The 57,671-nt window shown below is 42.8% G+C and carries 55 protein-coding genes and 1 riboswitch (1 of these 56 running past the window's edge); of the genes, 39 read left to right on the forward strand and 16 right to left on the reverse strand.

Annotated elements, in window-relative coordinates; translation table 11 throughout:
• Positions 1–586 precede the first annotated feature (586 nt).
• The gene (locus HF078_RS11735) at positions 587–2,140 is read right to left on the reverse strand and encodes an ABC-F family ATP-binding cassette domain-containing protein (RefSeq protein ID WP_169291337.1); all 1,554 of its coding nucleotides are present in this window, start codon (positions 2,138–2,140) and stop codon (positions 587–589) included.
• 175 nt (positions 2,141–2,315) lie between these two features.
• Between HF078_RS11735 and HF078_RS11740 the strand changes: the two genes are divergently transcribed.
• The 5 genes from HF078_RS11740 to HF078_RS11760 all read left to right on the forward strand — a co-directional run bounded on the left by HF078_RS11740 (position 2,316) and on the right by HF078_RS11760 (position 8,042).
• Complete coding sequence (locus HF078_RS11740; protein ID WP_169291338.1) at positions 2,316–3,338, forward strand: S16 family serine protease; 1,023 nt, start codon at positions 2,316–2,318, stop codon at positions 3,336–3,338.
• 42 nt (positions 3,339–3,380) lie between these two features.
• Positions 3,381–3,752: a hypothetical protein gene (locus tag HF078_RS11745; protein ID WP_169291339.1), complete on the forward strand. Its 372-nt coding sequence runs from the start codon at positions 3,381–3,383 to the stop codon at positions 3,750–3,752.
• Positions 3,753–3,788: 36 nt separating this feature from the next.
• Entirely contained in the window at positions 3,789–4,346 is a 558-nt protein-coding gene (locus tag HF078_RS11750; RefSeq protein ID WP_169291340.1) for a GNAT family N-acetyltransferase, read from the forward strand.
• A 104-nt stretch (positions 4,347–4,450) separates the two neighbouring features.
• On the forward strand, positions 4,451–6,640 hold the full coding sequence (locus tag HF078_RS11755) for a DNA topoisomerase III (RefSeq protein ID WP_169291341.1): 2,190 nt from the start codon (positions 4,451–4,453) through the stop codon (positions 6,638–6,640).
• A 304-nt stretch (positions 6,641–6,944) separates the two neighbouring features.
• Positions 6,945–8,042, forward strand: a complete 1,098-nt coding sequence (locus HF078_RS11760; RefSeq protein WP_169291342.1) for a PRK06851 family protein — start codon at positions 6,945–6,947, stop codon at positions 8,040–8,042.
• Between the two features lie 77 nt (positions 8,043–8,119).
• Here HF078_RS11760 and HF078_RS11765 read toward each other — a convergent pair whose 3' ends face one another.
• Positions 8,120–8,914: an endonuclease/exonuclease/phosphatase family protein gene (locus tag HF078_RS11765; protein ID WP_169291476.1), complete on the reverse strand. Its 795-nt coding sequence runs from the start codon at positions 8,912–8,914 to the stop codon at positions 8,120–8,122.
• A gap of 6 nt (positions 8,915–8,920) precedes the next feature.
• Positions 8,921–10,564, reverse strand: coding sequence for a PTS transporter subunit IIBC (locus HF078_RS11770; protein ID WP_169291343.1), 1,644 nt, complete (start codon positions 10,562–10,564; stop codon positions 8,921–8,923).
• Between the two features lie 287 nt (positions 10,565–10,851).
• Here HF078_RS11770 and HF078_RS11775 point away from each other — a divergent pair, with 287 nt between their 5' ends.
• The 3 genes from HF078_RS11775 to HF078_RS11785 all read left to right on the forward strand — a co-directional run bounded on the left by HF078_RS11775 (position 10,852) and on the right by HF078_RS11785 (position 13,963).
• Positions 10,852–11,346: a hypothetical protein gene (locus HF078_RS11775; protein ID WP_169291344.1), complete on the forward strand. Its 495-nt coding sequence runs from the start codon at positions 10,852–10,854 to the stop codon at positions 11,344–11,346.
• Between the two features lie 350 nt (positions 11,347–11,696).
• Positions 11,697–11,814, forward strand: a riboswitch (SAM riboswitch).
• Between the two features lie 88 nt (positions 11,815–11,902).
• Positions 11,903–12,955 (forward strand): LLM class flavin-dependent oxidoreductase, encoded by a 1,053-nt coding sequence (locus HF078_RS11780; RefSeq protein WP_169291345.1) that lies wholly within the window; start codon positions 11,903–11,905, stop codon positions 12,953–12,955.
• Between the two features lie 51 nt (positions 12,956–13,006).
• Positions 13,007–13,963 carry an ATP-grasp domain-containing protein gene (locus HF078_RS11785; protein ID WP_169291346.1) on the forward strand — a complete coding sequence of 319 codons (957 nt, stop codon included), beginning with the start codon at positions 13,007–13,009 and terminating at the stop codon, positions 13,961–13,963.
• A 229-nt stretch (positions 13,964–14,192) separates the two neighbouring features.
• Here the strand turns inward: HF078_RS11785 and HF078_RS11790 are convergent, their stop codons facing one another.
• Together HF078_RS11790 and HF078_RS11795 are read right to left on the reverse strand one after the other, a co-directional pair.
• Entirely contained in the window at positions 14,193–15,548 is a 1,356-nt protein-coding gene (locus HF078_RS11790; RefSeq protein WP_205831599.1) for a YjiH family protein, read from the reverse strand.
• Positions 15,549–15,693: 145 nt separating this feature from the next.
• Positions 15,694–16,725 carry an HD-GYP domain-containing protein gene (locus HF078_RS11795; protein WP_169291347.1) on the reverse strand — a complete coding sequence of 344 codons (1,032 nt, stop codon included), beginning with the start codon at positions 16,723–16,725 and terminating at the stop codon, positions 15,694–15,696.
• Between the two features lie 191 nt (positions 16,726–16,916).
• Here HF078_RS11795 and HF078_RS11800 point away from each other — a divergent pair, with 191 nt between their 5' ends.
• From HF078_RS11800 to HF078_RS11840, 9 genes are all read left to right on the forward strand, one after another.
• Entirely contained in the window at positions 16,917–17,789 is an 873-nt protein-coding gene (locus HF078_RS11800) for a Cof-type HAD-IIB family hydrolase (protein ID WP_169291348.1), read from the forward strand.
• A 359-nt stretch (positions 17,790–18,148) separates the two neighbouring features.
• On the forward strand, positions 18,149–19,030 hold the full coding sequence (locus tag HF078_RS11805; RefSeq protein ID WP_088019855.1) for a carbon-nitrogen hydrolase family protein: 882 nt from the start codon (positions 18,149–18,151) through the stop codon (positions 19,028–19,030).
• A gap of 168 nt (positions 19,031–19,198) precedes the next feature.
• Complete coding sequence (locus tag HF078_RS11810) at positions 19,199–19,708, forward strand: PTS sugar transporter subunit IIA (RefSeq protein ID WP_169291349.1); 510 nt, start codon at positions 19,199–19,201, stop codon at positions 19,706–19,708.
• Between the two features lie 114 nt (positions 19,709–19,822).
• Complete coding sequence (locus HF078_RS11815) at positions 19,823–20,647, forward strand: PRD domain-containing protein (RefSeq protein WP_169291350.1); 825 nt, start codon at positions 19,823–19,825, stop codon at positions 20,645–20,647.
• Positions 20,648–21,070: 423 nt separating this feature from the next.
• Complete coding sequence (locus HF078_RS11820; RefSeq protein WP_169291351.1) at positions 21,071–22,456, forward strand: sucrose-specific PTS transporter subunit IIBC; 1,386 nt, start codon at positions 21,071–21,073, stop codon at positions 22,454–22,456.
• A gap of 181 nt (positions 22,457–22,637) precedes the next feature.
• Positions 22,638–23,582 carry an aminoimidazole riboside kinase gene (locus HF078_RS11825; protein ID WP_169291352.1) on the forward strand — a complete coding sequence of 315 codons (945 nt, stop codon included), beginning with the start codon at positions 22,638–22,640 and terminating at the stop codon, positions 23,580–23,582.
• 15 nt (positions 23,583–23,597) lie between these two features.
• Positions 23,598–25,052 (forward strand): sucrose-6-phosphate hydrolase, encoded by a 1,455-nt coding sequence (locus HF078_RS11830; RefSeq protein ID WP_169291353.1) that lies wholly within the window; start codon positions 23,598–23,600, stop codon positions 25,050–25,052.
• 120 nt (positions 25,053–25,172) lie between these two features.
• Positions 25,173–25,646 (forward strand): hypothetical protein, encoded by a 474-nt coding sequence (locus HF078_RS11835; protein ID WP_169291354.1) that lies wholly within the window; start codon positions 25,173–25,175, stop codon positions 25,644–25,646.
• Between the two features lies 1 nt (position 25,647).
• Positions 25,648–26,178 carry a hypothetical protein gene (locus HF078_RS11840; RefSeq protein WP_169291355.1) on the forward strand — a complete coding sequence of 177 codons (531 nt, stop codon included), beginning with the start codon at positions 25,648–25,650 and terminating at the stop codon, positions 26,176–26,178.
• A 223-nt stretch (positions 26,179–26,401) separates the two neighbouring features.
• On the opposite strand, the gene HF078_RS11845 is transcribed toward HF078_RS11840, so the two are convergent.
• Entirely contained in the window at positions 26,402–27,727 is a 1,326-nt protein-coding gene (locus HF078_RS11845) for a TIGR00366 family protein (RefSeq protein ID WP_169291356.1), read from the reverse strand.
• Between the two features lie 190 nt (positions 27,728–27,917).
• Here HF078_RS11845 and ccmA point away from each other — a divergent pair, with 190 nt between their 5' ends.
• Genes ccmA through nfsA form a run of 4 tightly spaced genes read left to right on the forward strand, consistent with a single transcriptional unit; the run spans position 27,918 to position 31,111 of the window.
• The gene (gene ccmA, locus HF078_RS11850; RefSeq protein WP_169291357.1) at positions 27,918–28,643 is read left to right on the forward strand and encodes a heme ABC exporter ATP-binding protein CcmA; all 726 of its coding nucleotides are present in this window, start codon (positions 27,918–27,920) and stop codon (positions 28,641–28,643) included.
• Positions 28,640–29,650, forward strand: a complete 1,011-nt coding sequence (locus HF078_RS11855) for an ABC transporter permease (protein ID WP_169291358.1) — start codon at positions 28,640–28,642, stop codon at positions 29,648–29,650. The genes ccmA and HF078_RS11855 overlap by 4 nt, the downstream gene beginning before the upstream one ends.
• 24 nt (positions 29,651–29,674) lie before the next feature.
• Entirely contained in the window at positions 29,675–30,301 is a 627-nt protein-coding gene (locus HF078_RS11860) for a TetR/AcrR family transcriptional regulator (RefSeq protein WP_169291359.1), read from the forward strand.
• 60 nt (positions 30,302–30,361) lie between these two features.
• On the forward strand, positions 30,362–31,111 hold the full coding sequence (gene nfsA / locus HF078_RS11865; protein ID WP_169291360.1) for an oxygen-insensitive NADPH nitroreductase: 750 nt from the start codon (positions 30,362–30,364) through the stop codon (positions 31,109–31,111).
• Between the two features lie 202 nt (positions 31,112–31,313).
• Here the strand turns inward: nfsA and HF078_RS11870 are convergent, their stop codons facing one another.
• Both HF078_RS11870 and HF078_RS11875 read right to left on the reverse strand, forming a co-directional pair.
• Positions 31,314–31,892 (reverse strand): VanZ family protein, encoded by a 579-nt coding sequence (locus tag HF078_RS11870; RefSeq protein ID WP_169291361.1) that lies wholly within the window; start codon positions 31,890–31,892, stop codon positions 31,314–31,316.
• Positions 31,893–31,939: 47 nt separating this feature from the next.
• Positions 31,940–32,410 (reverse strand): SRPBCC family protein, encoded by a 471-nt coding sequence (locus tag HF078_RS11875; protein ID WP_169291362.1) that lies wholly within the window; start codon positions 32,408–32,410, stop codon positions 31,940–31,942.
• A 158-nt stretch (positions 32,411–32,568) separates the two neighbouring features.
• On the opposite strand from HF078_RS11875, the gene HF078_RS11880 reads away from it, so the two are divergent.
• Positions 32,569–32,826 (forward strand): GlsB/YeaQ/YmgE family stress response membrane protein, encoded by a 258-nt coding sequence (locus HF078_RS11880; RefSeq protein ID WP_169291363.1) that lies wholly within the window; start codon positions 32,569–32,571, stop codon positions 32,824–32,826.
• Positions 32,827–33,096: 270 nt separating this feature from the next.
• On the opposite strand, the gene htpX is transcribed toward HF078_RS11880, so the two are convergent.
• Complete coding sequence (gene htpX, locus HF078_RS11885) at positions 33,097–33,978, reverse strand: protease HtpX (protein WP_169291364.1); 882 nt, start codon at positions 33,976–33,978, stop codon at positions 33,097–33,099.
• Between the two features lie 102 nt (positions 33,979–34,080).
• On the opposite strand from htpX, the gene HF078_RS11890 reads away from it, so the two are divergent.
• On the forward strand, positions 34,081–34,791 hold the full coding sequence (locus tag HF078_RS11890) for a DUF1836 domain-containing protein (protein WP_169291365.1): 711 nt from the start codon (positions 34,081–34,083) through the stop codon (positions 34,789–34,791).
• Positions 34,792–34,930: 139 nt separating this feature from the next.
• Positions 34,931–36,340, forward strand: a complete 1,410-nt coding sequence (gene gndA / locus HF078_RS11895; RefSeq protein ID WP_148987156.1) for an NADP-dependent phosphogluconate dehydrogenase — start codon at positions 34,931–34,933, stop codon at positions 36,338–36,340.
• Positions 36,341–36,683: 343 nt separating this feature from the next.
• Here gndA and HF078_RS11900 read toward each other — a convergent pair whose 3' ends face one another.
• On the reverse strand, positions 36,684–37,298 hold the full coding sequence (locus HF078_RS11900; RefSeq protein ID WP_010197542.1) for a cyclase family protein: 615 nt from the start codon (positions 37,296–37,298) through the stop codon (positions 36,684–36,686).
• 62 nt (positions 37,299–37,360) lie between these two features.
• Positions 37,361–38,842, reverse strand: coding sequence for a glucose-6-phosphate dehydrogenase (gene zwf / locus HF078_RS11905; protein WP_169291366.1), 1,482 nt, complete (start codon positions 38,840–38,842; stop codon positions 37,361–37,363).
• Positions 38,843–39,193: 351 nt separating this feature from the next.
• Here zwf and HF078_RS11910 point away from each other — a divergent pair, with 351 nt between their 5' ends.
• From HF078_RS11910 to HF078_RS11945, 8 genes are all read left to right on the forward strand, one after another.
• Positions 39,194–39,865 carry a uracil-DNA glycosylase gene (locus tag HF078_RS11910; RefSeq protein WP_169291367.1) on the forward strand — a complete coding sequence of 224 codons (672 nt, stop codon included), beginning with the start codon at positions 39,194–39,196 and terminating at the stop codon, positions 39,863–39,865.
• A 25-nt stretch (positions 39,866–39,890) separates the two neighbouring features.
• Positions 39,891–40,694: an ion transporter gene (locus HF078_RS11915; RefSeq protein WP_169291368.1), complete on the forward strand. Its 804-nt coding sequence runs from the start codon at positions 39,891–39,893 to the stop codon at positions 40,692–40,694.
• A 1,240-nt stretch (positions 40,695–41,934) separates the two neighbouring features.
• Positions 41,935–42,573 carry a methyl-accepting chemotaxis protein gene (locus HF078_RS21300; RefSeq protein ID WP_481748016.1) on the forward strand — a complete coding sequence of 213 codons (639 nt, stop codon included), beginning with the start codon at positions 41,935–41,937 and terminating at the stop codon, positions 42,571–42,573.
• Between the two features lie 111 nt (positions 42,574–42,684).
• Positions 42,685–42,888, forward strand: coding sequence for a hypothetical protein (locus tag HF078_RS11925; RefSeq protein WP_240951740.1), 204 nt, complete (start codon positions 42,685–42,687; stop codon positions 42,886–42,888).
• A gap of 12 nt (positions 42,889–42,900) precedes the next feature.
• Complete coding sequence (locus HF078_RS11930; protein WP_169291371.1) at positions 42,901–43,422, forward strand: DUF420 domain-containing protein; 522 nt, start codon at positions 42,901–42,903, stop codon at positions 43,420–43,422.
• 35 nt (positions 43,423–43,457) lie between these two features.
• Entirely contained in the window at positions 43,458–43,802 is a 345-nt protein-coding gene (locus HF078_RS11935; RefSeq protein ID WP_169291372.1) for a YwdI family protein, read from the forward strand.
• Between the two features lie 150 nt (positions 43,803–43,952).
• Positions 43,953–44,249 carry a hypothetical protein gene (locus HF078_RS11940; protein ID WP_148987165.1) on the forward strand — a complete coding sequence of 99 codons (297 nt, stop codon included), beginning with the start codon at positions 43,953–43,955 and terminating at the stop codon, positions 44,247–44,249.
• Positions 44,250–44,451: 202 nt separating this feature from the next.
• Positions 44,452–44,820: a DUF423 domain-containing protein gene (locus HF078_RS11945; RefSeq protein WP_169291373.1), complete on the forward strand. Its 369-nt coding sequence runs from the start codon at positions 44,452–44,454 to the stop codon at positions 44,818–44,820.
• A 150-nt stretch (positions 44,821–44,970) separates the two neighbouring features.
• On the opposite strand, the gene gerQ is transcribed toward HF078_RS11945, so the two are convergent.
• A complete protein-coding gene (gene gerQ, locus HF078_RS11950; protein ID WP_169291374.1) occupies positions 44,971–45,513 on the reverse strand; it encodes a spore coat protein GerQ in 543 nt (180 codons plus the stop codon).
• A gap of 724 nt (positions 45,514–46,237) precedes the next feature.
• Positions 46,238–46,981, reverse strand: coding sequence for a hydrogen peroxide-dependent heme synthase (gene hemQ / locus HF078_RS11955; protein WP_169291375.1), 744 nt, complete (start codon positions 46,979–46,981; stop codon positions 46,238–46,240).
• A 278-nt stretch (positions 46,982–47,259) separates the two neighbouring features.
• Here hemQ and pta point away from each other — a divergent pair, with 278 nt between their 5' ends.
• Positions 47,260–48,234: a phosphate acetyltransferase gene (gene pta, locus HF078_RS11960; RefSeq protein ID WP_060664676.1), complete on the forward strand. Its 975-nt coding sequence runs from the start codon at positions 47,260–47,262 to the stop codon at positions 48,232–48,234.
• Between the two features lie 213 nt (positions 48,235–48,447).
• Positions 48,448–49,323 (forward strand): octanoyl-[GcvH]:protein N-octanoyltransferase, encoded by an 876-nt coding sequence (lipL, locus tag HF078_RS11965; RefSeq protein ID WP_169291376.1) that lies wholly within the window; start codon positions 48,448–48,450, stop codon positions 49,321–49,323.
• 59 nt (positions 49,324–49,382) lie between these two features.
• Here the strand turns inward: lipL and HF078_RS11970 are convergent, their stop codons facing one another.
• Positions 49,383–50,144, reverse strand: a complete 762-nt coding sequence (locus tag HF078_RS11970) for an RsfA family transcriptional regulator (RefSeq protein ID WP_169291377.1) — start codon at positions 50,142–50,144, stop codon at positions 49,383–49,385.
• Positions 50,145–50,378: 234 nt separating this feature from the next.
• On the opposite strand from HF078_RS11970, the gene HF078_RS11975 reads away from it, so the two are divergent.
• The 4 genes from HF078_RS11975 to HF078_RS11990 all read left to right on the forward strand — a co-directional run bounded on the left by HF078_RS11975 (position 50,379) and on the right by HF078_RS11990 (position 54,341).
• On the forward strand, positions 50,379–50,603 hold the full coding sequence (locus tag HF078_RS11975; RefSeq protein WP_060664674.1) for a YuzB family protein: 225 nt from the start codon (positions 50,379–50,381) through the stop codon (positions 50,601–50,603).
• A 328-nt stretch (positions 50,604–50,931) separates the two neighbouring features.
• Entirely contained in the window at positions 50,932–52,230 is a 1,299-nt protein-coding gene (locus HF078_RS11980; RefSeq protein ID WP_169291378.1) for an HD domain-containing protein, read from the forward strand.
• Between the two features lie 30 nt (positions 52,231–52,260).
• Positions 52,261–52,767: a YwgA family protein gene (locus tag HF078_RS11985; RefSeq protein ID WP_148987174.1), complete on the forward strand. Its 507-nt coding sequence runs from the start codon at positions 52,261–52,263 to the stop codon at positions 52,765–52,767.
• Between the two features lie 290 nt (positions 52,768–53,057).
• Entirely contained in the window at positions 53,058–54,341 is a 1,284-nt protein-coding gene (locus HF078_RS11990) for a DUF2254 domain-containing protein (protein WP_169291379.1), read from the forward strand.
• Positions 54,342–54,380: 39 nt separating this feature from the next.
• Here HF078_RS11990 and HF078_RS11995 read toward each other — a convergent pair whose 3' ends face one another.
• Complete coding sequence (locus tag HF078_RS11995) at positions 54,381–54,566, reverse strand: 2-hydroxymuconate tautomerase (RefSeq protein WP_060664670.1); 186 nt, start codon at positions 54,564–54,566, stop codon at positions 54,381–54,383.
• A gap of 123 nt (positions 54,567–54,689) precedes the next feature.
• Between HF078_RS11995 and HF078_RS12000 the strand changes: the two genes are divergently transcribed.
• Positions 54,690–55,205, forward strand: a complete 516-nt coding sequence (locus HF078_RS12000; protein WP_169291380.1) for a YwhD family protein — start codon at positions 54,690–54,692, stop codon at positions 55,203–55,205.
• Between the two features lie 405 nt (positions 55,206–55,610).
• Here HF078_RS12000 and HF078_RS12005 read toward each other — a convergent pair whose 3' ends face one another.
• Positions 55,611–57,671, reverse strand: the 3' portion of a protein-coding gene (locus HF078_RS12005) for a transglycosylase domain-containing protein (protein ID WP_169291381.1). 9 nt of this gene lie beyond the right edge of the window; the window shows 2,061 of its 2,070 coding nt (coding positions 10–2,070); the start codon falls outside the window, past its right edge; it ends in the stop codon at positions 55,611–55,613.

The raw sequence follows: 57,671 nt of genomic DNA on the forward strand, positions 1-57,671 counted from the left end.
GACTCGTTATCGGGATCACCAAAACAGTAGGAGGGAGGGTTTCTCTCGGCCACACTGACGGCTGCAAAGAGCAAAACGGTAGGAGAGAGGGGTTCGCGCCGCCCGAACTGCCGCCGCAACCAGCAGAACGGTAGGGGAGAGGGGTTCTCTCCACCACAAATGCAGCGGCAACCAACAAAACGGTAGGAGAGAGGGGTTCTCTCCGCCCGAACCGCCGCCGCAACCAACAAAACGGTAGTAGAGAGGGGTTCTCTCCACCCCAATTACAGCTGCAACCAACAAAACGGTAGTAGAGAAGCATCCTCTCCACCCAAACCACCGCCGCAACCAACAAAACGGTAGGAGAGAGGGGTTCTCTCCACCCAAACCACCGCCGCAACCAACAAAACGGTAGTAGAGAGGGGTTCTCTCCGCCCGAACCGCCGCCGCAACCAGCAAAACGGTAGGAGAGAAGCCGCCTCTGCACCCAAAAGACCACCGTAATCAACAAAATGGTAGCAGATCGCCAGCCCCGCCCACAACCTTCAACAAAATAACAAAAAAGCAGCACGGAGGCCATCCCCCATGCTGCTCAAACAAATATCTCTTATTGTTTCTGCACCGCCCACTCTTCCACATTCCACACCTTCGTCACCCAGTCCTCATAGAAGCTAGGTTCGTGGCATACAAGGAGAATGGTGCCCTTATAAGCTTTGATAGCACGTTTTAATTCTTCTTTCGCTACCACATCCAAGTGGTTCGTCGGCTCGTCAAACAGCAGCCAGTTGCTTTCGTGCATCATCAGCTTGCATAATCTTACCTTTGCCTGCTCTCCACCGCTCAATTGGTTCAACGGACGGGAAATATGCTCGTTCTTTAACCCGCAACGAGCCAAGATAGCGCGTACCTGGTGCTGATCAAGGGAAGGGAACTCGTTCCATACGTCATCAATCGGCGTGATATCCTTCGCTTTTACCTCCTGCTCAAAGTAGGAAGGGAAAAGGAAGTCACCGCGTATTACGGAACCGCCAAGAGGATCTATTTTACCCAAGATCGTCTTCAGTAATGTCGACTTACCAACTCCGTTGCATCCGACGATTGCAATCTTATCCCCACGCTCAATTTCCATTGTAAGCTTCGGCAATAATGGATCAGAGTACCCAATCTCAAGGTCCTTTGCTTCCACCACATAACGGCTGCTTGCACGGGATTCTTTAAACTCGAACGTCGGTTTTGCGGCTGTCTCAGGACGGTCAATACGCTCCATGCGGTCCAGCTGCTTCTGACGGCTTTTTGCACGGCCTGTCGTAGAATAACGAGCTTTATTTTTCGCAATAAAGTCTTCTTGCTTCTTAATGAATTCTTTTTGCTTTTCATAAGCGTTAATATGCTGATTTTTGTTAATTTCCGCAAGCTCTAAAAACTTTTCATAAGACGCTGTATAGCGAGTTAGCTTGGAGAACTCTAGGTGGAAAATCACGTCCACCACACCGTTCATAAACTCGGTATCATGTGAGATCAATAGGAATGCATGCGGGTATTCTTTTAAATACGAGCTTAACCAACGGATGTGCTCCACATCCAAGTAGTTCGTCGGCTCATCCAGAAGTAATACTTGCGGCTGTTCCAACAACAGCTTCGCCAAAAGAACCTTTGTACGCTGTCCACCACTTAACGCAGCAACGTCACGTTCAAGCCCGATTGCGTCCAAACCAAGACCGCGAGCAGCTTCTTCCACCTTGATATCCAAGTTGTAAAATCCACCGGCATCCAGATGGTCCTGGATTTCGCCCATTTGCTCCAAAAGCTCTTCTAACTCTTCCGGAGTGGCTGTTCCCATTTTATCGGTAATGGCATTCAGTTCTTTTTCTTTTTCATATAAAGGCAAGAAGGCGTCGCGCAGGACGTCTCTGATTGTTCTTCCAGGTGTCAGGACTGTATGCTGGTCCAAATACCCGTAATGTACACCAGGAGTCCACTCAACGCGCCCTGTATCGTATACAATTTCTCCTGTGATGATATTCATCAACGTCGATTTACCAACCCCGTTTGCCCCAACAAGACCAACGTGTTCACCAGCTAACAGGCGAAGGGAAACATCTTTAAATAACGTACGGTCGCCAAAGCTGTGGCTTAACCCATCTATGCTCAATAAACTCATGTTTGTATCCATCCTATCTAAAAAAATATCTACTTTTCATCATACTAAAATTTTCTAGGAATGGCTATGTGGGAAATGAAAGAAGTTTCTTCCTCCTTATTTAGAATACCTATACTAAAATCTACCAATCTACTATAAAATAAAAGTAGATAAAAAGGGATGGTGGGGGAATCGGATGAAGAGACGGGCACCGTGGATTATTGTAATAGCTATGCTAGTAATAATAGGGAGTGGCTTTGTGCCAACAGGGTTTGATGTGCTATTTGCAGGGAACCCATTTAATCTAGATGAGTTTGTTCAGTATGAGGGAGGATCCGAACTCGACGGTGATTTGGGGATGACCTATGTAGCCAGCCTTCAGAACAGCAAGTGGCCAATAATGATTTTTACGCATTTTTTTAAAGAAGGGGTAGAGATTGTTCCATCCGTTTCCGGGCAGCAGGACATGGATTATGATGAGCTGGACTACAAAAATAAACAAATGATGGAGCAATCAAAAATAAAGGCAGAGTACATAGTACGCGGGATATTGGGAGAGGACCCGAAGCTTGAGTTGCTTGGGTTTTATCCTGTATTTTACTTGCCAGATTGGAAGCACAAAGAAGCAATTAAAGTAACAGACCTTCTAGTAGGAATAGACGGAGAAAAGCTGGAATCCTATGACCATTTAGATCAACTAATTGTTGAAAAGAAGTCGGGAGAAACGCTCACATTGTCGCTAATACGAGAAGGTCAGGAAATAGAGGTCGATGTTACGACATACCCGCACAAGGATTATTACGGAAACACGGTGCTCGGAGTATTTTTCGAAGAAGTATTTGATTCATCAAAGGACGAAAATATTCAATGGAAAAACATCGAGAACCTTGGCGGACCCAGTGCCGGACTGATGATTACCCTCACACTTTTAGACAAAATGATGGAGGATTCCCTGCTAAAAGGAAACGCGGTAGCCGGTACGGGGACTATCACCATTGATGGAGAAGTGGGACCGATTGGCGGCGTGAAACAAAAGGTGATAGGAGCTGCCAATGCAGGGTTTGACTACTTCATTGTTCCACTAGATGACGAGTGGGAAAAAAATGAATCGATTGCGAGAAAGACCATAAGCGAAGAGGGTTTAGATATTGAACTTATTCCAGTAGGGACAATAGAAGATGCGGTGAATGCGTTAGAGAAGCTTCCGAAGAAGAAGTGAAGGAAATAAGGTGGTTTAACAAGTGTAGAAGTGGGGAGAAACATGCTTAGTGTTCAAATTGGAGCGATTTTACTAGTTATATTGTTAGGCTATATTTCTGCGAGAAGAGAATACAAAAATTTTACAATGGAAGAAAAAGAGCAAGTAAAAAAGGAGCTAAGAAATCCTATATTAGTCTTCCACATACTACCTTATATTGGATATTTCCTCTTTTTTATAGGACTCGTCTTTAAAATTAACGCTTTAAAATATATCGCCTTTTTATTAATGGGGTTAGGTTGGATAATTGACGGAGCTGAGATATGGAAAGCAGATAGTAAACAGGGGTTAATATTAATTTTACTAGGGTCTATAACATTTTTAGCTACAACGTTTTTAGCCTTGGAATTTCTTTTTAACTTTTCTCTTCTATAAAAAAATAACAGCAATTCAATGTAAAGGGTGTTTATTATGGGCCACCAAATGATTTTCCCTGAATTAGAGACTAATAGATTAAAATTACGAAATGTAAACGACACTGATGCCGATTTTATCTTCAAACATTTCAGTAATGAAAAGATATGTGAATTTCTATACGATGAAGATATTTTTACGAAAAGAGATGACGCTATCCAATTGATAGAGTGGTATAACAATCCAGAAGAAAAAGGATATAATAGATGGGTTATTGAAAGAAAAGACAGCAATGAAAAGATAGGTACCTGTGGATTTCATTTATGGGACAGAACCAATAATATAGCAGAAATAGGGTATGATTTGTGGTATGAGTTTTGGGGAAGCGGATATATGAAAGAGGCATTGATTGCAGCAATAGAGAGTGGCTTTCGTAACATGAAATTAAATAGAATAAATGCATACGTCGCTTTGGAAAACGAAAAATCTTCCAATACATTAGAAAGTTTAGGTTTCGTAAATGAAGGGATATATCGAGACAAACATCTGTATAAAGGCAAATACTATGACCATTATTCGTTTTCACTACTAAAGAAAGATTGGAACAATCAATAGTTCTCTAACAACCGAACTCCTTACCTGACAATGTCTTCTCTTTTTGACTACCCTCACGCAATATGTAAAGATTAGAAGACAAGAAGCTTGAAAGGATTGTTACTATGCCAAAAACTGTCGTCCTTGCAGAGAAGCCCTCTGTAGGTAGAGATATAGCAAGAGTATTAAAATGCACAAAAAAAGGAAACGGATTTTTTGAAGGGGACAAGTACATCGTCACTTGGGCGCTTGGTCACCTCGTTACCCTGGCAGATCCAGAAGCCTACGACGCAAAATTTAAAGCGTGGAAGCTAGAAGACCTGCCGATGCTGCCAAATGAAACGAAGCTCGTCGTTATCAAGAATACAAGTAAGCAATACAGTGCAGTAAAAGCACAGCTTACACGTAAAGATGTAAATGAAATTGTCATCGCAACCGATGCCGGCCGTGAAGGGGAGCTTGTGGCCAGATGGATTCTAGAAAAAGCTCGCATTCAAAAGCCAGTGAAGCGACTTTGGATTTCCTCTGTCACAGACCGCGCAATTAAGGAAGGCTTTGCGAAACTTCGTGATGGAAAAGAATACGAAAACCTTTATTACTCTGCAGTTGCCCGAGCAGAAGCGGATTGGGTAGTGGGGATGAACGCCACAAGAGCCTTGACCACTAAGCACAATGCCCAGCTTTCATGTGGGAGAGTCCAGACACCTACGCTTGCCATGATTGCCAAACGGGAAGAAGAAATCAGAAGCTTTGTTCCGAAAGAATTTTACGGTATGAAGGCCACCACAGAAAAGGGATTCCAGCTCGTATGGCAGGACGCTAAAACGAAGGAACGAAGAAACTTCAACATGCCGTCAATGGAAAGCTTGCACTCCAAAGTAAAGAACCAGGATGCGAAGGTAACCGACATAAATAAAACCGACAAGAAAAGCTACGCGCCCGCTCTATATGACCTGACGGAACTTCAGCGTGATGCCAACCGCATCTTCGGCTATTCTGCAAAAGACACGCTATCAATCTTGCAGCGCCTTTACGAACAACATAAAATCGTTACGTACCCAAGAACGGATTCCAGGTACATTTCCACTGACATGGTAGATACGTTAAAAGAGCGTGTGGAAGCGATTCGTGCACACTCTTACAAGCAGATTGCATCCAAATTACTCACGAAACCTATCAAAGGGAACAAGTCCTTTGTGAACAATGAAAAAGTGACGGATCACCATGCGATCATTCCGACAGAGGAAGCAGTCTTGTTAAGCAAGCTATCCGACAAGGAATACAAGATTTACGATCTGATTGTGAAGCGATTCCTTGCTGTACTATTACCGCCTTTCTTATATGAACAGACGAATATCACTGCTTCCATTGGAGCAGAACAGTTTGTGGCAAAAGGCAAAACGGTCATCTCTCAAGGTTGGAAGGAAGTCTTCAGCTCCATGGAGGAACAAGAGGATGGAAGTGACGGACTTTCAGATCAGCTGTTGCCAAGCCTGAATAAAGGCGACGTTTTGCCAGTCCGGAAGATCGAACTGACTTCGGGAAAAACAAAGCCGCCTGAACCATTCAACGAGGGTACATTGCTTTCCGCGATGGAGAATCCTGCAAAGTACATGGAACAAACGGACCAGAAGCTTGTGAAAACGCTTGGTGAAACAGGCGGGATCGGCACTGTTGCTACTAGAGCAGATATCATCGAGAAGTTATTCAATAGTTTCTTGATGGAGAAGCGCGGCAAAGGCCTGCACATCACATCTAAAGGGAAACAGCTGCTGAATCTTGCACCGGAGGATCTAAAATCCCCAGCCTTGACCGGAGAATGGGAGCAAAAGCTTGGCATGATCGCAAAAGGACAGCTGAAAAAAGCAGCCTTCATTAATGAAATGAAGGCTTATGCGAAACAGATTGTTCATGAAATAAAAAATACGGATCAAAAGTTCAAACATGACAACCTGACAGGTAAACGTTGCCCAGACTGTGACAAGCCGATGCTTGAAGTGAACGGGAAAAAAGGAAAAATGCTCGTATGTCAGGACAGAGAATGCGGTCATCGTAAAAATGTCTCCAAAGTGACAAATGCACGTTGTCCGAAATGCCGTAAGAAGTTGGAATTGCGTGGAGAAGGGGAAGGTCAGATGTTCGCGTGTGTTTGCGGACACCGGGAGAAGTTGAGTACCTTCCAGGAACGACGTAAGAACAATGCCAACCAGAAAGCGTCCAAGCGTGATGTAAATCAGTACATGAAAAAGCAGAATAATGATGAGCCGGTGAATACTGCACTTGCGGATGCATTGGCGAAGTTGAAGTTGAAATAATGATTGGGGCCGCACTCTGTGACTAAGAGTGCGGCTATTTTTATGTTTGGGGTTTATTTTTGGGGATCGCTCGCCCGATATATCAAGAAAACTTTGCAGGATATCAAGAGATTCCACAATATATCAAGAAATCTCAAGTTTTATCGAGAAAAATTTAAATATATCAAGAAACGGCCCCTCCTCCCTCCTCCTAAAGCTGGTCAGCCCACCACCACAGCTAGGCTTTCACTCACCCAACCCCTCCGGCATAGGCTAAATAGAATCGCAATTGTAAGATAACCTACCATTGAAAGGGTGTTAGATCTTGGCGGGGAAAATTTTAAACTATTATGCTGGCGGAAATACAGCACGTGGATTTTATAGTCTTTATGAATCGAACATAGAAGGATTGGACCGGATTTTTATTCTCAAAGGCGGACCAGGGACAGGGAAATCATCGTTAATCAAAAAGATTGGGAAAGTCTGGAATGAGAAAGGGTATGACATTGAACTGCTTCATTGTTCATCTGATATAAAATCGGTGGACGGGGTGGTCATCCGTGCGCTTGGTATTGGGATAGTTGATGGTACTGCACCGCATGTCATTGAACCGAAAGCGCCGGGGGCAGTGGAGGAATACGTCAACCTAGGCGAGGCGTGGGACTCCAAGTTACTTGCCGAACAGAAAGCGGAAATACAACACCTAGCAACCAAAAAGAAGGAAGCCTTCCAGACGGCTTACCAAACTTTTGCGAGAGCCCTGAAAATACATGACGATTGGGAAAGATACTATATTCATAATATGAACTTTGAGGCTGCAAATAAGCTGACACAGGATCTTGTGGAGCAATTGTTCCAAGGTAAGACAATAGATAAAAAAGCGGATGTTAGGCATCGCTTCTTAGGTGCAGCAACCCCGGCAGGAGCAAAAGATTTCGTGCCAAATCTGACAGAAGGACTCACACACCGCTATTTTATAAAAGGTCGTCCGGGTTCGGGGAAATCCACCATGTTGAAGAAGCTCGCTAAAGCCTCCGAAGAAAAAGGGTTTGACGTGGAAGTCTATCATTGTGGGTTTGATCCATACAGTTTAGACATGATTATTTGCCGAGAGCTTGGTTTCGCTATTTTTGACAGTACAGCCCCGCATGAATATTTCCCAGAGCGAGAAGGAGATGCCATTGTCGATATGTACGATATTACCATTCGTTCAGGGACAGATGAACGGTATGAAAGGGATATAGCTCTTGTAAAAGAACGTTATATAGAATCCATGCAGGAGGCCATTGGGAAATTGGCAGAAGCCAAAAGCTGGCACGGAAAATTAGAAGAAATCTATGTAAAAGCTATGGATTATGGTGTGGTGGATAAGTGGACCAAAAGAATCCAAGCAGAAATAGAAGCCATAGCAAATAAAAAATAACGTCACTAAAAAAGGTGAACAGCACCTAAATGCTGTTCACCTTTTTACATTTTCCCAGGAAATACGTCAAAAATCGACTATATTTCCACAGTTACTTCTACCCCGTAGTGGTCCGAGACAACTTCTCTGTTTCTTCCGTTGAAAACCACATTAGAAGATAGGACCTTAACAGGAGAGCTTGCCAGAATTAAATCAATCCGCAAGTCCTGCTTGTTCTCATCCCAACCAGCTATACTTCCTTCCACTGTCACACCTGAATCTTTTTCAGACGCAAGAAGATACGTATCATGCAGTCCAATTGTCAAAGTCAAATAATCATAGCCTTCTCCTTCAATATGGGCACTATTATTAAAGTCTCCCATTAGAAAATAAGGTTCCGTTCCCTTGACCTGCTCAAGTAGTTGCTCCATCTGATACTTACCTGGTTCCTCTTTATCATCCCACCAACCTAGATGGCATGTGTAAAAGGACAACTCCTCACCCTGCACTTCAACGGTCACACCAACAATTTTACGTGTTTTCCAAAAGTCAGTGTCCGTACTTCTTGATACAAAGAAGGAATGTTTCTTTTTGATAGGGTGTCGAGTCAAGATGGCAAGGCCTTCTTCGTATGTGTCATACCCCATGTGGGCGAAGTCCCAGACTAACTCGTAGTCTGAAACCCCAATTTTCTCAAGCTCTTGCTGTAAAACAAGGCCGAAGTTGTTTTGTTTAATGTTGCCTGTTACCACTTCGGCAGCGATGCTTTGACTAACCTCTTGAAGAGCGATGACATCGTATGCTTGTTCCTTAATGGCTCCCGCGATATGCTGTATCTTTTCCATTTGGTTCTCTTCCTGCCAAGAGTGGCAGTTTAAGGTTAGTAAATTCATCATTTATTACGCTCCCAACAAGTCTTGAATATCAGATTTGATTACATCTGCTTTCGGTCCGTAGATTGCTTGTACCCCGCGGTCTTTCACGATCAGTCCAAGCGCACCTTTTTCTTTCCATGCAGCTTCATTTGCAACTTTTTCTCTATCTTTTACTGTAACACGCAGACGAGTCATACATGCATCCACGTCTTCAATATTTTGTGCGCCACCAAGCAAGTCGATGATTGCAGGTGCCAAGGAATCTGCTTGTACACTTGCAGCTGCACCGTTACCTGCGCCTTCTTCTTGCTCGATATAGTTACCGTTACGTCCCGGAGTAGGGAAGTTGAATTTCTTGATCATGAAGTTCGCCACCGCAAAGTTCAAACCAAAGAATACTAGACATGCAACCACAAAGTTTACTAGATCTAACCATAAGCCAGCTTTTACAATCATTGGTGTGCGAGTCAACAACTCAATAACTCCGAACGCATGAACACGAATATCAATGATATCAACAATAGCGAAAGCAAGTCCTGTCATAATTGCATAAATTACATATAACACCGGAGCCGCAAACATAAACATGAATTCGATTGGCTCTGTAACACCAGTCAAGAATACCGCAAGACCTGCAGAGAAGAACATAGACTTATATTTTTTACGCTTATCTTTATCTACATTACGATACATCGCATACGCAATACCGATTAATGCCGCACAAGAAAGAATCATTTGTCCTACTTTGAAACGAGCAGGTACTACTTCACGTAAAAGCGCTTCATAAGATTCTGTGTCACCAGCTGCCAGGAAGTTGTTCAAATCAGCAATCCAAGCTAACCATAATGGATCTTGACCTGCTACAACTGAACCTGCGCTACCTCCAGTTAAAATAGTGTAAGTTCCACCAAGTGATGTGTAGTTCATTGGTACCGTTAACATATGATGCAAACCGAACGGCAACAATAGACGCTCAAGCGCACCGAAAATGAATGGCGCAATAATTGGTGCGCTGTCTCTAGATGAAGCAATCCATACACCAAAATCATTTAACAATCCTTGAATGAACGGCCAAACAACACTAAGTGCAATACCTGCGATAACAGAACCACCAATTACTACGAAAGGTACAAAACGCTTTCCGTTAAAGAAAGATAAAGAATCAGGTAATTTACTATAGTTATAAAATTTATTGAAAAGATTAGCACCAAGGAAACCAGCAATGATACCAACAAATACTCCCATGTTTAATGCAGGAGCACCTAGAACAGTTGTAAAGTAGTCACCTACAATAAATTCTTGTCCAAAAAGAGTGGTAAAAGTAGATTCAGGGTCTGCCACCATAGCGTTGTTAACCCCAAAAATTGCACCAGTGATACGGTTTATTAGAACAAAAGCAATCAATGCTGCAAAAGCACCGCCTGCACGTTCTTTCGCCCATGATCCACCAATGGCAACTGCGAACAATACATGCAGGTTGGTGATAATTCCCCAACCGATATCCTCCATCACTCTTGCAATCGTTTGCACAAGTGCGATGTCTCCGCCAGTCATGCCGACTAACTTACCAAGAGAAATCATAATTCCAGCAGCAGGCATAACTGCAACCACTACTAATAATGCTTTACCGAATTTCTGCCAGAAATCAAAAGACAAAAAGTTCTTCATAATAACAGCCTTCTTTCTATTATTGTTTCTATTTATTGTTGAAAACGAATTCATTTTAGTACAAATTAATGCACGTGTAGTGCAACCGTTTGCATTTTCCTATTGTATGGCATGATGGTGAACAATGCAAGTAGAAAATATTATTTTAATAATTTTTTAACAAAGTAAATTAAAATGTAAGAAAATTAATTATACATAGAAGAATCCAACTTTTGGTGGAAGTATATACAGCATAAGTGAAAACGGGTACACTATTTCCGTAATGCCAGATGAAAAGGAGATTTGAAATGAAAAAGTGGACTTTCTCTATGATACTTGTTTTAGTAATTGTGCTTTCTGCGTGCACAGAGGAAACAAATAATGTGGACACAGCCGACTCAGAAAAGGTTCCTGCTGATCAAAGTGGGGAAACGGTAACGGTCCTTATGAATATACAAATGGAAATGATTCAGACCATCCGCAAGCATCTTGAGCCTGTAACATCTTATGAAATGTCAGAAGGGGCAGGGGATCTTGAGGCAGCGGTTGAGTCTAGCAACCTCATTGCGAACGAACTTCGAGGGATTGAGATACCAGAAAATCTTGATAAGGATCTTCAGGTTGATATGAAGGATTCTATTGAGTTATTAGCTTTATATTTCGAAGAACGTGCTGCAGCCATGTCAGAAGGTTCAGATGGTGAAGAAGTGACAGCTGCATTGGAGAGTTTCCACCAAAAAATAGGAGAAACGTTTGAAGCGGCAGGCTTGCACGCTCCTAATTTTGAAAAGGATGTACAATAATAGTTTTTAAGCGAGACGCCTTCCAGGTTGGGGGGCGTTTTTTTTGGTATTTGCGCAGCCTTTGGGAAGGTGGGTGGGGATGTAGACGATGAAGACAGTTTTGACGTGATTTTTGAGTTGAGATTGTCTTCATAAGGTGGATGTAGACATTTACTACTGATTTATATCCCGATAGTGACTTCATCTTCGCCCGACCCTTACAAGACCTCCCAATAACCAACCAATCATTAAATCCCCAACCACCTAATAAGCTAATAATACAACAAGAGTATTTAGCCATCCGAAAGACTTGTCCATTCCCAAGTTTCGTGATAGGATTAGTCTAATTAATGTTAATTGAATAGTTAGTTTCCTTATCAAGAGAGGTGGAGGGACTGGCCCTGTGAAGCCCGGCAACCATACAGTAAAGACACCTACCACTGTATTGGTGCCAATTCCAGCAAGACAAACGTTCTTGGAAGATAAGTAGATGTGACGGGCTTGTACTCAAACTTCTTCTTATCGAAGGAGTTTTTTGTTTGTCTACATAAACAAACATTGAAGGGGGAAGTGTGAGATGAAGTTTGGGTTTTGGTTGCCGATTTTCGGCGGTTGGTTGCGAAATGTGGAGGACGAACAGATGCCTCCTACTTTTGAGTATGCGAAAAAGGTAATCCAACAGGCGGAACAGCTCGGGTTTGACACGACCTTGATTGCGGAGCTCTTTTTAAATGATATTAAAGGACCAAAAGAGGATACACTGGAAGCCTGGTCGACTGCCGCAGCCTTGGCAGCCGTAACAGAAAAAATAGAAATTATGACAGCAATCAGGCCTGGCTTTCACAACCCTGCCATTGCAGCAAAAGCAACGGCAAATATTGATCATATCAGCAACGGCCGCTTCACTCTCAATATCGTCTCGGCGTGGTGGGAAGAGGAGGCTCGTCAGTATGGAGGAATTTTCACCGAGCATGATGAGCGCTATGAACGTACTAAAGAGTTCATTGATGTTCTCAAAGGATTATGGACAGAAGACTCTTTTAGCTATAAAGGAAAGTACTATCAGCTAAAAGAAACAAACCTCCACCCAAAACCGGTGCAACGTCCAAACCCCATCCTTTATGCAGGCGGCGAGAGTCCGAAGGGGAAGGAAGTGATCTCCTCGCATTGTGATGCCTATGTGATGCACGGCGGTACAGTGGAGGAAGTCACTGCAAAAATCATTGACATGAAAGAAAAGAGAGACCAGACTTCCAATCCTCCTTTTCAATCCTTTGGGATGGCTGCCTATGTCATTTGCAGAGATACAGAAGAGGAAGCTCAAGCGGAACTTGCCCGGATTACCGCTGTAAAAGAATCCGACGCGTATGCTGGATTTAAAGACTTCACAAGCAAATCACAGCTAGAGCAACAAATACAATTGCAGGACTACTCTGTATCTAATAGAGGGTTGCGCCCAAATCTGGTTGGCACGCCAGAGCAGATTGCTACTAGAATAAAAGAATTCGAGAATGCAGGGGTGGACTTATTGCTATTGCAGTTCTCTCCGCAGCTCGAAGAAATGGAGCGTTTCGCCAAAAAAGTGATGCCGCTTGTTAATCCGAGGGCAAAAGAGCTTGCCCAATCATAAAATCTAGCAGAAAATACACTATCATATATGCATAAAATGGAGGCAAACATCGTGGAAAAAATCTATATTATTCATGAAAATAAAGAGTGGACGACACATTTAACTACTAGATTGGAAGAAATGGATTTGCCATATGAGGAATGGCACTTAGACGAAGGAGTGGTTCCTTTAACCGAAGAACCACCTAAAGGCATATTTTACAACAGAATGAGCGCCTCTTCCCACACAAGGGACCATCGATTTGCACCAGAATTAACAGGAGCTGTACTCTCATGGTTGGAATACCATGGTCGAAGAGTGCTGAATGGAAGCCGTGCCCTTCAGCTGGAATTAAGCAAGGTCAATCAGTATACGGCCCTTGAAAAAGCTGGAGTAAAGACACCGAAAACCATTGCGGCGGTAGGAAAAGAACATATACTGCAAGCAGCTAAACGAATAGAATCTGACTCCTTCATCACCAAACATAATCGTGCAGGCAAAGGGCTTGGAGTACAGCTATTCCATTCGACGGCTTCACTTGAAGAATACCTGTATGGACCTGATTTTGAAGAGCCTGTAGATGGTATCACGCTTATCCAAGAATACATTCAGGCACCTGAACCTTTTATTACTCGATGTGAATTTATCGGTGGGAAGTTTATGTACGCCGTTCAGGTCGATACATCAGAAGGTTTTGAGCTTTGCCCGGCCGATGCCTGCCAAATCGGGGACTTGTTTTGCCCGGTAGGCGAAGAAGTGGAGGAAAAGCCAAAATTCCGTATCGTAGAGGGCTTTGCCGACCCAATCATCGAAAGATATGAAAAGTTCCTGAAAGAAAATGAGATTCAGGTGGCAGGCATTGAATTTATCCGCAACAGTCAAGGGGAAATCTTCACCTATGACGTTAACACCAACACCAATTATAACGCAGACGCCGAAAAAGTAGCCGGCAAGTTCGGGATGCTGGAACTTGCTAAACTACTAGGAAAAGAGCTAGAGCGTGAAACAGAAAAACTCAAAGTTTACTAGGTTGTTTTTGTTAGGTAAATGGAATGATTAAGTTTTTAAGAACAAGTGGATTGGAGCGGAAGGCACTCGACTCCGGCGGGAGGTAGCGGTAGGTTGAGACCCCGCAGACTTGCCGAGGAGGCTCAAGCATCGCCCCGCGGACGGCAATAGCAAATGCATGAATCGAAAAAAGCTATCCATAAGTCCTCCTAACAAAGGGACCTTGCGGATAGCTTTTTACATTCCACTATTAAAAGAAAAACACATGCGCCATTAGCGCGATAACCGGTAACGTAATCAACGTACGTAAAAGGTAAATCACAAACATCTCCCAAAGTGACACAGGTACTTTAGATCCTAAGATCACGCCACCCACCTCAGATAGATAAATAAGCTGTGTGACAGATACTGCTGCAACAACAAAACGAGTTAATTCACTTTGTATATCGGAAGCTAAAAGTGCTGGCAGGAACATGTCCGCAAAACCAACAATCAGTGATTCTGACGCTTTAGCTGCATCAGGAATCTGTAGCAATTCTAACAACGGAATGAATGGCATGCCAAGGTAAACGAATAGATCTGTGTTTTCAGCAAGGATCAAGGCAATAGTACCGAATGCCATGACGATTGGTGCTACACCCATCCACATATCAAGGACATTTTTTCCACCGTCACGGAAGAATTTTCCCGCGCTTTTATTTTTAGAAGCGCGCTCTACCGCTTGGGTGTATCCCCATTTTAACGGTGAATAGCCTGAAGGTATTAATTCTTTTTCGTCTTGTTCCTCCCCGTTATAATACGTATCCGCTTTTCTGGATAAAGGAGGGATGCGTGGCATGATGATGGCTGCAACAAGTCCTGCCACCCCGATGGTTATATAAAATGGGATGAACATACTGCCAAGTCCAACCTGTGTAATAACAACAAGACTGAATGTAATGGAAACGATAGAGAAGGTAGTGGCAATAACAGCTGCTTCCCTTTTCGTATAATAACCGTCTTCATACTGTTTACTTGTTAATAGGACCCCGATTGTTCCATCACCAAGCCATGAAGCCAAGGCATCGATGGAAGAACGACCAGGAAGTTTAAATAAGGGGCGCATGATTTTCGTCAAGAGTGCGCCAAACAACTCTAATAGTCCAAAGTTTAATAATAATGGCAAGAATAATCCGGCAAAAAGGAAGACAGTAAATAGTACTGGTAAAAGGTCATATAAAATTACAGAACCTGTAACGTCACTCCATACAGCCTCCGGACCCAGTTCAAATAAGGTCATAATGGCCAATACCATCGCAAGAACCCTTACGACAGTCCAAAACACAGAAACGTTTAATAACGTATTAAAGAATCCTTGCTTTTTCGTAAAAGCGGGTTTTGCCAGTTTTGTCACTACCGTTGCAATGGCAGTGATGGTAATGACCCCTGTCATAATAGCAGGGATGCTGTCCCCTAAAAGGTCTCCTAGTAACCCAGCAAGAATGGCGATTGGAATCGTTAGTTCGTCATTGTACATGACAGGAAACATGAATAATAATATTCCGATAATAGAAGGAATAATGAATTTTAATTTATCTGCTGTTCTGAAAGATGAATGGTTTTTCAATATAATAATCTCCTTATGCTTAAATATGCAACGTTAGTTATTTTAATACATTTCTTGAACTTTTCAAAGGTAGTTATTGGAATTATGTTTTTTCTATCATTTTTTATTTCCCCAAATCAGGTGCATGAAAACATGTTCCATCCAATCAATTAGCGAAATCCAGAATCTCTAATTCTTTATTTTTCCTAAGATCAATAAAGTGATCATCGACCTTAATGATCGGTAGGTGAGGTTCATCTGAATGAATGAAAATGATTTCCGCAAGCTTCCCATTATTAAGAACCACTTCTTCCCGCAGATGATTAGAAAGAATATATCGGACGAACGGATAGACGATGGCGGGATTCAATCGATTGTAATTTGCCTCTTGAATAAGAATTTTCGTAGTGGTGAAAATATTTTGCTTTGGTCGATAGCTTCTTTCGGATGACAGGGCATCATACATATCTGCAACAGATAGAATTTGAACAAAATAAGGAATCTTAGAATGCTTGATTCCTGTTGGGTAACCGCTTCCATCTAAACGTTCATGATGGAGCAGGGCACCTTGCAGGATATGTGGATCAATTGTTCGGTTCTTTTTAAGCAAATCATATCCGTAGGTTGTATGTTTTTGTATTTCCAACCACTCTCTTTCTGTAAGGCGACCTGGCTTTTGTAAAATATTCTTGTCGATAAGCAGCTTGCCGACGTCATGGAACATCCCCATTTGACCAAGTAGGCTGATACTGCTTTTTTCCAGCCCTTGCAGCTTTCCGATTAGAGAAGAATAGATTCCGACGTTCAAACTATGGGTATAGGTGTAATTGTCATAGCTTTTTACTTGCTCTATGTAACGGGTGAAAACCGGATCGTCCACAAGCTTATCTATTAGTGGAGTCAACATACCTTGAATTTCATCTAGAGGAGGGAGTTGGTCCCCTTCAAGATTGGCAAATATGGATTGAAAAGTATGGATACTTGTTTCATACATATTTTTGACATGCTGAAAATACTCTCTGGATAGATGATGGGGCTCATCCAAAATAAAGGCCTGGTCGAAATAGTAGGCATGCTTTTGAAGGCTTTCCACATGGTTTGCATTCAGGACCGTCCCTTTTCTTAACAAAAGATTTCCCGACAAAGAGTAAATATCATTTTTTAGAATTTTACCAATATGATTGGAGGAAATTTTCATAGAGTTCAACCTCACCTGATTGCGTTAATACCTTTATTATAAGGGATTTGACGTATATAAAACAGGATAATTTATACTTTTCAAAATTTTTAGCAAAAAGCTTTTGCAGTATAATGTTTGTAATACGAAGAGAGATTAACTAGGATAGGGTATATACACAAAATCATTTACATATAAGAAGGTGAATTCACTTGGTAAAATGTATTGCCATAGATATGGACGGAACATTATTAAATAATAACCATGTAGTTAGTGAAGAGAATGCAGATGCCATTAAGCTTGCTAGAAATAATGGAGTGGAAGTGGTTATTGCCACCGGGAGAGCATATTCCGAAGCCAAAGACGTCTTGGCAGAGGCAGGTATACACACACCGATTATCTGCGTAAATGGAGCAGAGGCCCGCACGCCTGAAGGAGAAGTTGTATCAACAAACCCGATTGCGATTAGCCTTGCTAGAGAGCTGGCACGAATTTTGGACATGCATGATATCTACTTTGAGATCTATACTCAGAACGGTACATACTCTAAAGATTACGATAAGGCGATTGCCACCATTATGGATGTTTTCATGTCAGCGAGTAACGATAACGACTACGATAAAGTCCTAAAGGCTGCACAAGAAAGAATGGAAGACGGGAATGTTAAAATGGTCGACAGTTTTGAACCCATTTTACAAGATGAGTCAAAAGTAATTTACAAGCTTCTTGCATTCTCCATGAATAAAGAGAACCTTGAGGCAGCACGTTCTGAATTGTTGGAGCTTGGCACGGTTGCCGTTAGCTCTTCTGGTAAAGACAACTTGGAGATCACAAGTGTGGACGCTCAGAAGGGAATTGCTCTGACTACGTTCACCTCTGAACGAGGAATTTCGATGGAAGACACGATGGCTATTGGCGACAATTACAATGACGTTTCAATGTTTGAGCGTGTTGGTAGAGCCGTTGCGATGGGGAATGCCCCAGATGGTGTGAAAGAGAAAGCGCATATGGTGACAGATACGAATGTAAATAGCGGTGTGGCAAAAGCAATTGTTGAAGCAATGGCGAAAAGTGAGGCCAGATAACGGTGGAGACTGGACCGGGTAGCTTGTGGGCTACCCGGTCAGCCGTATTTCTGAGAAATATCAAGAAATTTAGGAGTATATCAAGAAATTTGAAATTATATCAAGAATTTTTGAGATATATCAAGAAAATTTGAGATATATCAATAATTTTTAAGTTATATCAAGAAATCGACAAGAAATGACACGAATAGACTCTCTGATTGCCTTCCTCCCCCACTCCAAAGCACACAAACTTAAATGCCATAATATTCCACAAATCTAACATTGAGACTCCTGCTTCGAATCCCTTATAATAGACTAGTTGTAACAAAACTTTGAAAATAATTGGTTTACATAGATTTTAGGGGGGGCCTGCTGACATGAAGTTTCGTGCTTCTGCTGTGCAATATCCATTGCACACAATCTCAAGCTTTGATGAGTTTGCAAATCAAGTTATTCATTATGTGAAAACCGCCGCTGAATTTGACGCGGATTTTGTCCTTTTTCCAGAGTTTTTAACGACTCAACTAATCTCTTTCCCGGTGGATGGAAGAGAGCAAACGATTCATGATCTGCCAAAATACACCGAACACTACCAACAATTGTTCAGCGGAATTGCCATCCAGACTGGCATGCATATCATCGGCGGTACACACATCATCGAAAAAGAAGGCAAACTTTACAATGCAGCCCACCTCTTTTACCCTGACGGCCGTATTGCGACACAAGCAAAATTGCATTTAACACCAACGGAAGTGTATGAATGGGGACTAACCCCTGGTGAAGACTTGCAAATCTTCCATACCGATTTTGGCACCATTTCGATGCTAACATGCTATGATATTGAATTTCCAGAAGCGGTTAGACTTGTGAAGGCGATGGGTGCGGATGTGGTATTTTGTCCTTCCTGCACAGATGACCGGCACGGTTTCCACCGGGTAAGATACTCTTGTCACGCGCGCACGATTGAAAATCAAATCTATGTCGTGACAACAGGGACAATTGGCTCTCTTCCTACTGTTGACTTTATGCGCGGAAACTTTGGACAGGCTGCCATCATTTCACCAAATGACGTTCCGTTCCCACCAAGAGGCATTGTGGCAGAAGGGGAGCTGAACACGGATATGATCGTTACAGGTGACCTAGACCTGACCCTCTTACACAAAGTAAGGGAAGCCGGCTCCGTCACCACCTGGAGAGACCGCCGCAACGACCTATACCCGGACTGGGAAAAGCTAGTCAAAGGCACCCTCACATATTAATTGACAAACATGCTAATCTGTCTTACCTTAATATCATAAATAAATAACTACACATATAGGATTGTGACTGGTAAAGCAGGCAAGACCTAATACGCATACTCCCTTAAAGAGTAGCGTATTGGGTCTTTTTCTATTTCCGCACAATTCCGACAATAGGAGGAAAAACCCATGTCATTTTTCAAAAAGCTATTTGGTGGAAAAGAAGAAGTAAAAACAGAAGAAATGTTAGTAGCTCCAATTACAGGTAAAGTTGTACCGTTAGAAGAAGTTCCAGACCCTGTATTTGCTCAAAAAATGATGGGCGACGGTATCGCAATCGAGCCAACAGAAGGAACAGTTGTATCCCCAGTAAACGGAGAAATCGTTCAATTCTTCCCCACAAAACACGCGATTGGTATCAAGTCAGAAACAGGAGTGGAAGTACTGATCCACGTAGGCCTTGAAACAGTTGGCATGAAAGGGGAAGGCTTTGAAGGACTTGTGGAAGTTGGTGACAAAGTAAAAGTTGGCACGCCACTGTTAAAGTTTGATATCGACCTTATCAACGAAAAAGCAAAAAGCATCGTAACACCTGTTATTCTGACAAATGGAGATATCATTGATACAGTGACAAAACATGCTGTCAAAACAGCAACAAAAGGTGAAACAGCATTGATAGATTGGAATATTAAAGCCTAATTTTCCTATTGCCGCCTGGTTTTCTTTTCCGCAAGCATGTAACTGCTTTGTATAGCCTCTTTGATTGGTTATAATAAAAGTAAAATAGGGCGGTTATATTGGGGAGAGACAAGATTGAGAATAAGTAAAGTGTTAAACAATAACTCGGTTGTCGTTAAAGAGGATGATCAAGAGAAAATTGTGATGGGCCTTGGTGTCGGCTTCCAAAAGCGAAAAAACGATTTGGTAGACCGTAGTAAAATTGAAAAGATTTTCGTGATGAAGGAGGAAAGTGACAAGTTTCAGGAGTTGCTTTCCACCCTCCCTGTTGAGCATATAGATGTGGCCGAGGAAATTATCAGCTATGCAGAAGGTAAGCTGATGGTTCCTTTAAGCAACCACATCCATATCTCTTTAACTGACCATCTATCTTTTGCGATTGAACGGTTGGAAAAGGGATACACCATCCAAAATAAGTTGCTCAATGAAATAAGGGTCCTTTATAAGCCGGAATTTGAAATCGGAAAATGGGCGCAAGGGTTGATTAATGAGCGTCTAGGTGTTAGCATTCCTGACGATGAAGTGGGGCATATTGCCCTTCATCTTCATACGGCGAAAATGGGATCCAAAAGCATGGCAAACACCATGCAGCTGGCTACCATCATCCGTGATGCCATTGAGATAATCGAGAAGGAATTTGGTGTGAAGATTGAGGAAACGTCTATCAATTATCAACGGTTATTGACACATCTTAGGTTTGCGATTAATCGTGTGGAAGAAGAAGAGCCATTTCACTCCATGGACCCAGAAATGCTGGAACTCCTTCAGATGAAATTTGGGAAAGCTTTCGGAACGGCGCAAAAGATTGCAGACTTCTTGAATGCAGAGTATGACATTCATTTTCCTTTATCAGAGGTTGGATACATCACCCTTCATATTCAGCGATTGACAGGAAAATAAGAAGTACTAAGCTGTTGACGAATTTTATCAAACTGGATTAAAATGAAAACGTATTCGCTAACAACATGTATATACAGGATTGTGACTGGTAATGCAGGCAAGACCTAAAACAGGCAAGGACGTAGGGACCACTCTACCCTCTTGCAGGTTTTAGGTCTTTTGTTTTTTGTTTTGAAGTTAGGTTGCGGAAGGGGCTGGAGCTTCAATAATGGATAAATGGTCGGTTAGGATGGATAAAACAATTTTACAATGGATAAGTTGGTCTGTAGCGTGGATAAATCCTTTTTACAATGGATAAATCTCATTTACAATGGATATTTCATAATACAACCTGATTTCAGACGAGTTTCCCCTTACTCCAGCAAAAAAAGTAACCAAATTCACAGGAATAATAAAAAACTATAGGAAAAAGAGGTGCTCATCATGAATTATAACAAGATAGCGAAAGACTTGATCCCGCTGCTTGGCGGTGCAGACAATGTCATCAGTGCCACACACTGCGCGACTCGTCTAAGACTAGTTTTAAAAGAAGATGAAAAAGCAACAGTAAACCGTGACCAAATTGAAGAGCTTGAGGGAGTAAAAGGGGCATTTGCAAGTTCCGGCCAGTTTCAAGTAATTTTTGGCACAGGGATAGTAAATAAGGTGTACGCAGAATTTGCGGAAGAAGTGGGCCTCAAAGAAAAGGACACTCAAGATCATGCAGAAGCGGCGAAAAAGAAAATGAACCCGTTAGCGCGTTTTGCGAGAACACTGTCTAACATTTTCGTACCAATCATCCCTGCCATCGTGGCAAGCGGTCTATTGATGGGACTGCTCGGAATGGTAACAACATTTGGCTGGGTCGCTGCTGACAGTTCCTTTGTGAAAATGCTAAACATGTTCTCAAGCGCCGCATTTATTATTCTCCCAATCTTGCTCGGTTATAGTGCCGCAAAAGAATTTGGAGGAAATCCGTTCCTTGGAGCAGTTATTGGGGGAATCATGACACACCCTGACCTGCTAAATCCTTGGGGACTTGCCGAAGCAAAGCCTGAATACATGGATTTCATGGGACTTGATGTCGCATTAATTGGTTACCAAGGGACCGTTGTACCGGTTCTGCTCGCCGTTCTTGTAATGAGCTTTATTGAAAAGAATCTTCGTAAAATTGTTCCAAGTGCAGTGGATTTACTCGTGACTCCATTTTTAACAGTTATCTTGACTGGATTTATCACGCTTCTTGCTATCGGACCGTTAGGAAATGCCGTCGGTTCTGGCATCACAGTTGTACTGAATTTTGTGTATGACTATGGCAGTGTCTTTGCTGGCCTTATTTTTGGAGGATTGTACTCCTTGATCGTTATTACAGGGGTTCACCACAGTTTCCACGCTATTGAAGCAGGACTACTTGCAGAGCTTGGATTCAACTACCTCTTGCCAATTTGGTCCATGGCCAATGTAGCACAAGGTGGAGCAGGACTGGCTGTTTACTTCTTAGCAAAGCGTGCAAAAACGAAAGAACTAGCTCTACCTGCAGCATTATCAGCCTTTCTAGGTATTACAGAACCGGTTATTTTCGGGGTTAATTTGAGGTATCGTAAGCCATTTATCGGAGCTGCCATAGGTGGTGCGTTAGGTGGAGCCTATGTGGTATTTACGAATGTTGTCGCAAACGCATACGGCCTGACAGGTATACCAATGATCGCCATCCTTGTGGAGTTTGGAACCGTCAATGTCGTGAATTATCTAATCGGTTTCGCCATTGCGGTAGTAGGTGCCTTTATTGCCACATGGTTCATGGGCATTAAGGAAGAAGACATAAAGTAAGAAGGATTATCCCCTGATGACTGTAGTGCAGGGAGTGAGACTCCGGCGGGAGGTAGCGGTAGCTTGAGACCCCACAGCGCAGCGAGGAGGCTCAAGCACACGCCCCGCGGAAAGCGAACTCCCGGAACGAAAGGAATCAGGGAGTATACTCAATTCTTAATGATAAAGGAGGGGCCACCCCATGAAAAAAGGAATCATCTCATTAGGAGAAGCACTCATAGATTTCATCCCGCTTGACCCAGACAATAGCACCTATCAGAAAAGCCCAGGTGGAGCCCCGGCAAACGTGGCAGTTGGCGTCGCACGACTAGAAGCCAAATCCACTTTTATCGGGAAAGTCGGAAACGACGTGCTGGGAAGATTTCTGCAAAAAACACTAGCAGACTACGGAGTCAACACAAGCTCGATGTTGTTGACCGATGACATCCGCACAGGTGTCGTATTCGTCACATTGGAAAATGGAGAACGCAGCTTTGACTTCTACATCAACCCAAGTGCGGATCGCTTTTTAACAGAAGAAGAGATAGAGGAAAAGCTTTTTGATGAAAATAAAATCCTTCATTTCGGCTCCATTTCCTTAATTAGCGAACCAACAAGAAGTGCCACCATCAAAGCGGTGAAGCTTGCTAAAGAAAAAGGTCTTATCGTTTCCTATGACCCGAATTTACGCCTTGGCCTTTGGGACAGTGAGAAAGCGGCAAAAGAACAGATTATTTCCATGCTTCCATATGCCGATATTTTAAAGATTTCCGAAGAAGAGCTGGAGTTCATTACTGATGAAAAGGATATCGAAAAAGGAGCGGAAAAGCTTGCTGCCTTTGAAATTCAGCTTCTCCTTGTGACGCTTGGATCTGAAGGTAGTTACATTTTTACTCGTGAAGGACATCAGCATGTGCCTGCACGCAAGGTGACTACAGTGGATTCGACAGGTGCTGGGGATGCATTTGTCTCTGGGATTCTATATATGGCAAACGAGTGGGGGGAGGATATCTCCGCTATTACTCTTGAAAAAGCTGTGGAAATGGCAGCCTTCGCTAGTGTTTCCGGATCCCTTGCTGCTTCTGAAAAAGGTGCAATGACAGCCTTACCTTCATTAGAGAAGGTTCAATCAATCTTAGCAAAATAAAGGAGTTTTTCTTTTATGACAGAAAGAGAGCAAGAGCTTATTAGACTTGCAGAGGAAGAAGTGGAGAAAAATAAAGATATCGTCGAGCTCGATCCTTACCGATTACGCTACCACCTCATGCCACCTGTCGGCTTATTGAATGATCCGAATGGCTTTATCCAGTGGAACGGTACTTACCATCTATTTTATCAATGGATGCCATTTAAAACAGGCCATGGAGCTAAGTTTTGGGGACATTATTCCTCTGAAAATCTCGTGAATTGGAAGCATGAGCCGATAGCGTTGGCTCCAAGCGAATGGTTTGAGAAGAACGGATGCTACTCGGGAAGTGCGGTCGAACATGAGGGGAAGATGATTCTCTTTTATACAGGAAATGTGAAGGATACTGATGGAAACCGGGAAACCTACCAGTGCATGGCGGTCTCAGAAGATGGCGTAACCTTTGATAAAAGAGGTCCAGTGGTAGAGTTGCCGGAAGGATATACTGCACATTTCCGAGACCCAAAGGTGTGGAAAAAAGGGTCTGACTGGTACATGGTTGTTGGTGCGCAAAGTGAGGAACTGACAGGGAAAGTGGCTCTGTTAAAATCTGATGATTTAGTAAAATGGGAGCACCTTGGTGCCATTTCAGGTTCCGGTATGAACGGTTTGGGGGATTTCGGTTATATGTGGGAGTGCCCGGATCTTTTTGAACTGGATGGTGTGGATGTACTGGTTGCGTCGCCGCAGGGATTGAAGGCGGACGGTATGAAGTATCAAAACGTTTACCAAGCGGGCTATTTTATTGGAAAGCTAGACTATGGGAGAGCTTCATTTGAACATGGTGACTTTGTTGAGCTGGACCGAGGCTTTGAATTCTATGCCCCCCAAACCACTTTGGATGAGAAAGGACGTCGTCTGATGGTCGGCTGGATGGGGGTGCCTGAGCAAGATGAGGATAAGCATCCTACCATTGCGCACAAATGGATTCATGCTTTAACCTTACCGCGTGAATTGCATTGGGTCGAAGGGAAGTTGTTGCAGGTTCCAGTGGAAGAGTTAGCTAATTTAAGAAAAACAGCGTTGGTTGCTGTTAACGATATGCAACTTTCTAACGAAAAAGAGGAAGTATTTTTTGAGGAAAGAAGTGCCGCGTTTGAAATGATCCTTTCTTTTAAAAAGGATGTTTCATCATTTGAGCTACACATAAGTGATACCGCCCGAATGACATATGACGCTTCTGTGAGTGTCTTTTCCCTTTTCCGTAAAAACTTTGTAACGGGGCAATGGGAAACACGAAGCTGCAGGCTGCAGACATTAACGGAATTGCGTGCGTATGTGGATACGTCTTCTATAGAGGTGTTTTTGAACGGAGGAGAAGAGGTGTTTACTGCACGGATTTTCCCTGATGTACCAGACGCAGCGGGGGTAACGCTGTCAGGCGCAGGGACTGTTTCAGAGATGAAGGTATGGGAAATCAAATCCGAATGAAAAATAAATATTAAGGAATGCTAAAGAGAAGCCTAAAATCAAAGTCTGGCTTCTCTTTTTTGTTGTGCAACTATGTATAAAGTCCTGTGATCCTAAATATTCAAAAGGAGGCGCCATCATATGGAATTGGTCATTTACCTTATCTTTACCTGGTTTATCGCGACTTATTTCTTTTTCCAAAAGAAGCCTCTTCTCTTTATAGAAAACCTCATGTTATTTTTGTTTTTTCTTTTTATCAATAAATGCATACTGACGATGATCAGTATGAATTTAAGTCTCATTATGTACAGCAAGGTGCCGCATTTGTTCATTTGCTTTTGGCTGCAGCGAAATATTATTTTTCCGTTGATTTTACTAATATTCGTCAATGGGGTGTTCACGAGGTCGAAGGGGATAAAAGTGATAGGAGGGGTATTCACAGTCATCTTCACTTTGTTGACCGAGGCCATGGCCATCCATTTCTCCATCATTCATTACCATATGTGGTCATTTTTCATCTCATTTGTGATGGAGTCATGTTATCTCGTGCTCGCTTTGGGAGTATCGGCACTTTATCACCGGTTACTAGCGAGAGAAGGGATGGTGAGCTCTTGAAATGAAACCAACCCCAACAATCAACTATGATTTTTATTTTAACTCTAATGAGTGGTTCATCATTGTCTCTTTACTTGCCGGCTATGCACTCATTTTCTTTTTGCCAAAAAGATTTCCCTTACCGTTAAGCCTACTGTTTCTCATTATTGGGATTAATAGTGGCAGTGTGTTTGATCATACTATTAGCATCCCGCCCTTTGATTTTTATGATGTAAATGACAGTTCGTATTTTGAGCTGTTTGATTTTCTCTCTTATATCCAATATGGACCTTTTGGCTACCTGTTCTTTTACTTGCACAGCTACCTCAAAATAAAGGGATATTTTAATATGCTCTATATTGTCATGTGGTCGATTATTGCATTGATTATGGAGGCTATTGCTACATATTTTGGCGTATTTCACTACAAAGAGGGGTATGTGTTTATCTTTTCTTATACCTTCTACTTTTACATTCAAACCATTACATTAGCACTTTATTTATACATTATGAAAAGTGCAAAGATCCCACAAAAATACCCTCCACACCAGTGACGTGCGAGGCCACAGAAAAAGTCATTGAATTTAGACTTTGTTTAGACACCGCTGTTGATTTCCGCAAATAGCTGCGCTTTCCTAGGGGCTGACGTGAGCCTCCTCGGCTTCGGCTTTTGCTACAATCACCAGCTAGGAATCATTAAAAACTTTACGTTATCAGTTTTTCAGTGGCCTCGTGACGTGTAGAGGATATTTTTATGCCCGGCATATACCCGGTCTTTTATAGAAGCAGGAAAGCTAAGGATATAATGGCGCCGCTGACAAACAGAACAATCACACAAAAGCCCATGATGTCCTTCGCTTTCAAGCCTGCGATAGCGAGTGCGGGCAATGCCCAGAAAGGCTGAATCATGTTCGTCCAAGCATCTCCCCATGCTACGGCAAGTGCTGTTCTTGTAACGGAAACCCCCATTGTCTGAGCAGCCTCTAACATGACTGGTGCCTGAACGGACCATTGTCCCCCTCCTGAAGGAACAAAGAAATTCACAATTCCGGCGCTAAGGAACGTAAAGAAATGGAAGGTGTGCTCATTAGAAATGTTGACGAACGCTTCCGACATGACAGCCGCAAGACCTGATAAGGTCATCATTCCCATAATCCCAGCATAGAACGGAAACTGGATGATGATGCCGCTAGCTCCTTTTACTGCATTCGTCACGGATTCAAGAAAGTTCTTCGGACGCCGGTGGAACAGAATTCCAAGGAACAAGAATAGAAAGTTTACAATATCAAGATTGAGTTTAAACCCATTGTCCACAAAATAAAAGAAAAGGAATATAAGCCCCATGACTGATACGGATAAAGATAGAATCCAACTGTTTTCCAAACGTTCAGCAGGTGTCATTTCCGATGTCTCGACTGTGGCGGCCTGCATGCTTGATGGATCATCTAACAGGGAAGGGTCGACAGTGACTGTTTCATCTTTCGTTGGCATCATGAATCGATTTAATAATGGCAGTGTCACAAAAAGTGTAGCCAGTATGATTAGGTTGAATGGTGAGAAAATGGTCTGATCTGTAGAGATCACCCCAATCAAATCTTCTGAAAAATGCCCTTCTGTTGCGATGGTGAGCGGAATGGAGCCAGAGAATCCGCCATGCCAAACAAGGAATCCGCTGTAAGCGCTTGCAATTAAAAGTCTGTAATCTACATTTTCAACGCGCTTTGCTAGCTCCTTTGCAAATAAAGCTCCAATAACAAGACCGAAGCCCCAGTTGATCCAGCTAGCTATTATGGAAACAACGGTAACGATAATAATCGCACTTCCTGGAGATTTGGCGGTAGATGCCAAGGCACCAAGAAACCTTTTAAAAATGGCGCTGCTTGCCAGTACATACCCCGTAACCAGAACCAGTACCATCTGCATGGAAAATGTGAGAAGAGCCCAAAAACCGCCGCCCCAATGCTGTACCATATCAGCAGGACTGCTGTCAGTAAAAAGGAGTCCAAGCCCGAACACCACAAGTGTTAAAATAATAACGAACAAGAATGGATCCGGTAAATAACGCTGCATTAAACGATTAAAAAAAGAAATAATACCTTTCACGCATATCCCCCCAATAAGTTTTTTGTCGAAAATTAATCCCATCCTTCATTTACATTTCTCTACTAATAGATATATTCCTTCTTTTTTAGAGGCAGTCCATTTTTACAAATCTTCTTGACATATAGGTTGTGTATCTATTATGTTTAAATAAAAAGTGAGTAATCACTCATTTTTAGAAAGGGGCAAAATAATGACAACTCAAGTTTGCAGAGTATCTCATCTATCTATTTCTTTTGGCAGTCAAGAAGTATTAAAAGACATTGACTTAACCATTAATAAAGGGGAAATCTTCGGTTTTCTTGGTCCCTCAGGCGCAGGGAAAACAACGCTTGTGAAAGCAATCGCTGGGCTACAGCCCATTAACAAAGGGGAGGTTGAGGTGCTTGCGCGTAAAATGCCTACTTTGTCACTTTCAGAGAAAATCGGGTATATGGCGCAATCGGATGCGCTGTATCAGGATTTAACAGCACAGGAGAACCTTCAATTTTTTTCATCCCTGTATAAATTAAATAGAAGCGATAGAAAAAAGCGAATTGGCGAAGTGATGGAGCTGGTGAATCTCAGTGAGCATCTCCATAAACCTGTGCAACAATTCTCAGGGGGGATGAAACGCAGACTCTCTCTAGCGATCTCCCTTCTTCACAACCCAGAAATTCTCATATTAGATGAACCTACAGTAGGTATTGATCCTTTGCTTAGGAAATCTATCTGGCAAGAATTAAAGGCACTTAGCCAAGCAGGAACCACCGTACTTGTTACCACACACGTAATGGATGAAGCGCAAAGATGTGATCGCCTCGCGATGATAAGAGAGGGCAATCTGCTAGCGGTAGGAAGTACAGAAGAACTGCAAAGAGTGACGGGTACAACTAACATGGAAGATGCATTTTTATCTTTAGGAGGTGCCACCGTATGAGAATAACGGCTGTGATCATTCGGATTTTACGCCAGTTTTTCCGAGATAAAAGAACACTAGGCTTAATGATTATTGCACCAATGCTCATTTTGGCTTTAATGAATGTGGTATTTGCAGACCAGGAACCAACCATGGACGTAGGATTGGTGGGAGAGGTTCAATCTCTACAAGCTAATATGGAAGATGAAATTATGGAATTTATTTTAATAGATAGTGAGGAGGACGGTTGGGAAAGAATAGAAGAGTCGGAAATCGATGCTTTTCTTACAAAGGAAAAAATAGTGTTAGAGGGAAGCGATCCATCTACCAACAAAGCTATTCTACTCAAGCTCCAAAAAATGAACCAACCTGACGAAAATAAAGAACTCCCATTTGAGATAGAGTATGCATATGGATCGGAGTCAATGGAGATGTTTGATAATATCGGTCCATTTCTTATCGTATTCTTCGTCTTCTTTTTCGTCTTTTTGATAGCGGGTGTATCTTTTCTACGGGAACGGACGAGTGGAACTTTGGAGCGGCTGATGGCTACACCTATTAAGAGATGGGAGCTTGTGATAGGGTATGTGGTGGGTTTTGGAATATTTACGCTTATTCAGTCAAGCATCATTGTCTTGTTTACCATCTACATTCTTGATATCCAAATGGCAGGAAATATCCTATCCATTCTTTTTGTTACCTTTACTGTTGCCATCACTGCGTTGACACTTGGAACCTTGTTGTCAGCATTTGCCCGAAACGAGTTACAGATGATTCAGTTCATTCCATTAGTAGTCGTTCCGCAAGTATTTTTTTCCGGACTGTTCTCTATAGAAGCGATGCCTTCATGGCTTCAAAAAGTGAGCTTAGTCATGCCTTTAACCTATGCAGGAGAAGCGATGAAGGATATTATGATTAGAGGGAAAGGGATAGAAGAGATTTACAGTAATATTCTACTGTTATTCGGATTCTCTCTTTTATTTATCTTATTAAACATAAAAGCTTTGAAAAAATATCGTCCGACGTAAGGATAACTACGGAAAGGAGCAGGCATGGACAATCAAGAAGAAAAGAAATTGAGTGAAAAACATCGTAAAATACTGGAGGCAGCCATTGAAACCTTCGCAGAAAAGGGGTATGCGGCGACTTCTACCAACGAGATAGCCAAAAAGGCAGGAGTGGCAGAAGGGACCATATTCAGACATTACAAAACGAAAAAAGAATTACTCCTTTCCATCGTTTCCCCAACGGTTGCCAAGTTTATCGCCCCTCATTTTGTTAAATCTTTCTCCAAGGAAGTATTAGAGGGAGAGTATAACAGTTATGAGGAATTTCTTAGAAATCTGGCATACAATCGTTATGAATTTATTAAGCAGAATTTCCCGATTCTAAAAATTTTCATTCAAGAAGTGGCGTTTCATGAAGAGTTTCAAAAACCATATTTTAACCTGTTCAGAGAAGTCATCCTTCCAAATTTTACAAAAGTCGTGGTACATTTCCAAGAGAAAGGGGAGTTGAAAAAGCTCCCGCCTGATACCATCATCCGCTTTACCATATCGACTATTGCTGGAACGATCTTTACTCAACGATTCCTTGATCCGTCACAGGATTTTAATCAAGAACTAGAAACCGCCATTTCCTTTTTAATGGATGGATTGAATCCTGGTCCGAGAGGTTAAAGTGGAAAAGGCATACCTTCCATGTGTAAAATGAAAAAAAAGACCACAGGAGGGACCATCGTGAATCAGACTATTGAAACCATACTTTCGCATCGTTCCGTTCGAAAATTTGAAGATAAAAGCTTAACAGACGAACAGATAAACAAGATTGTAAAAAGTGCTCAGGCAGCATCCACATCAAGCTTTGTTCAAGCCTATTCCATTATTGGAGTAAAAGATAAGACTACAAAGAACAGGTTAGCAGAGCTGGCTGGAAACCAATCCTATGTAGAGGATAATGGCCTTTTCTTGGTCTTCTGTGCAGATTTCCATCGCCATGCATTAATTGGTGACATGGAAGGGACAGATGTCACCTCTTCCATTGAGAGCACGGAAAAGTTTATGGTGGCAGTCATTGATGCATCACTTGCCGCACAGAATGCTTCTATTGCGGCAGAGTCCATGGGACTTGGCATCTGTTATATCGGTGGTCTTCGTACGAATATTGAAGAAGTGGCAGAGCTCTTGAAGATGCCGGAAAACACCATTCCTTTATTCGGACTCGCAGTAGGCTACCCCGCTCAGGATACCGGAGTAAAACCGCGTTTACCTTTGGAGAATGTTTATCACGAAGAGGTATATCAGCAGAATGACAAGGTCTTCAAAGAGCAATTGGAAGAGTACAACCAGACGATTTCCGCCTATTATAACGAGCGAACACAAGGAAAACGTTCAGACACATGGACCGGTCAAATGGCAGGTATGCTGAAAGAACCGAAACGTATGCAAATGAAGGGGTTTGTGGAGAAACAGGGATTTGCGAAAAAATAATAGTTACACAAAAAGAAGGCAGCCTCGTCACCGTTGACGGGCTGCCTTTTTAAAGAGAAGGAACAGTTGATTTCCGTTCCAGGCGCATCGCTTGCCTGCGGGCGGTCCGTGAGCCTCCTCACAACTCTTCAGGGGTCTCACCCGTCCCTTCCTCACGGGGGCGTCTGCGCACCTTCCACTACAATCAACAAGGTTTCTTCATTTATTTTATCTCTACTATTTTCCTAACTATAGGAACCAACGAATACCCGATATAAAATCCCAATACATTCAAAATCAGGTCATCTACATCCAGGCTGCCTCTATTGGTTAGCAATTGGGTAATTTCGATGCAAGAAATTAGTGCAAAAGGAAGGAAAGCTCTGGTCAAAAATCGTCTAGTCCAAACTGCCATTAATACGCCAAAGGGCACAAACAACCCTACATTTGCAGTCAGATTATAGAAAGAAACAAACCAATCTGCATTTCCCGAAAGGTACAGGGAAATGGTTTTAAAAGGAACAAGATTACTGTTATCATAGGCAGGCTCGCTGGGTCTCATAAATAGAAGAACCAGCAGTGAAAGGGTATAAAGAATTAAGGCGGCAATTAGAAAAGGTCTTCTTATCCATACTTGCTGTTTCGTTAGAATTAAATAGATGGCTAGGTTTACAACAAATATGCAAAAAAAGAGCACTACCAACACAACAGGATGCAAGTAAGTAGTGAGAGTAGTTGTGATGGGAATGAAGATGGTGAAAATGGCGATGCTCATTAGGATGGGAATCATTATTTTTTTCAAGAAAGTGTTACCTCGCTTATAAGAAAAAATCGGGCTACAACGCCCGATTAGTCTTTGGTTGTTGTTTCTTCTCCCTCGGCAGTTCCTTCTAACAATTTCTTCAATTGAGATAGATGGTCACCGTCTTCTTTTTTCAAGATCTTTCGGATGATAGGCTTGGTGAGCTTCATGACGATGCCGGAAGTATGAATGTCCCCTTGAAAGTGAACCTTCGTGCCACCATCTACTGTAGGTTTGAAGTCGTAGTAATAGATAACCTTGAGTCCATTTGCTTCGCTCTGAACCACGTATCTTTCATTGGGTATGAATTCAATAAATTCAATAACAGAGGAAGCTTGACGTCCGCGAATTTCACGAGTTTCTTTAAACTTTGTCCCAACCTGAAGTGGTCCGTCTGTCAATTTTTCAATAGCTACTACGTTTTCCATAATTTTCGTAGAGTTGTCCATGTTGGCCGCATAAGAAAATACCTCTTCTAAAGGCTTGGAAATAATGACGGAATCTTGGATATCTGGCAAGGTAATTGCTCCTCTCTTAAACCGTTTTATTGCTTTAATAATAGCACAGAAAAAGGAAAGTTTAGCGAGAAATTGAAGCAAGAAGTTTAAAAAGTTCTTCAGACGGAAATATACACAGTAACAAGCTGAACAATTAAAAATTAAAGGAGGAAATCATTATGTTAGGATTATTAATCACCCTTATTATAGCAATCGTAATCGGTATGATCGGAAGCGCCATCGCGCCAGGTGGCATGCCAGGAGGAATCTTGGGAGCTATGCTTGCAGGACTTGTCGGAGCATGGATCGGCCATAGTTTATTTGGCACTTGGGGACCTGTCATCGCTGACTTTGCCATCGTCCCAGCCATCATCGGTGCAGCGATTTTTGTATTCTTGTTAACATTGATTTCAAAAGGGTTAAGAAGCGCAACATAATAGTAGGATAATAAAAGGTGATACTAGAAAACCTAGTTGATCGTAGTGGAAGGAGCGCAGACTCCTCGAAAATGCTACCGCATTTTCTTCGTGCGATGAATCGCTTCCGTAGACTTCTTTGTCCTGCGGAAGGAAGGGACATGGAAGACCCCGCAGGGCGAATGCCCAAGGAGGCTTCCGGACCGCCCGCGGAAAGCGAAGCGCCTGGAACGGAGATCAACGGCTTTACGGAAACATAAAAAAGAGGCAACCATCCGGCTGCCTCTTTTATTATTTCGCTTCTAAACGACGGATACGCTCATTTAAATCAGGGTGAGTAGAGAATAAAGAGCTCTTTCTCTTCCCGTTGATTTTAAGAGATGCAATCGCAGTATCTCTCTCTTCTGTCACACGGTTTGTGTAAGCCTGAAGAGAACGCAATGCATGCACCATTTTATCTTTACCTGCAAGGTCTGCGCCTCCACGGTCTGCGTGGAACTCACGGTAACGGGAGAAGGCAAATACGACGATGCTTCCAAGGATCGAGAATACGATTTGGAACACAATAATGGCAATGAAATGCACGATTGGTGCCATTTCTTCTTTTACAAAACGAGACGCGATAAAAGCTGCGATACGAGCCAAGAATACAACGAATGTATTCACAACACCTTGCAATAAAGTCATCGTAACCATATCACCATTTGCGATATGGGCAACCTCATGGGCGATAACACCTTCAACAGCTGCATCGTCCATTTCATCTAATAGACCAGAAGAAACAGCTACTAAAGAACGGTTCTTGGAAGGACCTGTAGCAAATGCGTTTACCTCTGGAGAATAGTAAATTCCAACTTCCGGCATTTTCGTAATACCAGCTGCACGGGACATGCGGTGAACCATATCAACAATTTGACGCTCTTGTGCGTTCATCGGACCATCTGGATCGATGACCTTCACGTTCATCATTTTCTTTGCCATCCAACGGGACATCAATAGGGAAATGAAGGAACCTGTGAAACCAACGATAGCACTGAATATTAGAAGTGCGCCAAAGTCTATTCCGCCTGATTCATTAATGTAATTTCCAGCACCAGTCACCATAAAGATGATGGAAATCGTCGTTAAGACAAGTACGTTCGTAAGGATAAAAAAGAATATACGTTTTGCCATGTTTCTCCTCCTGAATGTTTTGAGGTCTTATGAACCTCTATCTCTCTTGTCTCTATTATAGAACGAATTGCCTAACTTTTCAACGAAAGTGTCTGACATTATTTGACGAAACCGGCTGGCCATTTTACTATAAATGCAGGAATGACGGATGAAGAGGGTGTATTTGGTATGGAAAAAGAATGGACCAGAATGTATTTGGCGGAGTTTCTAAGAAAGCTGGAACAAGGAACCCTTTCTGTTGAAAAAGGGCAGGACATGCCGAAAAGTTTTCAAAACCTTTCTTTTAAAAAGGGAAAAGAGGAAGTTGGTTTAACGATGTCTGATATCGTTTGGCTCGGCAATCAATTGGAAAGCGCACATTACACAGAACCGGCACTTAAGAACTGGGTAAAACGCGAGATAAAAGAATACATTGGAGGCCCTCAAGTTGGGAGAAAATACTCCATTCAGCAAGCCGCACTGCTTTTTATCGTTAAAGACCTTAAAGTGCTCCTTGATTTTGAAGCTATCAGGAAGGTCCTGGGATCCGTATTCAATAACCCTGTTAAGCGGGAAGACGATATTATCAGTCCTTTAAAGTTTTATCAAGGGTATGCTTGTTTGTACGAGCAATTGATGCAAAAGACAGATCTGCTTACGGAGAGCAACATCAAACGGGAAATCGAACAATTTGTGGAAAATGATGAAGGGTTTCCTGTAGAAGATAAAGAGAAGATTTTTGATGCCATGATGGTGGCAACGCTCGCTGTTCGAACTAATTTTTTGAAAGCGTGGGCACAACGGTATGTGATGAGGGAAAGCGGAAAAGAATAAGTTTATTGCATGTAAACGCTTCACTTGTTGAAGTTAGGTTATAATAGGTTTAAAGCTTGATTTGACTAGGCTTAGTATGGTATTTTCAATGCGGACTATCGCGAAATAAATTACCTTGAAGAAGGGAAGTTTTTATATTATGGCAAAGCAGCAAATCGGCGTAATCGGTTTAGCGGTAATGGGAAAAAACCTGGCAATGAACATTGAAAGCAGAGGTTATTCCGTTTCCGTATTCAACCGTTCCCCGGAAAAGACAGAAGAATTCCTTCAAGAAACAGAAGGAAGAAACTTCAAAGGTACATACAGCATTGAAGAATTTGTTCAATCTCTAGAGTCCCCTCGCAAAATTTTATTAATGGTAAAAGCAGGCGGACCGACAGATGCAACAATTGATTCCTTAAAACCTTATCTTGATAAAGGTGACATCTTGATCGATGGTGGAAACACACTTTACACAGATACAATCCGACGCAACAAGGAACTTGGCGAGCTTGGCTTGAACTTCATCGGTACAGGCGTATCCGGTGGGGAAGAGGGAGCATTGAAAGGTCCTTCCATCATGCCTGGCGGACAGAAGGAAGCATACGAACTTGTTGAAGATATTTTGAAAAGTATCTCTGCAAAAGTAGAAGGCGACGCTTGTTGCACATACATCGGTCCAGACGGTGCCGGACATTATGTGAAAATGGTGCATAACGGTATTGAATATGGTGATATGCAATTAATCAGTGAAGCATACTATTTACTGAAAAATGTTCTTGGCCTATCAGCACAAGAGCTTCACGAAGTATTTGCAGAGTGGAATAAAGGCGAACTGGACAGCTACCTAATTGAAATCACAGCAGACATCTTTACAAAAGTGGACGACGAAACAGGCAAACCGCTTGTGGATGTTATCCTTGATACTGCGGGTCAAAAAGGTACTGGAAAATGGACAAGTAAGAGCGCGCTAGATCTTGGCGTTCCACTTCCAATCATCACAGAATCCGTATTCGCACGCTTCATCTCTGCGATGAAAGAAGAGCGCGTGAAAGCAAGCGGCATCCTTCGCGGACCAGAAGCAGTCGCTTTTACTGGTGACAAGGAAGCATTCATCGAAAGTGTGCGCAAAGCACTTTACATGAGCAAAATTTGCTCTTACGCACAAGGATTTGCACAATTGCGTGCAGCATCTGAAGAGTACGGCTGGGACCTGAAATACGGCGAGATCGCAATGATCTTCCGCGGCGGCTGCATCATTCGTGCGCAATTCTTACAAAAAATTAAAGAAGCATACGACCGTGAAGCTGGCCTTGCAAACCTATTGCTTGACCCATACTTCAAGGAAATCGTGGAAAGCTACCAGGGCGGACTTCGTGAAATCCTTGGCGTTGCGATTCAGCACGGTGTACCTGTACCATCCTTCTCAAGCGCGTTGGCATACTATGACAGCTACCGTTCTGAGACGTTGCCTGCAAACTTGATCCAAGCGCAGCGTGACTACTTTGGCGCTCACACGTACCAACGTGTGGACAAGGAAGGGATTTTCCATACGGAGTGGATGAAGTAAGTTTGATTGAAATTGGACCAATCTATGGTTCCCGCTAGATGCGGGGGCTGTGGGTTGGTTTTTTTGTGGGTTCGAATTGGGGCGGTCGGACAGGTTGGAACTGGAAATTATTTGGTTAAAATGGATATATCATATTTACAATTGATAAATGTCCACTTACAATGGATATCTGCAATTAACAATGGATATATGACCAGTTACAATGGATATATCGATTTTACAATGGATAAACGGAATTTCCCTAAATATTTTCGTACACAAGCCTCCAAAACACTTAATCCCCACAAAAAAACCACCCTACCCCCAAATTCCCAGGGGCAGAGTGGCCAATCTACTCAAATTCTTACTTCATATCCATCAAAACAATACGTGCTGGGGATGCATCTACACCGCTCAGCTTTAATGGCGCTGCACACATGATGTACTCGCCTTCTGCGATATCCTTCAAACGCAGGCCTTCAATGATGATTACGCCATTTGCGAATAGCGTTTTGTGTGTCGGGTGGCCTTCTTGGCTGCGCTCAATGCCAAGTGCATCGACTCCAACGCCACTTACGCCGATCTCAGCTAAATAAGCCGCCGCGTCTTCCGCTACAAACACAAAGTCAAAGTTAAACTCTTCATCAAAGGAGTTTTTCGTTTTGAATAACAGAAAATCGTCCTTTTGGATGTCGAGACCTTCGATATCCTTTACCGTAATGCGGTCCTCCACTCCAGTTAAGTCAAACACTTTACAAGGGCCGACAAGCTTGTCCAATGGCAAGGTTTCGATCGTTTCGCCGTCCACTACCATATGAAGCGGGGCATCCACGTGTGTTCCTGTGTGAACATCCAGCTCCAGGCGTGTTTCAGTGACATAACCGTTTGTGTTGGTCGTTTGTTTTGGTTGCTTTTCCGGTTTATTTTTATATACTGGCATTCCCGTGTAAATAGGGGATGATACGTCATAAACTTTCATGTGATAAAAACTCCCTTCTATTTTTCAAGCACTAGCACTAACGTTCAAAAGCGTTCAAGTGCTTACAATGGCCACCAGTGGAAGCCGTCTTTTTCCAATAATCCGTCGGCCTGTTTTGGACCCATGGAACCTGATTCGTAGTTCGGGAAGTCGAATGCTTTCGTGTTTTCCCACGCTTTGGAGATCTCATCGATAAAGCTCCAAGACAGGGCCACTTCATCCCAGTGAGTGAAGTTTGTCATATCACCGCGCATCGCGTCATAGATTAGGCGCTCATAGGCTTCTGGTGTGTTGATGCCATCGATGCAGTTGTTGGTGTAATCAAGTCTGATAGGTGTTGTTGTTACATCCTTACCCGATTTTTTCGCATTCAAATGCAAGGTGATTCCTTCTTCCGGTTGGATGTTGATAACTAGAAGGTTAGGATCCACTTTTTCCCCGCGATTATAGTATAAGTTCATCGGGATATCCTTGAATTGAACGATAATCTTGGTGGACTTTTCCGTCATTCTTTTTCCGGTACGGATATAAATTGGGACACCTGCCCAGCGGAAATTGTCAATCAACAGTTTCCCCGCCACATACGTTTCCGTATTGGAGTTAGGGTCCACAGAATTTTCCTCACGGTACCCTTGGACTTGGTTGCCGTCGACAATCCCTGCTCCGTACTGACCGCGCACAAAGTAGTCCTCCACATCATCTTGTTCAATCTTTCTCATCGCACGCAAGACTTTTACTTTTTCACTGCGAATTTCTTCTGGATTCAGCTTGATTGGAGGCTCCATCGCAAGAAGGGCAACCATTTGAAGCATATGATTTTGCACCATGTCTCTAAGGGCACCAGAATTTTCGTAGTAACGACCGCGATCCTCCACTCCAAGTATTTCACTAGAAGTGATTTGGATATTTGAGATGTAACGGTTATTCCAAAGCGGTTCGAAAAGCGCGTTAGCAAAACGGATTACTTCAATATTTTGAACCATTTCTTTTCCAAGATAATGGTCGATTCGATAGATTTCCGATTCATCGAATGCTTGGCGAATTTCAGCGTTCAATTCTTTCGCAGATGGAAGATTGTGTCCGAACGGTTTTTCAATGACTAGGCGTTTCCAGCCATCTGTTTCTGTCAGGCCTTCTGACTTTAAGTTTGTTGCAATTGTGCCGAAGAACTCAGGTGCCATGGCAAGATAGAAAATTCTATTTCCATTCGTTTCGTAATCGGAATCCAGCTCACCGCACAATCCTTTTAGCTGTTGGTAAGATTCGCTGCTTGTCACATCAAAAGGATGATAATAGAAGTGAGAACTGAACTCTTCTACATTTACGTCGCCATTTGCCACACTGCTGACGGAATTAGACACATTGGAACGGAACTCCTCATTTGTGAGTGGACGTCTTGCAACGCCGACAACAGCAAAGTTTTTAGAGATGCTACCATTTTTATAAAGACGGTAGATGGAAGGATATAGCTTGCGTTTCGCTAGATCTCCTGTTGCACCAAAAATGACAATTAAAGATGTCGGATTTTCTTTTTTACTCACCATAAGAACCTCGCTTTATGTACTATTCTTTAAAATATGTGTTATAACATTACCGTTGATTAGGCTGATTAATTATGTAAAAATGTAACAATTTCAAAAAAAAGTATGAAACATTGAAAAAATAACCTACCCAAGTATTTTATTTTATCTGTTACTGGGGAGGAATTCAATCTTTATTAAGCCTTATTTACTTATCAATCACTATATCACATCTGAGGTTGAATCTCAGAATGATAGGCCTCGTCTTAGTATGAAAAAATAAGGGCAAAACCATTCATATAGAAAACTTCAAGGCCTCATAATTTCTTCTATATGATAAAGTAAGAAAGACAGGAAAGAACGGAGGACAAACAGGTGGAGAATGTTAGAGGAACTTGGAAAACTTTGTGGGAGAAGGAGTCTTCCAAAAAGTATTATAAAGAGCTGATGGACTTTCTGGAAAACGAGTATACCAACCAAACCGTCTACCCTGAAAAAAAGTCCATCTTCTCAAGCTTTGAGGCAACGAATTATGAAGAGGTTAAAGTCGTCATTCTAGGTCAAGACCCGTACCACGGAAAGGGCCAGGCACACGGTATGAGTTTTTCTGTGCAGAAGGGCATTCGAATTCCGCCTTCCCTAAAAAATATCTATCAGGAACTATATGATGATCAAGGTTTAGAGCCTGTGAATCATGGCTTTTTGATGGAGTGGGCAAAGCAAGGTGTGTTATTATTAAATACGGTTTTGACGGTGAGAGAGAGCAGTCCGAACTCCCATAAAGGAAAGGGCTGGGAACTTTTTACCGATGAAGTCATCAGATTTTTGAATGAACGAGATAAACCAGTCATTTTCATTCTCTGGGGTAAACATGCGGAGCAAAAGGAAGCATTGATTACAAATAGTCATCATTACATCCTAAAAAGTCCGCACCCAAGCCCTTTTTCCGCACGGAAAGGTTTTTTTGGCAGCAGGCCGTTCTCAAAGGTAAATGCCATCCTAGAAGAAATTGGGGAAGATGCAATCGATTGGCGTTTAACGCCTTAAAAAGATTAATTGAGGAAGTGCACGAATGCAAACTTGGAAAAAAACGATACAACATATAGTCCAACACCGTAGTTTTATGAATGCCGTCATGTTTGTTATTCTCTTGAACGCCATTTTAATCGGAGTAGAGACGTATCCGGATTTAAGAGCAGAATACGCAGGACTGATTCATGGCTTTGAAGTGTTCTTTTTATGGTTTTTTACCATTGAAATTATTTTAAGAATGCTGGCAGAGAAGAAAATTCATCATTTCTTTCAAAGCAGATGGAATGTCTTTGACTTTGTCATTGTCGCAGGGGTTCTCTTTTTTAGCGGAACCTATTTCATATCTGCCATCCGGATTTTACGTGTCCTAAGGGTTCTGCGGGCCATTACCGTCGTACCATCCTTACAGCGCCTTGTGACAGCTTTTCTAAAAACAATCCCGTCACTTGGAACAATCATGATGCTATTATCACTTGTCTTTTACATCTACGCGGTATTGGGAGTCTTGCTTTACGGAGATATTTCACCTGAATATTTCGGATCGCTGCATTTAGCACTTGTAACTCTGTTCCAGGTCATTACATTGGAATCATGGGCGAGCGGCGTATTCCGCCCCATATTTGCTGAGAGCCCACTTTCTTGGGTGTATTTCGTTTCCTTCATCCTGGTTGGAACGTTTATCGTCTTGAATCTCATTGTTGGTGAAATTTTGAACAACATTCAAGAAGCAAAGGAAGAGGAATTAAAAGAAGAGAAAATAGAGGTCAGTAAAAAAGAACTGGCGAAAATTACGAACGAGATTGCTGAGCTGAAACAACTTTTACAACACAAAGAAAAGATGTAATGGCATGGACACGAAGGGGTTATAAAAACTCTCGTCGTGTCCTATTTTTTATCAAAAAAGTTTCGAACCATACTAAAGACCCAGTCTCTATATGCCGAAATATAAATAAAGAGAGAAAACGAAAGTGACTATTTGTGCAAACGGTTTCATCTAAAAGGGTGTAGGAGGTATAAAAATGGGGAGTATGAGGAAAAAACTTTTAGTTTTAACTTTATTAATCGGAAGCATCGGCTTGGCAGCATCCATTGTTATTTGGGTGAATAGCATGCAGGTGCAAAAGGGGATCAGTGAGTTAGATGAGATTACCAAGATCAATGAGAGTTATTTTGAACTGGTGCAATCTTATCAAAGCACATTGGCCGATATGTACTTTGTTGTATCAAGTGGATACTCCAAAACGCATGTTGAAAAAATTGAGAAAAACTTAGAGCAAACCGAAAAAAAGCTCCAGGACTTCGAGCCATATTTTAAGGAATTTGAGGAATTTGGTCAGCTGAAGCAGTATTTTGTTGTTTCACATGAAACATTGTCAAAACAATTCGACATCATTAGCGATGTTTCGAATGCAGCCAACATGGATCGCGTTCGAATCACGACATCAGAGGACCTTGCGAAAGCCAGAAATCAAATAGAGCGTGCCAATGATAGTGGCATGCAGTTTCTACAGGCTTTTAATGATGAAAATAGACAGGTCATTCAGGATAAAGTAACTTCAACCGAGCTATGGACATTAGTGACGCTGGGTATCCTTGTATTGGTTCCTATTTTTGCTCTTTTATTGTTCAGAAGTGCATTCAACAAGGGAGTCAACCAGGTTCTTGGTCGCGTGAAGGCCTATCAAGAGGGGGACTTTTTATATGAGACAGAGCAATCTTCTTTTAGAAAAGATGAGTTTGGACAGATCGAAACTTCTCTCACCATCATGGGGCAAAATATAGAGCGACTTATGCAAGGGAGTATTGGTGCAAACCAACGCCTTCAGCTTGTCATGAAAGAGCTCTTGGTCGCAGCGGAACAGAATTTAGAAGAATCAGCTGAGATTAAACAGCGGTCTGAACAAGTAACCGAAAAAGTGTCCATGCAGTATGAAGGGACGACGGCAATATCTGCCGTAACAGAGCAGGCTTCCGCCAGTACACAGGAGATTTACAGCATTGTTGATGAAATGAAACGCAACCTAGAAGCAATGGAAAGCCTATCGAAAAGAGGGGCACAATCCTTAAAACAGATGGTGGCAGACATGCATCAATCTTCGAAGGAGACCGAGACGATTGTAGATCGTTTTACCAAAATAAAAGTAGATATTGATGAAGCGAACAGTTTCCTCAAAGGAATAACAGAGATTACAACACAGACCAATTTGCTTGCCCTTAATGCCTCCATTGAAGCGGCAAGGGCAGGGGAGGCTGGAAAAGGATTTGCTGTGGTGGCAGAAGAAATTAGAAAGCTATCCGGCCAAACTGATCTTTTTTCCAAGCAAATTAACGGCATTACTGGCCGCATTCAAGAAGATACCAATGAAGTCCTGAGAGAATTCCAGCTTTTCAAAGAAACAATCGAGCAGACGAACGAAAAAAATGAAGCGTCCGCCATGCTGTTCCAAAAAATCGCTACAAATAGCGGGGCATTGCTGGAGCAGGGAACTCATATTACGGTGACTATGGAAGAAATCAGTCAAGGAGTAAATGAGATCGTCCATTCGGTAAATGACTTGGTTGCATCCTCATCTGAACTAACAGAGGAGATGGAAGAGGTCGTAAAGGCTGCAGATCATCAAGTTGACCTATCGAATAACATGAGACGCACGGTCGATACGGTGAAAGAGACCGCCGAAGATTTGGCAGCCAACATTGCATCCATAAACATGAATAAATCGTGAACATAAAGCCTGTGGAGGGGATTCTCCGCAGGTTTTATATTTTATGGGCAGATGGAAAATGGTAGAATGGAGGTTGGACAAGAAAGGATTCGAGAGGAAAGGGTGGGGAGCATGGCCAAACGTATTAATTGCTTAAAATGCAAGCATTACTATGTCACGTGGGATGCCAAGTTTCCAAAAGGCTGTCGCGCATTCGGTTTCAAGACAAACCAGTTGCCTTCCGTTGCCGTGTTTCGTTCTTCCGGAAGTCCTTGTTTGAAGTTTGATGCAAAAGATTCACCAATAAAACCCGGCCAGAACGGGTATTATGTGTAAAAGGAGTTCACTATGAAAAAAATAAATTACCTTCCATGGATTATCGGCATTTCCATCGCGGTAAATGCACTGGTTGTCGTGCTGTTTTTCCTTCCTCAATATGAAGGGTTAGCGCACGTCGATTTAACATTTTTACCGATGATGAACGCAATTTTTAACAGCTTTACTTTTGTTTTTTTGGTATGTGCCTTAATTGCCATCAAAAAGAAAAATATAACGGTCCATCGTCGCTTCATATTGGCGGCATTTTCATCCACCACCTTGTTTTTAGTTACATATGTAACCTATCATTCCTTAACAGAGTCTACTCCATTTGGCGGGGAAGGAATTATTCGTTCCATCTACTTCTTTATATTATTAACTCACATCGTGTTGGCTGTCGTAATCGTCCCTCTGGCGTTGTACTCCTTGGCTACAGGGCTAAGCATGCATAAAGAACGACACCGGAAGATTGCGCGCTGGACCATGCCATTATGGTTATATGTAAGCTTGACAGGTGTTATTGTGTACTTCATGATATCGCCGTATTATTAAACATTATTGGATCTGAGAAAAAGGAGGGAAGAAGGATGAGCATTACGCTGAATAAGGTTCTCGCACGCTTGGAGTCGGAACTGGAACGGGCCATAGATACTGGAAATGTGCAAAAAAAGCGGGAGCACCTTGCTGCGATAAAATCCCTGTGTGAGTTGGCGTTGGAAACGGAATCGGAAGGGGATGCGCTAACTGCGACAAGGACTGCATCACAACCAGCTGCGGCATCAACGGCTCGTAGCATCCAAAGGGCGCCAATATCATTCGAACAAGCGGCACCAATCTACACCCCGCCAACACAACCACCAACCATCACAAACGCCCCGTCCAAACCAATCAAAGAAGATGACGCAAACGGGGACTCACTGTTTGATTTTTAAGAGAAGGGGTCAGACCCCTCTTTGACCATTTAAAGGGTTAAAGAGAGGTTTTTATTGTTCTTTAAGGGTTTCTCCCCACAACTTACCATACTAAAAACGGCGTTGTAACTTAAACTATAAACACCCCAGTAAGTAATGGAGGTGTTTTACATGCCTGGTGGTACAGAGGGAACGATGTTGGGTTTGGCGGCGTATGTGAACAGCAATTTTGATTCATCGACAAAGCTTGCTCACGATCGTTACGAAGTTTATGTAAATGGTGACTTTGTTGGGCAGAAGAACTTGCTCTCCGCAAGAGAAGACGTCACAAGTGTCAATGAATTCTTACATTCACATGGATATAATGACTTTTTGTCTAACATAGATGGTGATCATTATCATATACAAACGGAAAAGAAAGAAAGGGAGCTCAAACAGGCTCTGCAGATTTATCTTCATTCTAGATAATTCATAAATGCCCTAATCGCTTTGCTTGCTGGAGCGGTAGGGTGTTTTTTTATTTGGTGTGGCGAGAAGTGAACATTATGTGTACTTACATATCATATTGCGGGTTGCGGTTTAGTGTCCCGCTTGGTCAGGAGAAGCTAATACTATATAATTCATTATATTGAAGAAATATAACAGACCTTTTGAAAGGTGGAAAACTGACATGAATTTATTTATCATCCTTGCAGCAATTAACGGGTTTTTGGCAGTGGCTCTCGGGGCATTTGGAGCCCACGGACTTGAAGGAAAAGTATCTGAAAGAATGATTGAGATCTGGAAAACAGGTGTCACGTACCAAATGTTCCATGCCGGCGGCCTTTTTGTGGTGGCGCTTCTAATGGAACGCTTTAGCAATACAGGCCTATTGAGCTCGGCAGGTTGGTCCTTCCTCATCGGAATCGTCCTATTCTCCGGAAGCCTGTACATCCTAACCCTATCCGGCGTAAAAATACTCGGAGCCATCACCCCACTAGGCGGCGTAGCCTTCCTCATTGGCTGGGTGCTAATCATTATTGCGGCGGTGAAAGGATAAGGGGTTTTGAACGAAGGGTTTAGGTTATTGCGTTGAAGTTTTAAAGAGGTAAAGAGGTAAAGGGGTAAAGAGGGGTCTGACCCGCTGTGCGTTAATGCGTTAACACACAGCATCGTCAGACCCCTTTATTAATTATTCTTTAACTTGTTACTATCTTGGTTGGTATTGGGTTAGGCCTTGGCCGCCGCTGTTGAATGGGTATTCGTAGTCTAGTTCTTCATCAAATGTGATGTAGTCTAGGTAGACCATTAGAAGAAGATAACGTTTGCCGGTTTGCGGATCACTTAGGATGATATGATCACGTCCTGCCGCTTCGATAATTCCTTTGAAAATTTTGGCGTTCCATTCCCTGTTGTTCTCAAACGTCATGTACACAGTTGCCAGCTTACCGCGATTTAAGCGAAGAATATTTTCAATATAGGATTGTTCTAGCGGCAACATGCCTGGAATATCCTGACCACCTTGCTGACCGCCGGATTGAAATTGTGTAGGATAAGACGGTATGCCTGTTTGCTGCCCTGCAACTTGCTGTTGCTGAGGTTGTTGTTGTTGCATTTGCTGCATCGGAAAACCTCCACCTCCACCGCCGCCATACCACTGTTGCCCATAGTTTCTGTAATAGGATGAGTAAGGATCTGCTCCGTACCCCGCAGAAAAAGGGGCACCTGCTGCCTGTGAAAACTGTTGATTCATCTGTCATTCCCTCCTCAAAACTTTTATCTGCTTCATTGTGAGAAATAACCCCCATCTCCATGCCCATACCCATCGCTCGGGCTGAAAAGGGTGCTATAGTTCAAAAGATTAAGTCGCACTACTTGATTGTATGAATTTTTAAGAAGGAATATGACAGGGGTGAGTAGGGTGGGAAGATCTAAGACTGATGCGGTGAGTTATTATATATTTCGGTAGGAGAGAAGGCGTCTCTACGCCAGAAAAAGAAGTGAACCGGGAATTTCGGTAGGAGAGAAGGCGTCTCTATGCCCAAAAAAGAAGTGAATTGGGAATTTTGGTAGGAGAGAAGGCGTCTCTACGCCCGAAAAAGAAGTGAATTGGGAATTTTGGTAGGAGAGAAGGCGTCTCAACGCCCGAAAAAGAAGTGAGCCGTAAATTTCGGTAAGAGAGAAGGTGTCTCTACGCCCGAAAAAGAAGTGAGCCGTAAATTTTGGTAGGAGAGAAAGCGTCTCTACGCCCGAAAAAGAAGTGAATCGGGATTTTCGGTAGAAGAGAAGGCGTCTCAACGCCCGAAAAAGAAGTGAGCCGTAAATTTGGGTAAGAGAGAAGGTTTCTCAACGCCCGAAAAAGAAGTGAGCCGTAAATTTCAGTAGGAGAGAGCGACGTAATCCAGGCACAAAAAAACGCCAAGCCACCAATCTGGAAATCCAACCGGGCGACTTGACGTCAACTACCATATTTTATTTTACACATGCAAGAAAGAGTATACGCGATCCTCTTCCAGCAGGTTTCCTACATAGAATGCACCAAATTCACCAAAGCGTGCACTTACTTCGTCAAAACGCATTTCATACACAAGCTTCTTGAACTGAAGTGCTTCGTCCGCAAACAAAGTTACGCCCCACTCGTAATCGTCGAAACCGACAGAACCAGTGATGACCTGCTTCACTTTTCCAGCATACTGACGGCCGATCATGCCGTGGCTGCGCATCATGCGGCGACGGTCTTCCATCGGCAGCATGTACCAGTTGTCTTCTCCGTTACGGCGCTTGTCCATCGGATAGAAGCAGACATGCTTCGCTTTTGGCAATTCAGGGTATAGTCTAGCAAGGATTTGCGGATTCTGATACGGGTCCTCGCCTTCTGGTAAGTAGTTGCTAAGCTCCACAATCGACACATAAGAGTGCACAGGGATTGTGTATTGAGCTAAAGTTGTTTTATTAAATTCGTTTTCGATGTCATTCAACTCTTCTAACGTCGGACGTAGAAGCATCATCATGAAGTCCGCTTTCTGACCCACGATGGAGTACAATGCGTGACTTCCGTTCTTTTCTAACTGAACTGTGTTCCACTTTTCCACAAGTCCAAGGAATTCATTAATAGCCGTTTGGCGTTCTTCGCTAGAAAGCGTCTTCCAAAGGGACCAATCTACTGTACGAAAATCATGGAGGCAATACCAGCCATCCAATGTTTGAGCTGCTTCACTCATTACAATCACTCCTTAACAAGATTGTGTATGTATCCTTCCTTACTATATCACAGTTTCCCCATGACTTCCTGTAAGTAAAACTCTGAAATTGTGAAAGCTTCATGAATAGGAAAGGTCAGCACAGATACAATAGTAGGGCATAGATGGAGCAGTTTTTTTAGAAAATAAAGACTTTTTTCTGTAAGCGATAACAATAGAGGGTACCAGTTGCTTTTCCATGTTGAAGGAGTATCCTAAACAATAGAAGCAAAAATAAAGCGGATTAAGGAGTGACCTTTGTGAGCGATTTATTTCAAACATTAAAAGACAAAGTAGCAGGAAAAGATATCAAGATTGTATTTCCAGAAGGAAACGACGAGCGTGTATTAACGGCGGTTGCCCGTTTGGCTGCGGAAAACATGGTTAAACCAATTGTAGTGGGAGATTTGGACGAGATTAACGGACTTGCTTCCGAGTTGAAGTTAACATTGGACGGCGTGGAAATTTATGATCCAAAATCATACGAAAATATGGACGAGCTTGTAGCGTCATTTGTAGAGCGTCGTAAAGGAAAAGCGACTGAAGAGGATGCACGAAAAATCTTGTTGAACCCTAACTATTTCGGCACGATGCTAGTACACGTAGACCGTGCGCAGGGGCTTGTAAGTGGAGCGGCGCATTCAACGGCTGACACAGTGCGACCGGCATTACAAATCATTAAAACAAAAGAAGGTGTACGCAAGACTTCTGGTGTGTTCATCATGGTCCGTAACGACGAGAAGTATGTATTTGCAGACTGCGCGATCAACATTTCCCCAGACAGCAACGACCTTGCAGAAATCGCAGTGGAAAGTGCGGCAACAGCGAACATGTTCGGTATCGAGCCAAAAGTGGCGATGCTAAGCTTCTCTACAAAAGGATCTGCAAAATCTTCTGAAACAGAACGTGTAGTAGAGGCGGCGCGTATCGCTTCCGAACGCGCACCAGAACTTGTGGTGGACGGAGAATTCCAATTTGACGCGGCATTCGTACCATCTGTTGCGGAAAAGAAAGCACCAGGCTCTAAAATTCAAGGAGACGCAAACGTATTCGTATTCCCAAGCCTAGAAGCAGGAAACATTGGCTACAAAATTGCCCAACGCCTAGGAAACTTCGAAGCAGTGGGACCAATCCTGCAAGGCCTAAACAAACCAGTAAACGACCTATCCCGCGGCTGCAGCGTAGAAGACGTCTACAAACTAGCACTAATCACAGCAGGACAAGCAGTGAACTAACAAACAAACGTGTATGCTCATTGCATGCTCGTAAAAAACAACAAAAAAAAGAGGTATGTGCTTTGGCGGCACATACCTCTTTTAAGTATTCGACGGAAAGAAGCAAAACCCTTTGGGGGTCTGACCCCCAAAGGGTATTTTTTTCTCCCAAAGCATGTATTATAATGCTAATGAAGCTTTTTAGTACGGATTTTAAGAGGAGCATTAATAATTATGGTAGAACCAACAGAACCAACAGAACCAATTTACACGCCTGCGTTGCAGTTGTTGAAGCAGCCGAGCTGGCGAATTATAGATCAGTCTTCTTTAGGGACAAATTTTCATGCATTGCAATCTTTTGCGATGGATGACACTTTATGCACCGCTGTTGGCAAAGGGGATAGCGGAGCGGCATGTCGGACGTGGGTGCACCATAACACGGTCGTTTTAGGTATTCAAGACACACGCCTCCCTCATTTACAAACAGGGATTGATTATCTGAACAGTCAAGGCTATGAGGTAATTGTCAGGAATTCAGGTGGACTTGCAGTCGTCCTTGACCAAGGAGTCCTGAATATTTCCCTTGTTTTTCCGGAAGGAGAGAAGGCAATTGATATCAATCGTGGGTATGATGCCATGTGGGAGCTGACAAAGCATATGTTCCGCGATAAGCCATACAATATGGAAGCCAAGGAAATTGTCGGTTCCTATTGTCCTGGTAGCTACGACCTTAGCATTGATGATAAAAAGTTTGCAGGTATCTCTCAGCGCCGTATACGTGGTGGAGTGGCTGTTCAAATTTACTTATGCATCGACGGAAGCGGATCAGAGCGAGCAAAAATGATTGGAGAGTTCTACAAACGCTCCCTTCAAGGCGAATCAACTAAATTTGCTTTCCCTACCATTGTGCCAAATGTGATGGCGTCCTTAACAGAACTCACAGGTCAAAATCTAACCGTACAAGATGTGATGCTGCGTCTTCTTACCTCTCTGAAAGAGATAAGCGGTACTATCTTCGCCAACACCCTCCAAGGCCAAGAATTAGATTTGTACGAACAATACTACACAAGAATCCTGGAACGGAACGAAAAAGTACTGGGAGAAAAATAAAAAAGGGTTTGACCCCACTTTAACGCATTAACGTAAGTGGGGTCAGACCCCTTTTATATCTATTCCGCCAGTTTCTCCAGGTTACCGTTGCGGTCCATCATGAATTTGGATGGGACGTGTTCTTCTTCGTCGAAGAGGACTAGTTTGCGGGCTCGGTTCATGATTTTCATGAGTGTTTCGTAGTCTTCTTGGACAGTGACTTGTTCGTCTTGCAGTTTTTGGACGCGTTTTTCCAATTCGTTGTTGGCACGCGCGAGCTCGGCGTTCTCTTTTACTAATCTCTCATTTTCTTGTTGTAGAGCGCTAGTATGAACGTTTGAGTGTTTCATGGTTTGTAAGAAACTTATTACTTGCTCCATGGATAAAGAAGATCCCATTCCCATGTTGCCACTGCCGTAGCCTGCAAAAGATGGTTGAGTTTTCAGTTCAGCTGCTCTTCTTTCTACTCTTGTCTGTGGTACATTCAGAGGCTGTTTGACCTCAAATGAGTCAAGCTGTCTTTCTTCCATCTGCTCCAAGACAAACGGTAACTCTTCATTCACTACAGTCTCAGGTGGCGTGTACAATAGCTTCTTCGTAGGCTGCCCAAGCGCACGTTGACGTTGTTTTCGCTGCTTTTTTGCAAGTTGCAGTGCCTTTTCATAATCATGTCGCACCACCGCGTTCCAGCGGAATCCACATGCAGCGGATGTGCGGTTCAGTTTGTCGCCTACTTCTTCAAATGCATTCAACTGGGTGCTTCCTTCACGGACATGGCGCAGAACGGTTTCTGCTAGCAATAAATCATTTTCTTCAGACCAAGCATCTTGACGATCTTTCATATATAATCCAACTCCCTTATCTAATCATCGTTCTGTCTATATTTTTGACGGAGAAAAAAATATTTATACATATTCATAGAAAAAATTACTAGATTGTTATCTGTCAGTATTTCGCCAAGAATCTCATAGAAAACGAACTTGCATTGTCCATGGATTCCCTGTAAAATACCTTTTAGCTAATGAACGATAAAGTGATTTCATTCACTTTTTGAATAGAAAGGGCTGTGTAGAACCATGGCAAATGAGTTTCGCATTTGTGATGACTGCGATGCTACCAACGTGAAAACCTTGATCCCTAAACTTAAAAAAGTGGACGAGGGAGCATGTGTGGAAGTGGGCTGTCAATCCTATTGCGGGCCGGGAAGAAAGAAGTCGTTTGCATTCGTAAACAACCGTCCTGTCTCCGCCCCAACAGAAGATGAACTAATTGAAAAAATAGTAAAAAAGCTAAAGAAATAAAAAATCGCCTCTGTATCCCTGCATAGGTGATTTTTTATTCGCCTTTTCTAGAAAAAAACAAGACTAAGAGGCAACGAAGTAGGGTAAACCCTTAGAGGGAGTTTCCCCTGTTAGGCGGAGTGCAGGGTGTTCGACTCCGGAGGGGAGATAGCGGTAGACTTGAGACCCCACAGGCGAAGCCGAGGAGGCTCAAGCACCACCTTAGGATAAGCGCGCACCCGGAACGCAGACTAACAGGTGTTTAACCAAACCCCACCTTTTCTTGTAAAATATTTACGATATAATAGAGTTAGATAAATATTATGCCGAAAATAAAGAGGTCAATGAAATGAGTTATGCAACCGAAAAACTGAGTGAAGAAAAGGTGTTTAAGGACCCTGTGCACAGGTATGTCCATGTGCGCGACAGGGTTGTTTGGGATTTGATTGGGACAAGGGAATTTCAGCGTTTGCGCCGAATTCGCCAGCTTGGTACCACCTATTTGACTTTCCACGGTGCTGAGCATAGCAGACTGAACCATTCATTGGGAGTATACGAGATTGTCCGCCGCATCATTGATGACGGGTTTGAAGGAAGACAGGACTGGAATCCGGATGATCGTCTTTTATGTCTTTCCGCTGCCTTGCTGCATGACTTGGGACATGGTCCTTTTTCCCATTCCTTTGAAAAAGTGTTCCACTTGGATCATGAAGATTTTACCCAAGCTATCATTCTTGGGGACACGGAAGTAAACGCCGTCCTTAAAAAAGTCCATAAGGATTTTCCAAAAGATGTGGCCGAGGTCATCGCCAAAACATATAAAAATAAATTGGTAGTCAGCATGATTTCCAGTCAGATTGATGCCGATCGTATGGACTATCTGCAGCGTGACGCTTATTTTACAGGAGTCAGTTACGGGCATTTCGATATGGAACGAATTCTGCGTGTCATGCGCCCTAGAGAGGACCAAGTTGTTATTAAGTCTAGCGGGATGCATGCAGTGGAAGATTATATCATGAGCCGCTATCAAATGTACTGGCAGGTTTATTTTCACCCTGTAACAAGAAGTGCAGAAGTTATTTTGACGAAGATTTTGCACCGTGCGAAACAATTACATCAAGAATATTACACCTTTAAATATCATCCTGTTCATTTTTACTCTCTTTTTGAGGAAGAAATTTCAGTTGAGGACTACATAAAGCTTGATGAAGCAGTGATTATGTATTATTTCCAATCCTGGCAGGAAGAAGAAGATTCGATATTAAGTGACTTATGTCGACGATTTATGAACAGGAATTTGTTTAAATACGTCGAATTTAATCCTAATAAGCAAATGATGGACTTGATGGAACTGACAAGTCTCTTTAAGAAAGCGGGCATCGACCCTGCATACTATCTAGTGGTGGACTCCTCGTCCGACTTGCCGTATGACTTTTACCGTCCGGGAGAAGAAGAGGAGCGCCTTCCGATTCACCTGCTTATGCCAAACGGGGATGTGCGTGAGCTATCGAGGGAATCTGAGATTGTGGATGCCATATCCGGCAAAAGAAGAACCGATCACAAGCTTTATTTTCCACAAGACATGCTAGAAGATTTAACGACTAAAAAAACGGCAAAGAAAAAAATCAGAGAGATACTAGGAATATAGGCAACGGATAAGGTTAGGAGATGAAAGGGTTTGTTGACAGATCACGCAAAATTAATGAAGGTGTTTGCATCTGCAGGTGAAGTCATTGGGAGAAAAAAGCTGCAGAAAATGGTGTATATAGCCAAAAAGCTAAACTACCCATTTTATGAAAAGTACAATTTCCATTTTTACGGACCATACTCGGAAGAAGTGACATTAAGAGTGGAAGAGCTCTGCAATCTCGGCTTTTTAAGCGAGCTAAAAGAGAACAAGGGTGGCTACTCGCAATATCGCTATTCGCTGACGGAAAACGGGGAGGAGTTTCTCACACACTACGATCTGGAAATGCCGCACCTGAACGAGTGCATGACCAAGATGAATGAACAGAGCTCCCGCTTTTTAGAGCTTGTTTCCACGGTGCTATTCTTTGAGAACCTACCGCGGGAAGAGGTTAAGGAGAAAGTCTTTACGCTGAAAAGCAAGCAGCGATATACAGAGGACGAAGTGAACGAGGCCTACGACTATATCGAAAGCCTTCGTGCATGCATCACACAATAATTGTAAGAAGCCCAAGAGGATGGTTGGATCCTTTTGGGCTTTTTGTATACGGAAAAAATGCAAAAGTTACAATAAACTCTGAAAAAGTTACAATCATCACCTGAAAAGTCACAATCCCCCTCAGAAAAGTCACAATAACGGCGGAAAAAGTCACAATAACCAGAAATGGTCCTCTGAAATGGCAAAATTTCTTCTGATAGACCCACCCACAACAAGACAACAGGCTTACCTCCACCCAAAAAAGGGAATGCTACCTATAAAAAGCCGGCAAAAAGGGGAGCAGCATACATATGGAAAAGTGGACCTTAAGAGCAAGAAAGGAAATATGGTTTGTGCCAAGCCTTTATGCATTGGCAAGTCTTATCCTAACAGCGATTGTTATAATGGTAGACATCGTTTTTGCGGATTCGGTACAGAACTACCTTCCGAAAATATTTTTCACTAACGTCGACCTGAGCACCACCATCTTGAGCTCGATTGCGACCGCAATTCTCACGATGACGACCATTTCGTTTTCCACTATCATGGTGGTGCTGACCACCTATTCGAGTCAGTTCTCCCCAAGGACCCTGCAAGATTTCATGACAGAAAAGACAACCTTGCGTGTACTTGGTGTGTTTGTCGGTTCCTTTATTTATTCGGTGCTGTCCTTATTGTTCATGAAAGATTGGTTAGATGATCAGCGAGTGTTAGCGTCAGGAGTTGGCGTGATTCTCGCCGTGATTTGTGTAGGATACTTTGTCTTTTTCATTCACCATGTCGCACGCTCCATCCAGGTCAGCAAGCTTATTGAGAGGCTTATGAAAGAAGGGCTTGCTACAGTAAAAAAGAAAAAACTTCTCTATAAAGCCGAAAAAATACTTTTTGAAAAGCTAGATGTTTCAGCGTCCTCTTTTCAAGAAAAAATAGAACTCACTCCAAAAGCCACAGGGTATGTGCAAGTCATCGATGCAGAGGGGTTGGCAGCCAAGGCGAAGGAGCAAGGTTTTCAGGTTGTTTTCAATAAACGCATTGGTGACTTTGTAACGGAACGAAGCGTGATCGCCATGGTTTATTTTACAAAAGATAAACCAGAAGACGTGGACTTGACCGCTTTCATCGAGGTGGGAGAAGAGCGTACGCCGCTTCAAGACGGGGAATTTGCCTTGCAGAAACTCGCGGAAGTGGCCCTGCGAGCAATATCTCCAGGGATAAACGACCCTAATACAGCCAATAACTGCATTCGGTATATGAGCAGGCTGCTGATCGATTTTGGGGAGGTCGATTCAGACGCTATTACTTACCTGGATGAAGAGAAAGAGAAACGGGTGGCGATTCCGCAACGGACCTTTGAAGAAATCCTGTATACAGGGTTTTATCAGATTAGAATTTACGGAGAAAGGGATATTTCAGTTGTACTCACAATTTTGGAGTGCCTGATTCTTATCGCCGAGGGAAGCAATCAGGAGATCAAGGAAAAGGTTAAAAATATATGGGAGTTTTTAGTAGAAAGCATTAAAGAGGAATATTTCGAGCCGCTTGATATAAAAATGGTAGAGGAAAAGAAGAAAAAATTAAGTGAGTTACTAAACTAACAAAGGGATTCGAAAGCCTGTCCGAATCCCTCTTAATTATTATTGATCGCTTAATCGCTTGCCGCCAACCGCATAGTGACCCTTTGTCATCTCTTCAATAAAGACGACGATTTTCTCTTCTGGTGCACCGGTCGTTTCGCTGACAGCAGCTGTCACTTTTTCCACCAACGCTTTTTTCTGTTCCTCACTTCGGCCTTCAAGCATCTTCACTGTTACATATGGCATTTACCAATCGCTCCTTTGAATGTTTTTAACTCTCCCGTAAATTATTGTATAATGAAAAGAAAAGCGCAAGCGGCAGGATCGGTTTTGCCGCTACAGCTATACATAAGACAAGGGGGCTAGAATATGGATCAGGAAAAAAAGAAAAAACCAATTGGCTTTAATATTATAAAAAATGACCCGACAGACGGGCACGGAGGATTTGGGATCGGGGCATTGAGCCTTGATAATGTGTCACCTGTGTTTGTAGATGTGGAGGGTGGGGAAGCTTTTGTCGATATCGGTGCAATGCATGCCCGCAGTACGGTAGAGCGTGGAATTAAGTTCCTTCCTAACAAAGAGGACGTGCCGAACGGAAAACCTTACTGGCTTGTGTGGGTAACTATCGACCGCAAGCAGGAAGGGCCATATTATGCAGGAGTGACAGCGTGTGAAATGACGGTGGATCGTGAAATTCGCCGAGGTTACAAGTCCCTGCCAGAGCACGTGAATAAAATGGATAAGTCCATGAAACGCCATATTATGGTGGAGCATATGGATGACCATTCTAAAGCTATTTTGCAAAACTATTTGGAGTCTTATGATAGTGGAATGTGGGAACGAGCTTCTGATGAACTTAAAAAACAATTAGCAACAAACTAGTTTGTCAAGGGGATATCAAAAATAAAGATGTGACATTTTTTTGAATGTTCGACTCTACCCACTTGAGTTATTACGACAAAAAAAGTAAAATTATACTCACATGTGTAGAACACATGGAAAGCTAGGACACCTAAAACCCCCGGGAGACATCCCGGGGGTTTTAACTTTTTTAGGATACTATTATAATAATCTCACTTAACTCCCTTATGATTTCCGTTCCAGGTGTTCGCTTTCCTAGGGGCGGTGCTTGAGCCTCCTCACAACGGTTCAGGGGTCTCGAGCTACCGCTATCTCCCTCAGGACAAGGAAGGCTACGTCAGCAATTCATCGCACGAAGAAAATGCGTTAGCATTTTCGACGAGTCTCACACCTTGCACTACAATCATAAGGGGGAATTTTATAACACTACATCCAAGGAACAAATCGTTTCCACCATTTTTTATCTTCTTCTTTTGGCTGCTCTTCAGGGATTGCTTCTTCCTCTTTTACATCTTCTAGATGAGCCATACAGTATTCGGTTGGTTCGGTTCCTTTAATATAATAGCTTAGCCTTGAAACCGGACAGTCGCTTGTGGCAAGAAGGCCGCTCTCCGGATTGACCTGCACCCCGACAACTCCTTCTGTTGGTGCAAATGCCACAACAGATTTATTGTCGAGCGCGCGCTCCATGAATCCTGCCCATAAATTTTTTGCATAGTGTTTTTCCGCCCAAAGCGTAATGGATTGATCACGATCATAGCCTGTCCAGACAGCACTGACCAGCTGCGGGGTGTACCCAATCATCCAGCTGTCCGTTTCTGTGGATCCCGATTTTCCGGCATAAGGCCTTGTCAGCTTGTCGAGAATCGCATTTCCGGTTACGGCCATATAGCCGTTCAAAGCCGGATCGAACATTCCGGTCATCATATGATTCAGGACAAATGTTACATCAGGATCAAGTAATTGCTTCGTTTCTTTTTCCCGCTCATAAAGGATTTCTCCCTTGTAATTCACTACTTTCTCAATAAAAACAGGCTTCACTTCTTTTCCACCATTCGCAAAAACACTGTAGGCATTGGCCATGTCGAGTACCCGGACAGGGGAGGTGCCTAATGCAAGAGAAGGGACATCCTTTATTTTGGAACGAATCCCAAGTTTTTTTGCCTGTTTGGTTAATTCTTTTTCGCCGAGCAGCAAGTGTGTTTTTACCGCATAGACGTTATCGGATAGTGGCAAAGCCTGCATCATCGTCAACACATCATTCGCATAGTAATTATTAAAATTGTGCGGCGTGTATTGCGAGCGGCCGTTATCAACTTCAAAGGTTGTCACTTCACTTCTAAAGCCTGTAGATGGCGTGAATCCTTGCTCAAGTGCTCGGTAATAGAGCAGCGGCTTGAAAGTAGAACCCGGCTGCCTTTCTGCCTGTGTCACCCGGTTGTACGGGCTTTCTTCGTAATCTCTTCCGCCTACAAGCGCAAGCACTCTCCCCGTTTTAGGATCCATAGAAACGAACCCGACCTGCATATCAGACTCCGGATCGAACGTTTTCTCCACTTCCTCTTCGGCAATAGCCTGGAGAGTAGGATCCAACGTAGTGTAAATGTGAAGCCCGCCCAGTTCTAATTCTTTCTGCAGACCCAACACATTTCTAATCTCTGCTCGAACAGCATCTTGAAAATAAGGGGCCATAAACTCTTTCGGCAGATGCTCACGATTTCCGTATGTTAGCGGCTGTGCGAGCGCTTCTTCCGCTTCTTTTTTCGTAAGAGAGCCGTTTTCCACCATGGAATGCAAGACAATTTCCTGCCTTTGTCGCGCCCGTTCGCTGTCTGCATAAGGTGAAAAGACGCTTGGACCTTTAGGAATACCGGCAAGCATGCTGGCTTCTGATAATGTCAGCTCTTTCGCAGGCTTGTTAAAATAGTAATAAGACGCCGATTCAATTCCATAAGCGCCATGACCATAGTAGATCGTATTTAAATAGCCTTCAAGAATCTCTTCTTTCGAGTAATTAGCCTCAATCCTAATCGTATAAAGGGCTTCATCCCATTTTCGCTTCCACGTCTTATCGTGAACAAGAAAAAGGTTACGGGCATATTGCTGCGAAATGGTACTAGCTCCTTGAACCTTTGCACGCGCCTTAATATCGGCGAGGATTGCACCACCGATTCGTTTCGGATCAAACCCGTGATGGCTGAAAAAACGCCTGTCTTCCACCGCCACCGTCGCATTTACTAAATAAGGGGAAATGTCCTCGAGCCCGACCCAGTAACGCTTTTCGCCACTATGAGCCTCTCCAATAATGGATCCGTCCTTGCTGTAAAAAATCGACGACTGCGTAACAGAAAGGGGAGGAGCACCCTTGGATTTCGCATAAATCCAAACTCCGCCAACTAATAAAAAGAAAGAGATTGATAGGATAATTCCGATAAAAAGCATGGCACGAATATATTTTATAACCTGCTGAAACCGGTCGTTTGTGAT

The sequence above is a fragment of the Bacillus sp. RO2 genome, from assembly GCF_012911845.1.
GTDB lineage: Bacteria > Bacillota > Bacilli > Bacillales > Bacillaceae_I > Sutcliffiella_A.

Excerpts from the sequence above, each read along its gene's own strand:
- HF078_RS11735 (WP_169291337.1), bottom strand. The coding sequence starts at position 2,140 with ATGAGTTTATTGAGCATAGATGGGTTAAGCCACAGCTTTGGCGACCGT.
- HF078_RS11740 (WP_169291338.1), top strand. The coding sequence starts at position 2,316 with ATGAAGAGACGGGCACCGTGGATTATTGTAATAGCTATGCTAGTAATA.
- HF078_RS11745 (WP_169291339.1), top strand. The coding sequence starts at position 3,381 with ATGCTTAGTGTTCAAATTGGAGCGATTTTACTAGTTATATTGTTAGGC.
- HF078_RS11750 (WP_169291340.1), top strand. The coding sequence starts at position 3,789 with ATGGGCCACCAAATGATTTTCCCTGAATTAGAGACTAATAGATTAAAA.
- HF078_RS11755 (WP_169291341.1), top strand. The coding sequence starts at position 4,451 with ATGCCAAAAACTGTCGTCCTTGCAGAGAAGCCCTCTGTAGGTAGAGAT.
- HF078_RS11765 (WP_169291476.1), bottom strand. The coding sequence starts at position 8,914 with ATGAATTTACTAACCTTAAACTGCCACTCTTGGCAGGAAGAGAACCAA.
- HF078_RS11770 (WP_169291343.1), bottom strand. The coding sequence starts at position 10,564 with ATGAAGAACTTTTTGTCTTTTGATTTCTGGCAGAAATTCGGTAAAGCA.
- HF078_RS11775 (WP_169291344.1), top strand. The coding sequence starts at position 10,852 with ATGAAAAAGTGGACTTTCTCTATGATACTTGTTTTAGTAATTGTGCTT.
- HF078_RS11780 (WP_169291345.1), top strand. The coding sequence starts at position 11,903 with ATGAAGTTTGGGTTTTGGTTGCCGATTTTCGGCGGTTGGTTGCGAAAT.
- HF078_RS11795 (WP_169291347.1), bottom strand. The coding sequence starts at position 16,725 with ATGAAAATTTCCTCCAATCATATTGGTAAAATTCTAAAAAATGATATT.
- HF078_RS11805 (WP_088019855.1), top strand. The coding sequence starts at position 18,149 with ATGAAGTTTCGTGCTTCTGCTGTGCAATATCCATTGCACACAATCTCA.
- HF078_RS11810 (WP_169291349.1), top strand. The coding sequence starts at position 19,199 with ATGTCATTTTTCAAAAAGCTATTTGGTGGAAAAGAAGAAGTAAAAACA.
- HF078_RS11820 (WP_169291351.1), top strand. The coding sequence starts at position 21,071 with ATGAATTATAACAAGATAGCGAAAGACTTGATCCCGCTGCTTGGCGGT.
- HF078_RS11825 (WP_169291352.1), top strand. The coding sequence starts at position 22,638 with ATGAAAAAAGGAATCATCTCATTAGGAGAAGCACTCATAGATTTCATC.
- HF078_RS11830 (WP_169291353.1), top strand. The coding sequence starts at position 23,598 with ATGACAGAAAGAGAGCAAGAGCTTATTAGACTTGCAGAGGAAGAAGTG.
- HF078_RS11835 (WP_169291354.1), top strand. The coding sequence starts at position 25,173 with ATGGAATTGGTCATTTACCTTATCTTTACCTGGTTTATCGCGACTTAT.
- HF078_RS11840 (WP_169291355.1), top strand. The coding sequence starts at position 25,648 with ATGAAACCAACCCCAACAATCAACTATGATTTTTATTTTAACTCTAAT.
- ccmA (WP_169291357.1), top strand. The coding sequence starts at position 27,918 with ATGACAACTCAAGTTTGCAGAGTATCTCATCTATCTATTTCTTTTGGC.
- HF078_RS11855 (WP_169291358.1), top strand. The coding sequence starts at position 28,640 with ATGAGAATAACGGCTGTGATCATTCGGATTTTACGCCAGTTTTTCCGA.
- HF078_RS11860 (WP_169291359.1), top strand. The coding sequence starts at position 29,675 with ATGGACAATCAAGAAGAAAAGAAATTGAGTGAAAAACATCGTAAAATA.
- HF078_RS11880 (WP_169291363.1), top strand. The coding sequence starts at position 32,569 with ATGTTAGGATTATTAATCACCCTTATTATAGCAATCGTAATCGGTATG.
- htpX (WP_169291364.1), bottom strand. The coding sequence starts at position 33,978 with ATGGCAAAACGTATATTCTTTTTTATCCTTACGAACGTACTTGTCTTA.
- gndA (WP_148987156.1), top strand. The coding sequence starts at position 34,931 with ATGGCAAAGCAGCAAATCGGCGTAATCGGTTTAGCGGTAATGGGAAAA.
- HF078_RS11900 (WP_010197542.1), bottom strand. The coding sequence starts at position 37,298 with ATGAAAGTTTATGACGTATCATCCCCTATTTACACGGGAATGCCAGTA.
- zwf (WP_169291366.1), bottom strand. The coding sequence starts at position 38,842 with ATGGTGAGTAAAAAAGAAAATCCGACATCTTTAATTGTCATTTTTGGT.
- HF078_RS11915 (WP_169291368.1), top strand. The coding sequence starts at position 39,891 with ATGCAAACTTGGAAAAAAACGATACAACATATAGTCCAACACCGTAGT.
- HF078_RS21300 (WP_481748016.1), top strand. The coding sequence starts at position 41,935 with ATGCATCAATCTTCGAAGGAGACCGAGACGATTGTAGATCGTTTTACC.
- HF078_RS11925 (WP_240951740.1), top strand. The coding sequence starts at position 42,685 with ATGGCCAAACGTATTAATTGCTTAAAATGCAAGCATTACTATGTCACG.
- HF078_RS11930 (WP_169291371.1), top strand. The coding sequence starts at position 42,901 with ATGAAAAAAATAAATTACCTTCCATGGATTATCGGCATTTCCATCGCG.
- HF078_RS11935 (WP_169291372.1), top strand. The coding sequence starts at position 43,458 with ATGAGCATTACGCTGAATAAGGTTCTCGCACGCTTGGAGTCGGAACTG.
- HF078_RS11940 (WP_148987165.1), top strand. The coding sequence starts at position 43,953 with ATGCCTGGTGGTACAGAGGGAACGATGTTGGGTTTGGCGGCGTATGTG.
- HF078_RS11945 (WP_169291373.1), top strand. The coding sequence starts at position 44,452 with ATGAATTTATTTATCATCCTTGCAGCAATTAACGGGTTTTTGGCAGTG.
- gerQ (WP_169291374.1), bottom strand. The coding sequence starts at position 45,513 with ATGAATCAACAGTTTTCACAGGCAGCAGGTGCCCCTTTTTCTGCGGGG.
- hemQ (WP_169291375.1), bottom strand. The coding sequence starts at position 46,981 with ATGAGTGAAGCAGCTCAAACATTGGATGGCTGGTATTGCCTCCATGAT.
- lipL (WP_169291376.1), top strand. The coding sequence starts at position 48,448 with ATGGTAGAACCAACAGAACCAACAGAACCAATTTACACGCCTGCGTTG.
- HF078_RS11970 (WP_169291377.1), bottom strand. The coding sequence starts at position 50,144 with ATGAAAGATCGTCAAGATGCTTGGTCTGAAGAAAATGATTTATTGCTA.
- HF078_RS11975 (WP_060664674.1), top strand. The coding sequence starts at position 50,379 with ATGGCAAATGAGTTTCGCATTTGTGATGACTGCGATGCTACCAACGTG.
- HF078_RS11980 (WP_169291378.1), top strand. The coding sequence starts at position 50,932 with ATGAGTTATGCAACCGAAAAACTGAGTGAAGAAAAGGTGTTTAAGGAC.
- HF078_RS11990 (WP_169291379.1), top strand. The coding sequence starts at position 53,058 with ATGGAAAAGTGGACCTTAAGAGCAAGAAAGGAAATATGGTTTGTGCCA.
- HF078_RS11995 (WP_060664670.1), bottom strand. The coding sequence starts at position 54,566 with ATGCCATATGTAACAGTGAAGATGCTTGAAGGCCGAAGTGAGGAACAG.
- HF078_RS12000 (WP_169291380.1), top strand. The coding sequence starts at position 54,690 with ATGGATCAGGAAAAAAAGAAAAAACCAATTGGCTTTAATATTATAAAA.